Here is a 57,671-nt window from a genome sequence, read left to right as displayed (position 1 = left end):
GCTGTCGCGCGACCGGAACAACAATACATTAAAACCTTCTTTTTCGGCCACATCCATCATTCCCTCCAACACAGAAGAAAAGAAGTGATGGATAATCTGCGGAACTATCACACCGATTGTTTTGCTTTCCCGTTTTTTCATGCTCAGAGCAAGCAAATTCGGTTTATAGTGATGCTGACGGGCATATTCCTGCACCTGCTGCTTGGTTGCACCACTCAGATCAGGGCTATCATTTAAAGCTCTTGATACCGTTGAAACGGAAACATTCAGAGCTTTAGCTATATCTTTGATGGTAATCTGGCTATTCGACATAAGGAAATGATTTTAAGGTACAGCGCAAACGTTTTCACTGACAAATTTACACTATCGCTTGCATATTTTTATAGCCTTAGTGGTGCCATCCCGGAAAAATACCTTACCGAGATACATACCAGTCTGCAACATTGATACATTGACACGATTATTCTCAATATCTTTTACAACAACAAGTCGTCCGTTGACATCCGAAATCTGCACTGAATTTGCGGGAGCTCCGGAAATATACATCGTATCTTCTACCGGATTCGGAAAAATCAGCACGGTTTTCTGTGTTGTTGTATCCACTGGTGACGGAGTAATTCTGACATTGGTATAAATTTTCAGACCAAATTCAGGAAGTGCTACTGTCATTGGCGTACCGGTTACATTAATAGAATCGCCGGTAAGTAACTCATACCACATACCCGTCTTGTCGAACGGTGCACTTGCTGAAACAGCTCCGGTTCCCGTGAAATTTCCAAGTACGACTGCCGAAGTTTTTCCATCCGTGAGATAAACATTGCGACCCGCTGACCAATCGTTAGTTGACACCTGCCAACTCCATGATGTTGGATTTGAAAACAGCGACGGATATTTCAGTCTCAAATTCAAAATTTTCTGATAATTATCGTGTAACGCTTTTCGGGCTGGAATATTCAAATATTCCCATTCGGCAGCCATCGAGCTCATAATATTGTTTCCTCCGGCATCTTTTGAGTTATAGTTTGCCCCCAACTCTCCGAATTCCCACATCATGCGAGGCCCCGGACTCAGAAAAACGAAAGCGCCACACACTGCGAGCTGTTTCATCACATTGGTTGTATCTTTCACATCAGTTACGCCCCAGGTGATAGCTTTATAGCCCATCCGGTACTCATCGTGACTTTCGGCATAAGCCACACGGTTGGTTGGCAACTTTACAGCACCACCCGATTGCGAAGAAGATGCCAATCGAGAGAAATCCGAGCCGTCAACATAGCCCATTGCGGCCTGTTGAAAAGCATAAGAAACATTACGCCAAAGCATCGTACTATCATAAGCAGCCAATGCATTTTCTTCCGCATCATCACAAAAATGTTCCAGAATTGCGTATGCTTTCGGATTGGTCGATTTCACAGCATCTACATACGTTTTGATGTTATCTATACGGCTTTGGTCGTATGTGCTGCAATTAAGAGTTGCATTCGGATTTACGGCTCCTCCGTTTGAAACTGTTTGCGTGAGTCCTTTGCTCAGGTCGAAACGAAAACCGTCAACTTTATATTCCGTCAGCCAAAACTTCAAGGCGCGGGATAGCCATGCTTTTACGGGAGCATAGGTGTGGTTTATATCATTACCAACGCTATAGGGATGAGGTGCCAAAGCATTATAATAGGGATTGGTAGAAGCAGGACGTCCGTTTGCCGCATCCCAATAAACAAGACAATAAGGACTTAAACCCCATGTGTGATTGAACACAATATCCAGGATTACAGCCATTCCGCGTTTGTGACATTCATCCACAAACTGCTGATAGTCTGTTTTGGTTCCGTAAGCTTTATCTGTTGCAAAGTAAAAATTCGGGTTATATCCCCAGCTATCGTTCCCGTCAAACTCCATTATTGGCATAAGTTCAATCGCATTTACCCCCAGTTCTTTGAGGTAATCGAGTTTGCTGATAGCTGCCTGCACTGACTTTTCAGACGTAAAATCGCGAAACAGCATCTCGTAAATTGTAAGCTGTGATTGCAACGGAGGATTAAATGACGATGAATATTGCCAGTTATAATTGGATGAATTAATGGTAAAGCACGAAAGCATACCGCTTGTCAAGGCAGATGGATATGATTTCAGGTTCGGATAAATGGAAGAACTGATATATTTATCGTTAGCCGGATCGAGAATCTTTTCAGCATATGGATCACCCACCCTGACTGCATTAGTTCCGGTAAGTCCATCCACGTAATACTGGTAAGCATATTCTTTTGAGGCATCCAGTCCGGAAACAGTCAACCAATAAAAGTTGACATCCGTGCCGTAAGTTGTATTGTCGGCCTGAAGATTCATCAGGTAATTATTGTCCAGTTTATAATTATTAAAGTCGCCCAAAACAAATACCCGGGTAGAAGCCGAGACAGGAGCGCTTTTGCCCAATGAGAGGCAAAACGTCACCGATCCGTCCGGATTTTTTGTAAGTCCCTCTTTCAATCCTGAAGGACGATCGGAAAGAGGTTGTATTTTCGGCACACAAACATAGGATGTGTCGGATGCTGTACTACCACCACTGGTTGTAGCTGTCGCGATAACATAATAGTTTCCCGGTGTAGTAAATGTGTACGAAGACGATAAGGATGTAACGCCATTCGATTGCGCTACCGGAGTGGTAGCTGTAATATTTGAAGAAGAAGTAGCACCTATATATAGTGCCATATTAGCCGAAGTTGATGCGTTTGCCGTAATTGTAGATGCCGTATTCAAAGGCATCAACGTATTGGAGGTTGGTGTCGCAAGTTTCACCGTCAAAGCTGACGAAGCATAAACTGACACGAAAATATCAGAGCCGTCGGCATTTTTTCCAGTTTTGCTTCCGTCGGCATTACGAAATACAAAAGCTAATTTGGAAACTGTTTCCGAGGCATCTGTAATGCCATAATAAGAATAAATATCGGGAGTTATAGTCAATTGCCATTTGTTATTCCCCAGAGAAGTCAGTTTGTTTTTGGCAAGATTGACAGAAGATTGATTAGTGGAGGTGGGCCAGTCGGTAACAACATGTTTCCAGTCGCTGGAAGATGTGCTCAAATTGGTAATTACGCCTGTATGAGCGTAAATCGGACCGGCATCATCTTTTAGCCCGGCACTACCTTGCGAGGCATCAAATATAACAGAAATCACTCCTGCATCTTTCGTCACAAGCACGGGATTTGTTGTAACAACCTGACCTGTTACGCTACATACACATAACAAGAAAAGAAATATTGCAGTAAGTGTTTTCATGGGAAGAAAGAAACAGCTCGTTCTTAAACAAGCCAATTAGTAATTTTGGTAAAGATGGAAGTTAAACTTCACGGACTTTTTTCAAAGTCCGTGAAGAATAATTCATATTAAACGCAAGGATTAACTTACTGTTTCACAAAATAGAAACATCCGTCAACGTCATTAAACAAGACTTTGTAAGTTCCGGCTCTGTGAGGAACATTGGTGCCACCGTTTGTTCCAATTCCAACCGGGAAATATCCAGCGCCCCAGTTATTGGTCCATGCGGCATCTGCACGGAATTTCATTCCACCATTTCCTACCGGAGGTGTGAAATCCGAACTAAATGTATAGGTAGTGTACCAGTAGTGATTATTGGTAGTTTCGGATGCTGTCATAGCAACATCTCCTCCCCAACCATTAAATTCACCAATCATACCAATAGCTCCGAAAGATTTCGCAGGAGCACTGGCTGCCACAATTTTCACAGTATTTGAAATCGAATTCAATGTAATGGTATAATAACCATCAGAGGGTACTTTAAAGTTTTTCGAATTACCATCATTATGAACAGGACTATCTATACCATCCTGACCTGAGTTACCCCATTGTTCATTCCAGCTACCCACATCACGAATCAACTTGAATGTTCTAGATGCTTTGAAATAACCGGTAAATGTAAATGTTCCTGCTCCGGCACTGGTATACGCAAATCCACTGACAACACTCATGGGATATAAAGAAACCCCAAGACCTGCCGGACTATTAGTCCAAGCTCCGTCACCCAAACCTATAATATAATATGGTTTAGGAGTTACCGCATAATACGGTTTCAAAGATGGCAATGGTTTTACAATAATAGTTTTCACATTTGAGTATACAGGCTGCAAAGAAGCACCGATTGTTGCCATTACGCGCACATCAATACTGGCCTTTACATTTGTTGGAAGGTTGAGGGCTGTTGCCCCTGTCATTGCATTGTAAAGTTGTACAACTGTTACCGCCAAACTCGTTGTAGACGAGCTTGTAATGGTTTGAGCATTCGCAAAATTATTACCTGTTTTATCAATTTGAAGACTATAGGTAACCGGAGCAGTCACTCCATAATCTGCAGCAGACACTTTAAATGTTTCTGCCAGACCTGTGCTATCCATACTTAAAATGTAGGCAGCCGAATCTTTTACATAGGCTGTAGTCGATTGACTGGGAGCACTTAACACAGGAGCTACTGGATTTGCCGAAATCATCAATTTGGCATCATCCGAACATCCTACGAATATTACTGCCATTAATAAAGCAGTGTAAATTATTATTTTTTTCATAAGGTATCTTTTGTTTCGTTTACCAGATGACAATCTGATTAAATAATCAATAACCGGTATTTTGTTTCAAATTTGAGTTGGCTGTAAGGTCTGCGGTTGGTATTGGATAATAGTTTCTGAAGCTATCCGATCCAGCTCCGGCCTTTACACCAGCTTTCCACTGCCATACATAATTAGCATCCGTTAGTTTACCAAAACGAACTAAGTCTGTACGACGGGTACATTCCCAAAACATTTCGCGGGCACGTTCGTCAAGAATAAATGAAAGAGTTAAATCAGAAGCACTATAGTTTCCTCCGGACACCGAGTTTGCTCTTTTACTCAAATCATTAATATATTTCAATGCTGTAGTTTGGTTTGCACCTGAACCTCCGCGTAAAAATGCTTCAACATACATCAGGTATATGTCACCTAAGCGAAACAATGGAAAGTCTGTGCTTGCGAAGGAAGCCGTATTCTTAACACCTGTGCTACTCAGATTGCTATATTTGAAAACCTGAACACCTTGCTTGAAATCCGACTGATCATCAATACTTGTATGGTTATAACCAGTATACAACATTTTATAGCGAGCATCATCCTGATAATTCGACATAGATTTAAACCTATCCAAGAATTGCATTGTAGCGCGGTTACCACCCCATGTACCCGGAGCATTCAACGGATTGTATGATCCGTCGGAAGCAGTTGCAGAACATTCCAGAAACTGCATTCCACCCCATGATGTAAGGTTTGTACCATCTATTACAATTGGGAAAATAATTTCTTTTGAATTGTAATTATCCGTAACAAACAGGTTTTGATAAACAGGTTCCAAAGTATAACCGATAGCAGTCACTTTGTTACAGTTATCAATGCAAGAAGTATAATATTTTGTATCGCTTGTTCCAAGGTAGGTATTGGCATTCAAATATAAACGTGCCAGCAATGCCCATGCTGCAGCCTTGTTTGCGTGTCCGTACTGATTCGAATTACCAACTACCGGAGTACTCAGTTGTGTCTGACAATCTGTAAGTTCACTTTCGATAAATTTAAAGAGAGTTTGGGTATCAGCATAAGCAGGTAACGTTGCAGAACCAATAGGACTTGCATCGTTTACAAGAGGTCCGTTACGAAACATATCAAGCACATTGTAATAAGCCAAAGCACGAAGGAAACGAGCTTCTGCTCTGAAAGTCGCAATAGAGTCTTTCAATGCTGATGAAACATTTCTGGATGCCAGTTTATCATCTGTAGTTTCCTGAAGAAATGCGGTTGCAATTGTTATCTGATAGTACAAGCGAGAATAAAACCCTTTGATGAAGACGTCAGATGCAGTCCAGTTCAAAGCATGGAAGTTCCCAATTGTCTGGTCGTTCCAGCAACACATTGCTTCTTCGGTAGGCAATTCCTGTAAGTTCCATAACGGGCGTAAATAGCCGGCCTGGCTACCTCCGTCCATTCCCACTATATCTACGTTTGCATCACCCCCCTGAATACCGCCGGTAGCAAACCCTGCATAAACTTTTGCCAAATAACTGATATAAGGCCCTGAGGTATTAGAGAATGTTGTTGTCTCGGTAGAAATAGATTTATTTAACGGCGTTACATTCAGGTCATTTACACACGAACTAAGAGTAAATGATGCTAATGCAACCACACCTATAATAGTTAGAAATTTTATTGTTTTCATTGTATGCTGTATTTAGAAGTTAACTCTTAATCCCATAATAAATACACGAGGGCGAGGATAGATATTGTTGTCTATACCATTGGAAACTTCAGGATCAAGACCTTTATACTTAGTAATGGTAAATACATTTTGTACGGTTCCGTATACACTTGCTCTCAATTTGGATGTTAAGAACTTATCAAAATTATAACCTAATGTAACATTGTCCATTTTTGCAAACGAAGCATTCTGAATGTAGTAGTCCGAAATGTATTGAGCATTCATAAAGTTTGTAGTAAGTGATGTCGACAATAAATTTTTCAAACTACCTGTAGTAAATGATTGATTTTTAAATTCTTTAGACGACTGAACATTATTGTAGTTATAATTACCAATGCTTGCACGCATTGAGAAATTCAAATACCATTGTTTGTAATTCATGCGGGATGACAAACCCATTGTTACATCGGGAGCCGGGCTATGGTCACAATACAAAGTTGCATTATTGTTGTAGGCTCCTTCAATCGGATTTCCTTTGGTATCGTACACCTGTTTGTAAACATAATATGAGTTGACCGGATATCCTACTTTCTGGATATAGATTTTGTTACCTGTACCGCCACTTATATCACCTCCGGGAACTCCATAGGAAGCATCATTTGAATTGGTAAGTTTTGTAATCTTATTTTTATTATAACCAAGGTTATAGCTCAGATCCCATGTAAAATGGCGTGATACAACAGGCTTTCCTGTAACTGTAAACTCAACACCTTTATTTTCCATGCTACCAATATTAGTTACCATTTCATTGATGAAGTTAGTACCTGCTGCTACCGGAATAACATTAATCATATTATCGGTTACTCTCTTATAGACATCAACACTTGCTGTTATTCTGTTGTTTAAGAAACCCAAATCAATTCCGGCATTGTACGTTGTTGTGCTTTCCCATTTCAAACTTGTGTTGAAATAAGAAGGACGCAGTAAGTGATACCATTGACTTCCAAACAGGTACTGAGCATCATTGTATGTACTTAAATTGTAAGTTGGAATATAAGGATAGTCGTTACTGATATTCAGGTTTTGCTGACCGGTTTGTCCATAACCCAATCTCAATTTCAAATCACTTAACCAGCTAACATCTTTAAGGAAGGATTCTTCTTTCATTTTCCATGCCAAAGCCACTGATGGGAAAAGACCCCAGCGATTATCTTTGCTGAAACGAGAAGTTCCATCGTCACGGAGCGTAAAGGTCAATAAGTATCTATCAAGCAATGTGTAGTTCAAACGACCAAAGAACGATACCAATTGATATGCTGTAGGATAATCAACACGGGGAACATTTGCCACATTATCAGTATATACAGTTGATGACCAGCTGGTATTAAAGAAGTGCTGCCAAGAGTAACCACCCATCAGGTCAATAGAGTGAACGCCGAATGTTTTTGCATAATCCAGATAGAAATCAAGCAAAGTATTGGTTTTTTTCTGATAATATGGGGCATATGAACCTGCACCATTCTTTTTGGATCCCCAAACGTATGAGATCGGAGAATTTGCATTAATAGTAGTAGAACCATCCGATTTAGAAATGTCATAAGCAAGGTTCAAATTGGCTCTCAGTTCAGGAATAGCGTGAAATTTATAATCGAGTTGCAAGTTCCCAATACTTTGATAAACGTAAGAAACATCTCTCTTTTCAGTTAAAACTGAAAGTGGATTGGCAGTTCCCAAAGATTGTGGTGTACCGTCTGTTTTCAGCCACATGAAATAATTGTTTCCATACTTGCTAGCAGAATAAATTTGTTGTGTAGGATCAAATTCTAACGCAGCACCAATAGCGCCCGTATCAGCAAAACGGTTAGTTGAATAAGAACCCTTTACATTCGCATTGACTTTCAAATGGTCATTCAGCAATGTCGGGCTCAAACTTAAAGATGCTGTAGTACGTGAATAATTTGATGTTTTCAGAATACCATCCTGATTTGTATATCCGACTGAAACACGGTATGGAAGTTTGCCGGCGGCCCCAGCAATACTTAAGTTGTGATCATGACCCCAAGCAGTTTTGTAAATCAAATCCTGCCAGTTGGTATTAAAATTACCAAGAAGAGCCGTAACTGAAGGTGAACCAGCCCAATAGTCGCGAACAAAAGATCTGAATTGATCTGCTGACAAAACATCTACTTTCTTTGCAATTGTACTTACAGATGCACTTCCATCATAAGACACTGCAAATTTCTGTTTCAAAGAACCTTTTTTGGTAGTTATAAGAATAACACCGTTCGAAGCTCTAGAACCATAAATAGCGGTTGCAGATGCATCCTTCAATACCGTAAATGTTTCAATATCCTGAGGATTGATGCCGGAAAGAGGATTTGACATACCGTTCACGCCGGATCCTTCAATTGGCACGTTATCAACGACAATTAACGGATCGTTACTTGCACTCATAGACGATCCACCACGAATACGGATAGTTGCACCGGCTCCCGGAGCTCCGCCTGATGTCGAGATATTAACCCCGGCCATTTTACCCGATAAGATATCTGTAAAAGAAGTAGCTAACCCCTTATTCATCTTGTCGGTACTGACAGCCACAACAGATCCTGTCAGGTCGTTTTTCTTTACCTGACCGTAACCGATAGCAACCACTTCTGATAAAGCAATCGAGCTTTCCTGTAAATTAATAACTAAATTGGATTTTCCCGCAACGGGTAATTCTGCATCCTGATAGCCGACATATTTTACGACTAAAGTTGCATTGGAAGGAGCATTGAGTGAGAAATTACCGTTAACATCGGTAACCGTTCCCGTAGTGGTGCCTTTAACGATGACGTTAGCACCTACAATTGTTTCTCCTGATTTGGCATCTTTCACAACGCCTTTCACAGAAATTGTTTGAGCGGAAATACTCATTGCAAAGAGAAGCGCAAGGAGGATTGTCCACCATCTACGCGTGGGGAGCGTAGAAAGAACATTCAAATTCTTCATGCATAAAAAGATTTATTGTTAACACTTAAACTAATTTATCATAAGTACCATTTTTGTACAGAGATAAATTCACTGACAAAAATAGGATGACAAATTTTCAGATGTTATTGCAAACGTTTGTTTTTGATAATATATCAAAGCAAACGTTTGCACTGCATGAAGAATATACAAAAAGAAAGCAAAAAAGAACGATTAACGTAAATCGTTCACACTTACTTTAGGATGAGCTTTCAAATCAAACGTAAAATACTTGTTATCAGCAGATATTTTTTGAAAAAATTTGATTACTACTGTTGTTTTTGACCCATCACGGCCATACAATTGCAACATTTGAGGTGCATTTGAACGTTTATCAAGTTTTACAAGAATACGAAATTCATTCGCTGATTTTGATGTAGGAAAAAGATCAATGGCAACCTGATTAGCAGAGACGTTGGCCTCACGGCTATACATTATTTTCGTATCCTTCCCACTGTATTGCGACAATACCGAAAGTGGATTCATTTGTTTTTGGTCTCGCGCCGAAATGGTAGAAATTGTCACCTCATTGCTCTCCGGCACGTACACCCATTGTGTTTTACCATCAAAATAAGCTTCCGTTCCATTCATTGTCAGATGAAATTTATTACCCATCACAACCAGAGTTCCCGATACATTATTTTTCTTTTTGCTTGAAGCTGATTCAATCGTAGTAGCAAAAACTATTTTAACCGGTGAACTTTTCATCATGCCAACGGCTTTCTCAAGAGCCGCCTTTGCCATAGGTTCCTGCTGGGCAAATACGCTGGCAGCACATAAACTTAACACTGCTATAAAAACAAATTTTCTCATATCTATAATCATTTAATTTTCAAAAAAACAACTATTAAAAAAGAGAGAAACATTGCTTTACTCGTAAAGTATGATTCTCTCTGTAATGCTATTTTCTTTTATTTATTGCTTTACAAACTGATATTTGACAAACCAATCAACAAGCATTTCTCGCCATATCTTCCAGAAAGAGACATTGGTTCTCATGCCCCAGCCATGTCCTCCGGTTGGAAATATCGCCATAGATGCCGGAATTTCCTTCTCTTTCAAAGCATTATAGAACTGAATGCTATTTACAGGAGGAACTGCACCATCATCATCACTAAGGAACAGGATGGTTGGTGGCGTATTTGCTTTTACCTGCAACTCGTTCGAATAAAGATTTTCAAGCTCAGAGAGAGGATTCTGTCCTAAAAGATTCAATCTTGATCCGGCATGAGTCACATTTTTCTTCATGGACACAACCGGATAAAAAAGAACCATTAAATCAGGTCGCGATGAGAGACGCTCAACAGGATCGGACGCTTTGGCATCACCATCGTCAAAATGAGTGCCCAAGGTAGAAGCCAAATGACCTCCTGCAGAAAAACCGGCAATCGCAATTTTCTTCGGATCAATATTCCACTCTATGGCATGTGCTCTCACTAGACGCATTACTCGTTTCGCATCCGTTAAAGGAATATCAGAATGTCCGTTCGGTAAACGATACTTCAGTACAATACCAGCAATTCCCTGTTCATTGAGCCAATCAGCAAACTGATATCCTTCATGAAATGCCGCTTCTGCGATATAACCGCCACCCGGACAGATCACAACTGCTGCTCCTGTAGCCTTTGACGGAGCTGGCAACTGAACCGTTATAGAAGCTTCCGAAATATTGATGATACGATGTTGGTTTTCCGTTTTTTCCGGAGTCGTAATGCCATTACTTTCTTTCGCTCCATTCGGCCACAATGGTAAAACTTGTTTGGTTTGCGATTGCACAGACAAAACAATTGCGCACAACAACATCACCGAAGCCACCATTCGTTTCATGATCTTGGAAATAAATTTATGGAACTTACGAAATGTCATTTGAATAATGACTCCACAAACTCATCCTTGGAAAATACCTGAAGATCTTCCATTCCTTCACCAAGACCTATATAATGTACCGGAATTTTAAATTGGTCTGAAATTCCGATTACAACTCCACCCTTGGCTGTTCCATCGAGTTTCGTAATTGCAAGCGCGGTCACTTCAGTAGCCTTGGTAAACTGACGTGCCTGTTCGAACGCATTCTGTCCGGTAGAACCATCCAAAACCAAAAGAACCTCATGCGGTGCATCTGGTATCACTTTTTGCATCACATTTTTGATTTTCGTAAGTTCATTCATCAGGTTCACTTTGTTATGCAAACGACCGGCCGTATCAATGATAACAACATCCGCATCATTGGCTTTGGCAGAACTTAGCGTATCAAAAGCTACCGAAGCAGGATCTGAACCCATTTGTTGCTTTACAACAGGAACCCCTACTCTTTCACCCCAAATAACAAGCTGTTCTACGGCAGCTGCCCTAAACGTATCAGCGGCTCCCAGATAAACACTTTTACCGGCTTTCTTAAACTGATATGCAAGCTTACCTATTGTTGTTGTCTTACCGACGCCATTCACGCCAACCACCATAATAACATAAGGTTTTTTGTCGGATGGATTCGAAAAATCGAGCATTTCTCCGGTATTGTTTTGAGCCAGTAAAGCGGCAACTTCTTCTTTCAGAATAGCATTTAATTCTGATGTTCCCATGTATTTGTCGCGAGAGACTCTATCTTCAATCCTCTTAATAATACGAAGCGTAGTTTCAATTCCAACGTCTGACGTAACAAGTACTTCCTCAAGATTATCAAGCACTTCATCATCCACCTTCGATTTACCGGCAATTGCGCGCGAAAGTTTAGAGAACACGCTATTTTTGGTCTTTTCCAACCCTTTATCCAGCGTTTCCTGCTTTTCCTTTGAGAAAAAATTAAAAATACCCATAGTCTTTTATTCTTGATTTTGAACAATATAGAAATACCTTATTTGGACTACCAAAAATACAAAAAAAGAAACATACCTACAACCTGCATCTCAGTCATAATTTTAACTTTATTTTAGCATTGTGAAATAATTAATTATCTATTTATTTGCAAATAAAATATTAATTATTAACTTTTATAATTCAACATCATATTGCACATATCGATAAAAAAAACGAATTTTGCATTACCAAATCTAAGGAGGGTATTGTTACGGACATACCCCCGAAACATTACATAAAAATAATCAGCATTAGTGTATGCGTATTAAAACAATTAATCTATTGTTTTTAGCCTGTTTATCAGTGCCTTTATTTTCAAATTGTATAACTCCGAAAGCTTATTGCGGGGACAAGGTTTCAACCTCTGAAATGTTCGAGATCAAAGGAGAAAAAGAAAAAGTTAACGTACAGGGGAAGAACTACTTAGAGGCTGCGCTCATCGTAAAAGTAGACTCGCAGACAGTTGGTAGTTTTTACAAAGGTTGGCCAAAAGCAGTCAAAGCAAAAGCCGGAGAACGCATAGTCGAAATCAGACATTACAAAGGATGGGATGCCACTCTTAACAACAAACCCACAGTTGAGCTTCAAACTGGCACCTGTAAAATTATCCCCGATTATTACAAACATTATCTGGTAAAGTTTCAGGCTGATAAAGAAAAGAAATACAAAATTGCTTTCAAAACGAAAGATCCGCAAAAAGACACTGCACCGGAAGTGCTTCTAACCGAAGAAGAATCAGGCAAGCAAATCAAATGCAAAGTTGAATTAATGGATCAAAATTCGCTTACTCAACGATAAAATAAAAAAGCAGATGCAAGATGTATCTGCTTTTTTATTTTTCCTTAGCTCCAGCCATTCTTCCAAACTGTGCATCAACAAGATCATGTTTTATTTAAAACGAATAATGCCTCTCGATTGAGTGGCATTATTCGTTTTAAATAGACAATCGGAAATATTATTCGTTCCCTTTTGCATCGTTGTGAACCGACAGCACCGAACGTCCTGAAGGATCTGCATTCTTTTTAAAGCTTTCATCCCATTCCAAAGCAATAGGTGTACTACATGCAACCGAAGGATCGGACGGCACGGTAGCAGCCGCAGAATCCGAGGGAAAATGTTCTGTAAAGATTGTACGGTACAGATATTCTTCTTTTGTTTTGGGAGGATTAATCGGGAAGCGATATTTAGCATTAGCCAGTTCCTGATCAGATATTTTAGAGTTAGCACGGGCTTTAAGCGTATCGATCCAACTATAACCCACTCCATCCGAAAATTGTTCTTTCTGACGCCATGTAACAGATTCGGGCAAGTAATCTTCAAACGCTTTGCGGAGTACCCATTTTTCCATTTTACCTTCGCCGGCCATTTTATCTTTAGGATTCAGACGCATGGCAACATCCATAAACTCTTTGTCAAGGAAAGGAACACGACCTTCAACACCCCATGCAGCCAACGATTTATTAGCACGCAAACAATCATAGAGATGCAGTTTGTCGAGTTTACGAACTGTTTCTTCATGAAATTCTTTAGCATTAGGAGCTTTATGAAAATAAAGATACCCCCCAAAAATCTCATCAGCACCTTCCCCGGAAAGCACCATCTTCACGCCCATCGATTTAATAACGCGAGCCATCAGATACATCGGAGTAGAAGCACGAACAGTGGTTACATCATAAGTTTCAAGATGATAAATCACATCACTGACAGCATCAAGTCCTTCTTCAATAGTAAAATGAATCTCGTGATGAACAGAACCAATATAATCGGCCACTTTGCGGGCTGCAACCAGATCAGGAGATCCTTCGAGACCTACGGCAAATGAATGCAACTGAGGCCACCAGGCATCCTGAGTACTTCCATCTTCCACTCTTTTGGATGCAAATTTCTTAGCAACAGCAGAGATAATGGATGAATCAAGTCCGCCGGACAATAATACTCCATAAGGAACATCGGACATCAACTGACGACGAACAGCATCTTCAAGTGCAGTACGTAATTCATCAATACTAGTCGTGTTATCCTTTACATTATCGTATTCCATCCAGTCGCGCACATACCATTTTTTCACTTCTCCATCAGGACTGTAGAGATAGTGACCCGGCATAAATTCCTGAATAATATTGCAATATCCTTCCAAAGACTTCAATTCGGAGGCCACATAGAAATTACCCTGCTTATCCCAGCCCATATATAAAGGAATGATTCCGATATGGTCACGACCAACCATGAAGATATCTTTTTCTTTATCGTAAAGACAAAAAGCAAAAATACCACTCAGATCTTCCAAAAATGCAGGGCCTTTATCGCGATACAAAGCAAGGATAACTTCGCAGTCAGATTTAGTTTGAAACTCATATTTACCGGCATAACGTTCACGAATTTCCTGATGGTTATATATTTCGCCATTCACTGCCAGAATCAGGTTTCCATCTTTGCTGAACAATGGCTGTTTACCGGAAGCAACATCCACAATCGAAAGCCGTTCGTGTGACAAAATTGCCTTCTCTCCACAATAAATTCCCGACCAATCCGGTCCGCGATGACGAATCTTCTTTGACATCTTAAGCACCTGAGAACGTAAATCTTCGGCTTTTACCTTCAGGTCGAATATTCCTACAAATCCACACATATTATAGTTCGTTTATTGATTATTTATATCGGCAGTAACAATGCCGACACAAATGTACAATATTTTCCCCATATAAATATCATTTTGATTACAATAAAAACGTTTCGTATTACATAATGACGCATTAAACCACAAAACATAATACATTTTGATATTTACAAAATATACCAACACCCCCTATATTTTGAAGCTATTTAAGTAAAAAACAGAATTATTTCTCATGCGCCCCCTAAAATATCATACCATCAGCGATAAAAATCAATAATTTTCAATCATACCCCCTAAAAAACAACAAGCCAATCTCGCATAAGATTGGCTTGTTGATAAAAGAACAAAATCTACTATTTTATCATTTATTAATATTGGGTCTTTCCAGTCCGTATCCTTTTTTGGCATCTTCATGTTTCAGCAGAAACGCAAACAAAATAGCCACGCCACCAAAACAGGCAAAAATCAACATTGGAATAGTATAATTATATTGCGTAACTTCAATCATTTTCCCATCTACCATTTTTTGAACATGTCGACTAATACAATACTTATCGAGAACATTTCCGATAAGAAGAGGTACTCCCATGATACCCCAGTTTTGCACCCAGAACACCATTGCATATGCTGTTCCCAACTTGTTTTCCGGAATGATCTTGGCAACTGAAGGCCACATTGCAGATGGCACCATGGAAAATGCAACCCCCAATACCATCACCAATCCCACTGCAATATACAAATTGTTAAGCGACGGGATGGAAAATAACAAGTGTACAAAAACCAACAACAAAGATCCCAAAACCATAATGGAAGCTCCTCGACCTCTCCTATCGTACATACTCCCAAACAAAGGAGTAAGCAACAAGGCACTAAATGGCAACAAGGCAGGAATATAGCCGGCAAAAGTGTCTGAAATTCCAAATTTCTGCACAATCAGGTTAGTCGCAAATTTGATGAATGGAAAAACAGCAGAGTAAAACAATACACACAGCGCAGTAATATACCAGAATGCTTTATTTTTTGCAATATCAATAATATCTCTGAACTTAAATTCATCATCTGAAGATATACCTGCTGCCGCTTCTTCCTTATCCAGTTTTTTATCCAAAACCCCAAACAGAAGAAAGATCAACAATCCGATACAAAGCAACAGCAACGAAAGTATCACCGGAGCACTCAGATGACCTGTCATATTAACCAAAGGCACCGGTGTGAACATTGCCAAAGCTGTACCAATACGTCCAGTAGAGGTATTTAATCCAATAGCAAGAGCCATTTCTTTTCCTCTGAACCAACGAACTACAGCTTTATTGGCCGTAATACCAAACATTTCGCAACCCACACCAAATATAGCAAATCCCAAACCTGCAACCACAGCAGATTTTGCCGTTGGCGCAAGCAATTGATAAGATCCCAGGTGCATTTCGAATATACCATCTACATGACCCGAAATAGCCCAGTACTTGACAAAAGCACCGGCTATCATTATTATAATAGACAACACACCGGTAAACCTTACGCCTAATTTATCAAGTATCATTCCGCTGAAAACCAGCATCAGCAGAAAGACGTTGAACCAACCATAACCGCTGGTAAAAAAGCCATAATCCGTTGCACTCCACGACAAATTTGTTTGACACCGCTCCTGCAGGGGAGCCATAGCATCTGTCAAATAATAAGCACACAACATCGTAAACGACACCAGTATCAACACCAGCCATCTCATCCCTTTTGCATCGCGCAACGTTTTATGAATCTGTTCCATTGGTTCTTTCTTTCAGTAAAAATTTAATTTATAATTTGATTTTCTATATAGTTCTATTTTTTTCGGGCAAACAATGCTTTCAGTAATAAAATCACAATAATACATGAAGACATATAAAGAGCAAATTGTCCGTACGGACGTTCCGGCGTATTTACAATAAGAATGGAAGAACCGACAAATACACCGATAATCAAAATCGCAGACACCATACGATAACCTATATTTCTGAATACACGGGTAACCGGGTTCTTTTCATCAATATGAACCTGATGGTGCATCGTCCCTTCTTTTATTTTGTATAAGATTTCATTGACTGTTGACGGAAGTGTATTAATAAGGTTCACATAATCCATTGCCGTATCGTAAATGGAAGCAGCCACTTTCCGGGGGCTAAATCGTGTTAACACCAGCTTTTTGGCATATGGAAGAACAATGGGTGTCAAAGCAATATCGGGATCGAGATTACCTGCAAATTTTTGCAATGTTGCCAGCGATTTAGCAAGCATAAAGATGCCGGACGGTATTTTCAACTGGAACAAAACTACCAGATTGATACAATCCTGCATTACTTTCGAGAAATCAATTTCTTCAATCGTCAGGTGACCATATTGCTTGAGGATCTGGTCTATCTGAAATTCCATATCCTCGGTCTGATCAAAAAATTTGACATCGCACAACGTAAGCAAAGACGAAGCAATGGCTCGAGTATCACGACGAACAAATCCCATACAGAACTGAGCAAGGAAGCTCATTTCCCGCGGACGAAGAACGCCCACCATTCCGAAATCAATAAAGCCAACTACGTTATTGGGCAAAACAAATAAATTGCCCGGATGCGGGTCACCGTGAAAGAAACCCTCTTCCAAAATCATCTTCAATAAAGCATTTGCTCCATTTACCGCAACCTGATGTAAGTCATATCCTTCCGCTTTCAGCCGCTGAATATTATCCGGCGTGATCCCAACGATCTTTTCCATTATCAATAGCTTGCGCGTTGAGTATTCCATATGAACTGCCGGAATATGAACGGTAGGATCGTTTTTAAACATGAATTCGAATCGCTTGATGTTTGATGCCTCCACCGTATAATCAAGCTCCTTCATGATTTTATCCTGAAACTCAGAGATAAAACCCAACACATTGATAGCTACCAAATCAGGATAATTTTTCACCAACTGTTTGGCCACAAAGTGCATCAGGTATATATCCAGCTTTATTTTGCTGATAATGTGAGGCCGTTGTATTTTAACGATCACCTCTTCTCCGGTATGCAGCCGCCCCTGATACACCTGACCAATAGAGGCCGCAGCAAGACAACGGTGATCAAAGTAAGCAAAAACGTTATCAATAGAATCATTGAGCTCGTCTTCAATAAGCTTAACAGCCGCATCGTCGTCAATAGGAATTGCTTTCGACTGGAGTTTCTTTAATTCGACACGAAACCGCTCGGATATAATATCAGGACGATCGGCAAGTATCTGACCGAATTTTATGTAGGTAGGACCAAGCTCTTCGATTGTCAGTCGCACACGCTCGGGAGTTGTACGTACATCAAGCTGGGCTTTCGGGTGACGGCGCAAACGCCTTTTACCCATTTTCGTACGATAAAACCATTCACGAAAGGCATGTTTTGTCAGCACCCTGATAATCTGCAACGCTCTTGAAAACTGAAGCCACGTTGTATAAATCCGAAATATCTTCATTGCTATATACAGTTATGGGAACCTTGGTCCGGGTTATTTATTCTTCATAAGTTTTTCAACATTGGCATTCAGCTTGTTGATAGCTTCCGTGAGTTCGTCAAGCCGTTTTTCTATCGCATCGTCATTACGGGAAAGAGAAGAAATAATTTGTTCTATAGACAACTGATCCTTAAGACCTTCTATTCCAGCCAGGACTTTTTCGCCCACCTTTTGAGCCTTATCGGGATCAGTCCCCATTTTATCCTCCAATACGGAGCTTATCCGGTCTATCACCGCTTCTCTGTCCTGCATGCTGGTGGCAATGCCCAGACGCAACAATAAATTTAAAGCTGAATTCATACGCGAATAATTTTAGAGTCATATGCAATTCGTCTCAAAAGGACTGAACCAATCGCATATTCGTATGATGTTAGTATTTTTACTCGGGTTGAGTATTACAAAGATACTCTTTTTTATCATTTTTATCCGAGAATAATTTGTTTTTATCCTGCCGGATTGTACTCATATTAATACTTTCCCGCACTGCGTAATCCTGTTTTTATCATGTTAGTTTCGGATCACCTCTTCTCTGAGATTTCCGTAAGCATCAAAAATAAAACGTCCTGACAAACGGATACATAAAATAACACTTATAACATTGGCCGTAAAAATAGCTACCATCATCATAATCTGATATTTGATAGCCACTGAAGGATCGTTTCCTCCCAAAATTTGTCCAGTCATCATGCCCGGCAACGAAACCAAACCAATTGTAGCCATCTGTGCAATCGTTGGGTTAAACGCTTTTTTCAGGGCTTCACCCACAAAAGGGAAAACAGCCTCATGACGGGTTGCACCTGATGCCAACGCAAATCGGAATGCCACTTTGTTTTTGTAGATGTTGTGATAAAAAGAATTAGCAGCTATCACATTGGACTGCATAATATTACCCAACATCATCCCTGTAATCGGGATGAAATAGCGGGCATCCAGCAAATATCCTATCCGAACTGTAAAGCCAAGAAAGAAAATATCGACGACAGCAAGCGTAAAAACGATTGAAACAACAAACGGGATCAGAAAATATTTCAGTTTGAGTTCTCCCCTCCGGGCGATAGTCTGACAGGTAACTCCCAGCATAACCATTACCCACGCCACATTCACCAGCGGGTTATTGAGCTTAAAGATATAACCCAAATAAATCCCCACAAGGAAAAGCTGAACCGTCATCCGAAGCACGGAAATCACTGTCGCTTTCACCAAATGAGTGCGGTAGTAACCAAGCACAAACAACGGAATTGCAAGAAACAATTCGCTTATCAGCAATGCCGTCCAGCTTATGTCAACCGTAGACCCCATCTCAATTAAAGTGTTACTATTTTATCGCAATGGTCGTTCCATACTGCATCATGCGATGTCGATAAAACTGTTAGTTGCTTATTTCCAAGCAAAAGATCAACCACTTTTTTCTTCATTCGTGCATCAAGCGCAGCTACCGGCTCATCCAGAAACAGAATGGACCTTTGCAACAACAGTACCGTCAAAATGCCTATACGTTGTTTTTCGCCTCCTGAAACCGAACCAATTGTATGATCCAGAATTTCAGTTTTCAGATCAAGCTCATCAAGTCTGGATTCTACCTGACTGACAGTAGGTTTTTTATGCTTGTTGACCTGATATTCAAATGGAGTGTATATAAATTCGCGAACCGTCTGTGTCGGCAACACATTGATTTCCTGTGGTAACCACGCCACCTGCTTTCTGACATCCTGAATTACAACCGGAGACAATGGCTTTCCGTCAAAAAACACTTCTCCCTGATAACGATGCTCAAAGCCCAGCAACACATTAAACAAGCTGCTCTTTCCTGTACCGGAAGGGCCGCTTATCGCCATTTTTTCTCCTGTATTCAGTTCAAAACTGACAGGAGCAAAAATAGGTTTATTGTCAAAGGCTACAGCTACGTTACGAAGAGAAAAAAGCATTATCAAAACCGGATTTTACAAATCGAAACCAATATCACGACGGAAATATTTTCCTTCGTAACTGATTTTCTGCGCATTAGCGAACGACTGTGCAAGAGCTTCATCTTTGGATGCTCCATAAGAACTTACCGCAATCACACGACCTCCGTTAGTCACCACGTTGCCGTCTGCATCTTTGGTACCTGCATGAAAAGCAATACTCCCTTCCACCTGGTCAAGACCGGTGATAATTTTTCCTTTCTCGTAATCTTCAGGATATCCTCCCGACACCAACATAACAGTCACTGCGCTGCGGGAATCGAACTCAACAGTTTTTTCGTCCAAATTACCAGCAGCAACGCCTTCCAACAGTTCTACAAGATCCGATTTCAAACGCAACATTACTACCTCTGTTTCCGGATCTCCCATACGGGCATTATATTCAATCACAACAGGTTCGTTCTTTACTTTGATAAGGCCAAAGAAAATAAAGCCTTTATAAACAATACCTTCTTTATCCAAACCTTCAACTGTTGGACGAATGATACGGTCTTCCACCTTCTTCATGAATTCAGCATCGGCAAACGGAACCGGAGATACAGCTCCCATACCGCCGGTATTAAGACCCTTGTCACCTTCCCCAATCCTCTTATAATCTTTTGCTTCCGGAAGGATTTGGTAATGTTTACCGTCTGTAATAACAAACACAGAGCATTCGATACCTAAAAGAAATTCTTCAATTACAACCGTATTACCGGCTGCACCGAATTTACCCTGAAGCATACTTTTCAATTCCGACACGGCTTCTTCCAAATCGTTGATAATCAAAACGCCTTTTCCGGCAGCCAATCCGTCGGCCTTCAACACGTACGGAGCCTCCAGTGTTTTCAGAAACGCCACGCCTTCTTCTATCGTATCAATGGTAACACTCTGGTAACGCGCCGTAGGAATGTTATTCCGAACCATAAACTGTTTCGAAAAATCCTTACTACCTTCCAGTTGAGCTGCAATTTTATTAGGTCCGACAACAGGTATTTTACACAATTCGGTATCCGCTTCGAAAAAATCGACCACTCCTTTTACCAATGGATCTTCAGGACCGACCACAACCATGTCAATTGCATAACTTTTAACTGCATCTTTAATCGCAGGAAAATTATCAGCGGCTATTGCAAGATTTGTTCCGACTGAAGATGTTCCGGCATTACCGGGTGCAATGTACAAATTCGACACTTTAGGACTTTGTGCTATTTTCCATGCCATGGCGTGTTCTCTTCCGCCCGATCCAAGTAGTAAAATGTTCATAATGAAAATATTATTGTTGTTTTAATTAATTCTTTTATCCTTATTGACTTGTTGAGTAGCCACTTCGACCTGAAGACGATCAAGCTCTTTTGATTCGGAAGCAGACTTACTCATTACAAGCTCTTTCTCTATATCTTCGCGCGACTTACTGGTAGTTACAAAATAAACTCCTGCAAAAATCAAGACAGCGGCAATGGGTTTAATCCAGGTAAATTCATCCTGTCCCGTTGAAATAGCAATTACAGAAGCGACCAGCGGCTGTACATAATTGTACATTCCGATAGTAGTCGGGCGTATTCTCTTTTGAGCTACCGGCATCAGCAGATAGGTTATAAACGTAGCGCACACCAGTAAATATCCATATGACATCCATTCGTTTACCGAGCCGTGAGTAAAAAGATTAGCCGACAACAAATCTTTGTAACCGAACGGGAAAGTAAGAATGGTAGAAAACAGGAACATCCACTTCATCAGGGTCACAGGCGAGTATTTTTTAGACACTTCACGGGTTATCACCAGAAAGAACGCATACATCAAGCAGCTTAAAGCACACAACAGATCGCCTAATGCCGGAGCTGACTTTTCCACTCCCGATGTTATTTTGGCCGAAAGTATAATGCTTAGCACTCCCAACATGCCAAGAAAAACGCCTCCCGACTTCTTAAAAGTGATTGGTTCTTTCAAAATAAAAAACGATATCACCATTGCCATGATTGGCATGACCGTATTCACAATCGAAGCATCCGTCGGAGAAGTATACTGCAGCCCGAAGATAAACAAAGTTTGATTGAATCCCACTCCAAGCATAGACCCAACCAAAAGGGTAAACATATCTTTACGGGAAACCTTTTCGTTCTTGACAAACAGAGATAAGGCCCAGAACATAATAGCTCCAAACGCAAATCGCGAATAACTCAATGCCCAGGGAGACATCCAGTGAGGCATCAGGTGTTTTGTAATCGGAAAATTAGCTCCAAATATGATGGCAGCCACAATCATGGCTGTATGTCCTTGCAATTTTGTCTTGTTCATCTCAAAATAAATTGATTATATATTTTACAGACAATACTTTGTGCACATTTGCAAGGCATTAGTTTTCTCGGTTCAATAATTTTGCAAATTTACTACAAAAAGCCCTTGTTAAAACAGTTCCTTTGAAATTAGTTTCATCCTATTTGAGCGCTGATAAAAAAACAAAACAGGCAGAAATATAGATTATTTCTGCCTGCCGTTTTAAATAAATTATTGTGTCAATTAATATGGATTTTCGCCATTATAATCATCCACGCGATCTTCAATCTTAATTACTTTATACCAGATACTTCCATGAAACATTACGGCCTGGTATTGAACTCCGTCAACAATATAAAATGTATTGCCGTCGATAACGACCTGTTGACCGCCTTCCGGAATACTTTGCACTAAAGCTCCCAAAGGAGGTTGAACAACTACATACTCGTTGTTATAACGTTGATAATAAGCCCCTGCATAGTAGTAATATGCAGCATTGGCAAGCGTAAAAGCAACGAAACCTACCGGCAGTGTTGCAATACGAAATCCAATCGGAGGCGCAACTACCACATAAGACGAACCATAAGGTCTGTAATAAAAACCATTGTGATACATATAACGTACACCATGATAATTTCTCCAGTATCCGCCCTGAGGCACAACTCTTACCGAAGCGCCACGAGCCGGCCATCTTCCGTAGAAACGATCATTGCGGGCATCCCAGCGATTGTCACGCATTTGAGCGCCATCTTGCCTCGGAGCATTGAAACGGTCGTTTCCTGCACGCACATCCCGCCTGTCGGCATTGCCTCGGGGAGCATTTGACACCTGAGGCGCGTTAGAACGGGGAGCATTACCACGACTTTCCGAACGATTGGACTGTTGCCGTTCAGTTCCTACTTCGTTTCTCTTATTATCCGATCTTTGTTCACGATTTCCTTCTCCTCTCTGTGCAAAAGCCGGCAACGCAATCAACGCCGACAAAGCAATGGCACAAGCAAAAGAAAGATACGAATTCTTTGTTGAATAGCCGCTTGTAGAGCGACCTGCATTTGTTCGTTTCATAGTGTTGTCAATTTAGTGTTGTAGTGAATTCTTAACGAATGAACTACGTGTTTAATTATATGACAAAATGCTACGATGATAGTTTAATCAACTTTTACGACCAAATAACGGGAAATACTCCAAAACTCCTTGTAGTCTTTGATAGTTAACACATAGTTACCATTTTTCCCATCCGGTTTATCCAGAGAATAAGACCCGGCCGGATGCATCGTCAGAATTTTGGCCTTTGGAGAGTACAGTGGAATACTTTTCACCTGACGAATATCCACCTTGACAAAATACTCTTTATTGAAATCTTTCTGAAGCACTTTTGTTGAAGATAGGAATCCTCCACTAGTAAGTATTTTCTGATCTTTCAGTTCTTTCCCTGAACCAAATACATACCATCCAGTATAAATTTTTTCATCCTGACTCGCAATCTGTTCCTGTTGCGCCTGACTTTGAGTCTTCAGGTTTGCCACATCCTGATTCAACGTTTCCACATTCTTATTCAGGTCTGCAATGGCAGCATCCTTAATCTGCAATTCGTTCGACAATGACTGAATTAAATCAATTTTCTCGTTCAGCATATTGTTCAATCGCTCAATAGTCTTCTGCATTTCACGAATTTTGATCGCACTTTTGCCCATTTTACGGGTCAACGCAGCGATTTGCTCTTTATTCTTCTTCAACATATCTGTCATCAAAAGAATATCATCGTTGATTTTGCTTCTTACATCCTGATTTGTGTTCTCTACCGACTTATTAATCTGGATGTAATTCTCCATTTGTTTCACCTTGTCGAAATTCGCTTCAATTTCGTTCATCGACGCCAGATATTCGTTGGTCTCATTTTCCAATTGAGCTTTTACCTGCATCAACGAATCATTCTGTCTCTGCAACGATTCAACATCGGCAGGTTGCTTGTGACAAGAAACAAGCAATAAAACGGCAAGTACAACAAGTACATTTTTCATACGTAAATATTTTTTTTCGTTTAAGATAGTATGGAAACCATTTTCAGCGCAAGCTAATTAATAAATCAGCAAAGCCAACTTCATGTTGCTAAATTATTTCCCGATAGCCATCGGAAGCCTTTGAGTGTTGCAAAACAAGACAATCACTGTGCAATAACCTAAATATTAAAACATTCAATATGACACAATTTAATCTTTAGCTAAATCAAGAAGTTTAACAAATGTAAGATTAGTTTTCCAATCCTCCAACAACAATTACAATTTCTCCTTTGGGTTGTTTTTCAGTAAAATATGTAGCCAATTCGGTTACTGTTCCTCTGGCATTTTCTTCATGCAGCTTACTGATTTCGCGCGATACGCAGGCTTTCCGCTCCGGGCCGAAATATTCGGCAAACTGTTGCAGGGTTTTCACCAAACGGAAAGGTGATTCATAAAAAATCATGGTTCTCGTTTCCAGAGCGAGTTCTTTCAATTTCGTTTGCCGACCTTTCTTTTGAGGAAGGAAACCTTCAAAGCAGAACCGGTCGTTAGGTAAACCCGAATTGACGAGTGCAGGAACAAAAGCCGTGGCTCCCGGCAAACATTCCACCTCAATGCCACGAGCTACACATTCCCGCACCAGCATAAATCCGGGATCGGAAATAGCCGGAGTACCGGCATCAGAGATGAGAGCAATAGTTTCGCCTTTTTCTATTCTCTCTCCAATAGTTGCCACCGTTTTATGCTCGTTGAATTTATGGTGCGACATCATGCGGGTTTCAATTCCGAAATGCTTCAACAAAAAACCTGAAGTACGCGTATCTTCTGCCAGAATAAGATCAACTTCTTTCAACACTCTTATGCCCCTCAGGGTCATATCTTCAAGATTACCAACCGGCGTTGGTACCAGATAAAGTTTTCCCATAATTTACAAGAACTTACGATGAACCAGTTGTTTGAATTCGCCCGCGCAAACATCTTCTTCCTGCCAGCCTAAAGTAGACAGATAAGCAACGGCTTCTTCTTCCGTCTTCATTGCATTGAGCAACGACAGTGTAGTATTCATCTTTTCTCCATTACCATTAAACAGTTCGCGCTGGAAACGGAACCGCTCAGCCAGACTCAATGCCTGTCGCAAATCTTCAACTTTAGAATTGGAAAGTATGTTAGCCAGGGATGGTTCGGATTTTTGAACCAGTTGGTCGTTCAACGAATGTCCGTTTGTGTTCAGCACTTCCGCCAACGAGTGTTTGGGTTGTTCTTCCTCCGGTTTTGTCTCCTCAACCGGTTCCGCTTCGGGTACTGGTGTCGGTTCAACAGGAGCTGGTTCAGGTATTGCCGGAATCTCCGGTTCAATTACCGTTTCTATTTCCGGATCAAGTTCCAGTTCAATCACCTTTTCCGGCTCAGGAACAGGTACAAACGGAGTTTCATCTACCACCGAAGAGATTGCAGTCTCCTTTGGCGTAGCTTCCATAACAGGCTGAGGGGTATTTTGCATCTCTCCCAACTGAGCCAGTCCGGTCAAAATATTCTCTGCCTTCGTCTTTGCCAATCCAAGAATAGTGGCCGATACAATATCATTTTCAGCAAAACCTTTATTCAGGATGGCTAACTCCTTAATATCCTTATCAATTAACGCAAGCAAAACTTCTTTGTTCATAAGTTTCTTTACAATTTTAATGGCAAATTAAAAGGCAAATTTTACCTTTGCAAATGTAGTGTAAAGATACTGGATAATTTTATATTTGGCAATGGAAAATTGACAATTGACAATGCAAATTGGCAGAAATAAAACACAGATAGACAAATATCAAAGACATAAAATTTCAGGATTATAGAAGATAAAAAAGTGCTATTTCCACACTTTGATATTTTCCAAGTTTTCACCTTTACCGCAACACACACATATCAATTACAATCAAATAGTTATATAATATAAAATGATTTATTTCGAATCAAATTTTAATACCTCCGGCAAAAAAGGAAGCATCGAGGTAATTTGCGGTTCCATGTTTTCGGGCAAAACAGAAGAACTCATCCGAAGACTGAAACGGGCAAAATTTGCCAAACAACGGGTCGAAATCTTTAAACCGGCTATCGACACCCGCTATTCCGAAGTCGAAGTGGTATCTCACGATAATAATTCCATTGTTTCTACTCCGGTCGACTCTTCCGGAAACATATTGTTACTGACTGGCGATGTTGACGTTGTGGGTATTGACGAAGCACAGTTTTTCGACGAAGGCATCGTTGAAGTTTGCAATCAGTTAGCCAACAGCGGACTCAGAGTAATTGTTGCCGGCCTCGACATGGATTTTCGCGGTGTACCTTTTGGTCCGATGCCTGCACTGATGGCTATTGCCGACGACGTGAGCAAAGAACATGCAGTATGTGTGCGCTGCGGCAATCCCGGCTATGTTTCGCACCGTCTGGTTTCGGATGCTCATCAGGTTCTGCTGGGCGAAAAAAACGAATACGAACCAATCTGCCGTCACTGTTTTGAAGAAGAAAAAAGGAAACAGGCAGAAGCGGTTAAAGCAGCACAGTAATGAAATAAGGTGCAAAAAGCACCTGAATGGCATATCTTTGAGGCGAATTGATTTAACCTAACACTTATTACCATGGAAACAAACTCATTTCTCGCACTTCAAAATGGTTCCGACATTCGGGGCATTGCTACCGAAGGAATTGCCGGACAAGAGGTTAATCTCACACCTGAACGGGTAACGCAAATTGCCATTGCCTTTGTAGACTGGCTCGCCGAAAAGAAGCAAATTGACCCGACAAAGTTATGTATTGGTGTGGGACGCGATTCACGCATCTCGGGAGAATCGCTGATGACAGCCTTTGTCAAAGGTGTCAGACTGAGTGGTGCAAATGCAGTCGACTGCGGTATTGCCTCAACCCCGGCCATGTACATGAGCACTATTTTTGAAGAAAGCGAATACGATGGTGCTGCCATGCTCACTGCCAGTCACCTGCCGTTTAACCGTAATGGCCTCAAATTTTTTACTTCTGATGGAGGATTAGATAAGCCTGATATTACAGCTATTCTTTCAAAGGCAGCGACTGTCATCGTTCCCGACAAAACCGTAAATGACGTTCATATCGGATACGACCTGATTGCCCGTTATTCAACTTTTTTAGTCGAAAAAATCCGCAAAGAGGTGAACCATTCGGTACACTATGAAACACCACTCAAAGGATTTCGTATCGTAGTGGATGCAGGCAACGGTGCTGGCGGATTCTTCGTGGACAAGGTGTTGCAACCCCTGGGTGCCTATACTACCGGTAGCCAGTTCCTTGACCCCGATGGCATGTTTCCCAACCATATTCCAAACCCGGAAGATGAAACAGCTATGTCGTTCATTCAAAAAGCAGTTTTGAAGAATAAGGCAGACCTGGGCATCATCTTCGATACCGATGTCGACCGGGCCGCAGCCGTTGACCGGAAAGGCGAAAGCATCAACCGAAATGAATTGATTGCCCTGATCGGTGCCATCGTTTTGGAAGAACATCCCCACTCTACCATTGTCACCGATTCCATCACTTCCGACGGTTTGGCCGAATTCATTGACAAACTGGGCGGAAAACATCATCGCTTCAAAAGAGGCTACAAAAATGTGATCAACGAAGCCATCAGGCTCAACAACAACGGAGAAGAAAGCTGGCTGGCCATTGAAACCAGCGGGCATGCTGCATTGAAAGAGAACCACTTTCTAGACGACGGAGCTTATCTGATAACCAAACTATTGATAAAAGCCGCCCAAATGCGATCTTCCAATGGTAAAGATTTGAGTGAGCTTATTGCAGGCTTACGTGTTCCGGCCGAGAGCAAAGAATTTCGGTTGAAGATCAAAGCTGACGATTTCAAAGCTTACGGCAATACGGTTATAGAACAATTGAAAGATTTCGTTGCTTCGGTGCCGGGTTGGACAATCGTTCCCAATAATTACGAAGGCATCCGTATAGCCTGCGATGCAAACTCTGGCAACGGATGGTTTCTACTCCGTCTTTCGCTCCACGATCCTGTAATTCCACTCAATATCGAGTCGGACAAACAAGGCGGCGTAGCTGAGATTGCAGGAAAACTTGCTGCCTTTTTTGCCACTTATCCTGATAAAGAACTGGACAAAACAGCACTGATAATTTGAGGATTTGAGAATATGGAAATTTGGAGATTAAATCTGGAATCCTTAGATTCAATCGTACATTGTAACCCCGACAGCTATCGGGAAAATTGTAAATCAACTCATGCGTAAAATTTTCACCATAGGAGAAACAGTTCTCGATATTATTTTCAAAAACGGGCAACCCGTAGCCTCCACCGCAGGAGGCTCTATGCTGAACACCTCCGTCAGTCTGGGTCGTCTGGGACTTCCCGTTCATTTTATTTCCGAATACGGCAACGACCCGGTAGGAAATATGATTGACGACTTTCTCAATAAGAATGGCATCGCCACCGATTACGTTTACCATTTTGAAGACGGCAAGTCAGCGCTGGCACTAGCATTTCTGGACGAAAGCAATAACGCTTCCTATACTTTTTACAAGTCGTATCCGCAGAAACGGTTCGACATTGCATTTCCCGAAGTAAACGAAAATGACATTGTGATGTTCGGGTCGATTTATGCCATTGCCATGGAAATTCGGGAAACCTTACGTGAGTTTCTGCTTTATGCTAAAAGTCGCAATGCACTCATCTATTACGATCCGAATTTCAGAAAAGCTCACTTGCACGAGCTGGAGCAATTGCGACCGGCCATTCTCGAGAACATGTCGCTGGCTTCGGTTGTACGTGCTTCAGACGAAGACCTGGAAATTATTTTCGGGGCAAAAAACATTGACGAAGCCTACGAAGCGATGAAACCATTGTGTCCGACGCTTATTTACACTGCCAGTTCAGAAGCGGCTTATCTAAGAACACCTGAGGTCAGTATTTGTCTGCCGACACGAAAAATTGAACCGGCAAGCACTATCGGTGCCGGCGACACCTTTAATGCCGGGATTGCTTACGGACTTTACAAACACAACATCGGAAAAGATACCCTTTCGTCCGTTTCATCTGACACATGGCAACTATTGATTGGCGATGGAATTGACTTTGCCACTGACGTATGTTTGTCGTACGATAATTATATTTCGACTGAGTTCGCAAAAATGCGGCACACGGAAGACTCTGAATAAACGGAATAATTTGAACATACTGAAAATTCAATACCTGTCGAATACAACTAAACCAACCCTTATAATGAAATCAGACATGAAAAGAAACACATTGTCCACCTTGAAATTCAAACTCATAATGGCATTACTGCTGGTGATTGCCACGAATGCTTATTCGCAAACATTTTGCATCGATGCAAGTTCGGATCAGAAGCAAGGCACCAAAAACGGATTCCGTTATGAATTATGGAATCAAAATTCACAAGGAGAGGCTTGTATGACCCTTGAAAAAGGCGCTTTATTCAGCGGCAAATGGAATGATATTGAAAACTACCTCGCTCGTCGTGGTTTGGCATATAACCAAACACAAAAACACAGTGAAATCGGGACATTTTCTGCAAAATACAACTGCATCTACAATCCGAATACAAAGGCCGGAAACTCCTATTTAGCAATTTACGGTTGGAGTGTAGATCCCCTTGTTGAATTTTACATCGTGGAAGACTGGCGCAACTGGATTCCTTCGATGTCTAAAGATGCAGTTCTCAAAGGCTCGTTTTATGTAGATGGCAGTCTGTATGACATTTACCAAACTACCCGTATCAATCAACCCTCTATTGTCGGTACTACTACATTCGTTCAATATTTCAGCATCAGAAAAAACACCAGAAACAAAGGAAGCATCGACATTTCAGAGCATTTTAAACAATGGGAAAAACTGGGCATGAATCTAGGGAAAATGCACGAAGTATCGTTTGTTGTGGAAGGCTACAAAAGCAGCGGAAGTTTCAAGTTCGTTGAATTGAATATGGTGGCAAAAAAATAAATTCAGTTGGCGGGATCAAAAGCTCAACAACCTTTTTATCCCGCCAACACGGTCAACCCATAATGGTTTCTCAGGCCTCATTGCGACGGATAAAATCGCCGGGGCGCATTCCAAATTGTTTTTGAAAACACTTAGTGAAATACGAAGGATTATTGAAACCAACCATATAGGCAATTTCATTAATTCTGTATTTGTTCTCCGCTAATAGTTCAGCGCCCTTTTTCAGGCGCACAATCTGAATCAACTCGTTGGGCGTAACATCTGCCAATACCTTAATTTTGGCAAACAAACCCGATCGGCTCACATGTAACTGATCGGCAAGCGCTTCGATAGTAAAGTCGAAATTTGAAATGTTTTGCTCAATAATCGCATTCATTTTTGTCAGAAACTCTTCATCGGCTTTATTACTTGCAATACTGCTCAGCGACACCATCGGCATTTCGGAAAACCTTCGGCGAAGTACTTTCCTGTTTTCAATCAAATTTTTGATCTGTGCTTTGAGGAACGCAATAGAAAACGGCTTTTCAACATAGGCATCCGCTCCGCAATTCATGCCTTCTATTTTAGATTGCAAATCCGTTTTAGCTGTCAGCAGAACTATCGGAATATGGCTCCAGATAACATTCTCGCGAAGTGCCGCACAAAATTCCAGTCCATCCATTACTGGCATCATCAGATCGGAAACAATCAATTGAACCTCGGTTTTTTTGAGCGCATCCAACCCCTCTTTTCCGTTGGCTGACGTAACTACAGAATATTCTTCCTCAAAACTGTCTTTTAAGAAATTTCGCATTTCTGCATTATCTTCCACGATCAATAACACCGGTTTCTCAATAGCTTTTGATTCGGGAGCGATCGAGGTTTCTGACACTTGTAATATAGCATTGTCTATTCCGACACTCCGGGACTGATCAGAAGAAGCCAGAACAGAATCCGTCTGTTCGCTGCGTAACGGAAGACGGACTTCAAAAGCAACTCCATGAGGGGATACATCCTCAATAGCCACCGTCCCTCCGTGCGCTTCCGTCAGGTTCTTTACCAACGACAAGCCCAGTCCGGTTCCCGGTTTGTTATGCGAAACAACCTGATAGAACGGAAGAAATATTTTTTCTTTCTCATCGTCTGAAATTCCGCGTCCGTCATCTTCCACCCGGATCACAAAGGAATCATCAACCTCATTGGCAACAGAAACGAGTATACGGCTTTCGGCAAACTTCAAGGCATTAGAAAGCAAATTGCTGATAATCTTGGTAACGGCTTCTTTGTCTACATCCGCCACAAACCGTTTGTTATCACAATGAAAATCGAATAAATTTCCATTCTGCTCCACCAAAGGTTTGAAGCGTTCGTAAACTGCATAAACGAGCTCATAAATATTGGTCGGTACTTTCGATACCGTAAGTACTCCCTGTTCAACTTTCCTAAAATCAAGTAATTGATTTACGAGCAACAATAACCGCTGGCTATTCCGGTCAATAATGTTCAATGCATTCAGAATATAATGGGGCAACTCCTTTTTCGATTCCATAATCTTTTCCAATGGTCCTATAATGAGTGATACCGGAGTTCGGATTTCATGCGCCACCATGGTAAAAAACTGTATTTTAGCATCATACAGCTCTTTTTCTTTTTCCTGCTTCAGTTCTTTCATTTTTTCGGCATGTTTCTTCTCTGTCCGCCGCTGTTGCAACTTCAAGATATAGAAAATGGCAATCATTATCAGAACAAAATATAGCAATTTAAAGCCGGTTGTCAGCCATAAGGGAGGATGAATCACAATTTTCACCGAAGCTCCCTGTTCGTTCCAAACGCCATCGCTATTAGAAGCCTTCACCTTAAACTCGTAAGTTCCGGCAGGCAAATTGGTATAAGTGGCCTTGTATTGATTCGTCACATAGTTCCAATCCTTATCGAAACCTTCAAGTTTGTAGGCATAGCGATTTTTCTCCGGCGTATTATAACTCAGCGCAACAAAACCGATACTGAACACATTGTCTTTGTATGACAAATCGATTTTATCGGTTAAGGAAGCAGAGTGAGTTAAAATACCATGCGGTTCTACCGGCACTGTTTTGTTGAAAATTTCCAATCCTGTTACAGCTACCGGCGGAATGAATCTAAAGGGAACAATTCTTTTCGGATCGAACGAAATAAAACCGTTGGCCGTTCCAAAATATATTTTACCGGTAGAGCTACGATACCCCGAATTAAAGATAAACTGATCGCTCAACAGACCGTCAGCTTTAGTAAAGAAGCGTATCTTCCCATCTTTCAGATCATATCTTACAAGTCCTTTTGAGGTTGTCAGCCATAACACATTATCCACTTCGACAATACTACATATAGTCTTACTGGGAATGGATAACGGGATCTCGACAAACACATTTCTTTTATAATCATACCGGCAAAGTCCGCTGGAAGTACCAATCCAAAGCCTCGACAAATGATCAATTTCCATGCAATTGATCTGATTATTGGGCAATGACCGGGCATCATCAGGCCTATTCAGGTAATTGACCCATTTTCCTGAAGCGGGATCATAACGAAACAATCCTCTGCCCGATGTGGCAAACCAGATAAATCTCTTTTGATCCTGCTTTATGCTAACAGTCGTCGAATTCAGATTCTTGAAGCGGATAAAACTATCATTCTTACGGTTGTATACATTCAACCCCGACATACTTGCCACCCACATTCTACCATCACGATCTTTAAAAATGGCATAGATACTACCACCGTCGAGGGTATTGGGATTGTTTTCTTCGCTATTATAATGCTTAAATGTCCCCGTTCGCGTATCGAGCACATTCAGTCCACCGGCATAAGTTCCGATCCATAGTTTGTCCTCATCCCAGCAAAAGGCATGAACATTCAAACACGAAAGGCCGTTTTTCCCTCCATTTGGCACATAATAAGAAAATTTCCCGCTCGTTTTGTTCAAACAGCTGACACCACCATCGTCGGATGCTATCCACATATTTCCTTTTTTATCTTCAGAAAAAGCGCCGATTACATTTCCATTGACCGAATTAACATAAGACGAGTGCGTATAACGTTCAAACAATCCGCTATTTGGCGAAAGATAATTTACGCCACCATAGTAAGTTCCTATCCAGATACCACCTTCCCTGTCTTTATAAATCGGATAAACAAATTTATCCGACAACGATGACGGCTCCGTTTCTTTCGGCACATAAAGCTGATGTGCCAATGTTTGAGTGTTAAAGTAGCTAAGTCCGTCATCCGAACCGATCAACAATTCTCCTGGCCTGTATTCATTAAGTTCATGAACATGCAGGATTCCCCCCGGTTTTTGGGGTGAAAGATAAAAATCTGTCTTATAGTCTGATCTGTTTAATTTGCACAAGCCCTGATCCCAGGTTCCCAACCAAAGATTTCGCTTCGAATCCTCAAAAATATTGTAAATAGTAAATGACCGGACGGAAGAGTCGGTAATTTTGAGCGGGACGGCAACAAAACTTTTTGACTTCCGGTTAAGCAATACGATTGGATTATTGGAACTTTTGGGCGCGATCCAGATCCGATTTTCCCTGTCTGCATATACATAATTGATCATTTCACAGACGCGCTTCCCCTTTTTGTCTGACAAGAAATGAAATTGTTCCAATTTCCCTGTCCGAATATTGTAACCAAAAATACCCTGACCGTAAGTAGAAATCCAAACCGTTCCATTTTTGTCCTCAGCAATATTATTTACCGTTGAATTGATTACTACTCCTTGAGTAGTCGCCTGTCTGAAACGGGAGAACGATTCTGTTGTCCTGTCATAACAAAGAACTCCCACATCCGTACCTACCCAAATCACACCACGGGCATCTTCGTGCAGAGTGCACATGTAATTACTCCCGAAGAGATTCTTACCGTCCCTGATATCTCTGAATTCTTTAAAGTTCAATCCATCAAAACGATTCAACCCATCTTCTGTGCCAAACCACATAAAACCCTGCCGATCCTGCAAAATACTTCTGACCGTATTGAATGAAAGACCATTTTCCACCTTGTAGTGACGAAAACTAAATGCTTCGGCATGCAGAGAAGCAATATTAGCCAAGGCAAGCGTCAAAAGAAATAAAAGATTATATTTCAACAGATTATTACACTTTTCCCATATCTGCATCATCAATTGGGGAATAGAGTGATTTCGGATTAACATACAAGATGGTGTTAGTAAAAGGACATTGCAATATTACTACATTTTTAGGCTTAAGAATAAAAAGATCGTCCAGAAACATAGCACTACCATCCACATTTATTGATAAATTTCTATTTATATGCATTTTACATTCCATCAACTTCAAGACTTAGTATGGATTATTTTACTACAAATCTGGATTTATGAATTATCCGGCAATTTAAAATACCTGTTATTTCGCATTCTGGAATATGACAGTTTTCCGATTAAAACCAATATCCCGGCTTTCACTTGGATAGTTATTGCAACACTTCATGGTTATCTGAAAAGTTTTATGATTGGGCACATTACAAATTCACTCGCAGATGCATTACTATTTTTCGGGATATTGGTTTTTACATTCTGATCTGAATCTAAATTAAAACCAAACACTTAAGACATGTACAACAAAACATTACTTCACAATTACTCCAAGCGTTTTATTTGTTTAATAATACTGATTTCCGGCATTGTTTCTTACAACGTAAGCGCACAAACAAACAGTAACACTCAAAATAAGGAGGATTCTTTATTTATGTCGCTGGCTCCTACTCCACCCATGGGATGGAACAGCTGGAATAAATTCGGGTGTAACGTAAGTGAACAACTGATTCTAGAAATGGCAGATGCCATGGTTAGTTCCGGCATGAAACAATGCGGCTATCAATACATTGTAATAGATGATTGCTGGCAAACCGGTCGGGATGAACAAGGCAACATCATTGCAGACACACTCCATTTCCCTCATGGAATAAAATATCTGGCAGACGAAATTCACAAACGCGGTCTCAAACTGGGCATCTATTCCTGCGCCGGCTCCCTCACCTGCCAGGGACGTCCCGGAAGCCGCGGCTACCAGTTTCAGGATGCGCGGCAATATGCACAATGGGGGGTCGATTACCTCAAGTATGACTGGTGCTCCAACGAAGGACAAAAAGCAGAAGCTGCATACAAAACCATGAGCGATGCATTGAAAGCCTGCGGTCGGCCTATCGTTTTCAGCATCTGTGAATGGGGTGAAAATCAGGCATGGAAATGGGGAAAAGGTATCGGACACCTTTGGAGAGTTACTCCTGACATCAGAGACTGTTATCAATGCAAATTCGACTGGGGAGGTCTGGGTGTACTCAATATTATTGATGTAATGGCCGATCTTTATCCATATGCAGGCCCCGGACATTGGAACGATGCCGAAATGCTCGAAATTGGTAACGGTGGCATGTCTCACGACGAATATGTGACTCATTTCTCCATGTGGGCAATGCTTGCAGCACCCCTGATGGCTGGCAACGATCTCCGCTCTATGGACAACGACACGAAAGAGATTCTTACAAACAAAGAGGTTATCAATGTGAATCAGGATAAACTCGGAGAACAGGCACGGCGTTTCATTGACATGGGCGATCATCAGATCTGGGCAAAACCTCTTTCAAACGGAGAAATTGCAGTTAGCTTCCTCAACCGGTCAGATCGTGAGTGGAATTTGGACTACGACTGGAAGAAACATACGATGTATTTTGCTACAGACATCAATATTTACAAAAAAGAGTACACAATCAGGGATCTCTGGCAACACAAAACAATTGGCACGACGAACCACAGCACTATTCATGTGATTCCGGGACATGGTGTATTAATGGTGAAGCTATCTCCAAAACGTTGAAGAACATTTCCCGATAAGTAACTCTCACAATGTTCATTTTTAGCTAAAATAAAAATCTCACACAACACATAAACTACTAATAAACAACTAATTAATCACACATTTAACATTAAACAAATTGTACTGTATTATCAATAAAATAGACGATATTTCTATCCCCCTGAAGCTTTATTAATTTACTTTGCGATCATCTCAACTCTTAATATTACACATGAAAAACATTCTCGCTCTGCTCTCAATATTAATTTCATCATCATCGCTTTTTTCTGTACAAGCCGGAAATAAAACAAGCGAACCAATTCAGTCTGTACCGTTTACACAAGTACATTTTACGGATAATTTCTGGGCACCACGCATCGAAATCAACCGCACCGTTTCTATTCCTTCGGCATTCAAAGAGTGTGAGAAAAACGGCCGCTTCGATAATTTTGCACTTGCCGGTGGTCTCATCAAGGGCGAACATAAAGGCGACTTCTCTTTCGACGATACCGATCCCTACAAAATCATTGAGGGAGCTTCCTATTCTCTCGCAGTAAAATACGACAAGCACCTGGATGCTTATCTCGACAGTGTCATCAACCTGATAAAGGCTGCTCAGGAACCCGACGGTTACCTTACCACCTGCGTTACTAATAAATGCGAACGACTCTCGGGTTGGTGGGGACATGCCCGTTGGGAAAAAATCAACAGTCATGAACTGTACAACAGCGGTCACCTGATTGAAGCTGCGGTTGCACACTACCAGTCAACCGGAAAACGTACGTTACTTAATGTTGCTATCAAAAATGCCGACCTTATTTGCAAGGTATTCGGACCAAAAGAAGGACAAATACACCGTCCGTCGGGACACCCGATTGTAGAAATGGCTTTGGCAAAACTCTACCGCGTTACCGGAACACAACGTTATCTCGATCTGGCAAAATATTTTGTAGAAGAAACCGGACGCGGCACTGACGGCCACCACCTCAGCGAGTATAGCCAGGATCACATGCCGATTCTTAAGCAAGACGAAATCAAAGGACATGCTGTACGTGCCGGGTATCTCTATTCGGGTGTCGCGGATGTAGCGGCACTGACCAACGACACAGCCTATTTCCACGCTCTGACACGCATATGGTACAATATGGCAAGCAAAAAACTGTTCATCACCGGCGGCATCGGTTCGCGTGCACAGGGTGAAGGTTTCGGGCCGAACTATGAACTGAACAACCATACTGCCTACTGCGAAACCTGCGCCGCTATTGCCAATGTGTACTGGAATCAGCGCATGTTTCTGGCAACCGGCGATGCAAAATACGTTGATGTTTTAGAACGGGCTCTTTACAACGGCGTCATTTCGGGCGTTTCATTGAGTGGAGATACGTTTTTCTACGACAATCCGCTTGAATCGATGGGTCAGCACGAACGCCAAGCATGGTTCGGTTGTGCTTGTTGTCCCGGAAATATTACCCGCTTTATGGCTTCAGTGCCGGCTTATATGTATGCCGTTCAGGGAAAGACTCTTTACGTGAATCTCTACGCTCAAAGTGCCGGTAAAATAAAAGTAGGCAGCAACGAGATCGGGTTGAATCAGACATCTCAATATCCCTGGGATGGAAAAATCAGCATCAAAGTAACCCCTTCGGTTAACGAAGCTTTTACCGTTAAACTGCGAATTCCGGGATGGGCAGAAAACCAACCGGTGCCATCCGATCTCTATACTTTCAGGACTCCTGCCGGAAAATATATAATCAAGGTCAACGGCAAAGTGATTGATTCGGACAAAACAATGGGTTACGTTGCCATTCATCGTCAGTGGAAAAAAGGAGATGTAATCGAGCTGAGTCTTCCAATGCCGGTTCGCAGGATAGCAGCACGCGCCGAAGTACAGGATGATCTGGGAAAACTCGCCATTGAAAGAGGACCTATTGTCTATTGCTTAGAAGGAAAAGACCAAAATGACACTCATGTACTCAACAAGTACATCTCCGAAAATGCAAAGATGGATGCCACCTATCAGGAAAATATGCTTAATGGAATAGTTACATTGAAAGGTATTGCCAAAGAAGTATCCTTAAACGGAGATGAAAAAGAAGTGCCATTCACGGCAATTCCTTATTCAACGTGGAATAACCGTGGCCCGGGCGAGATGGCTGTATGGATTCCTTACGCAGCACAATACGCACATCCTACTCCGGCACCTACAATTGCTTCAAGAGCGCAAACGGTAGTTATGAAAGCTCCGATTCAGAATGACGCTCCATTGATTTCTTCTCCTGAAGAATCGACCTGGGGAGTAAATGATCAATGGGAACCCAAAAGCTCGTCAGATATATCGAAACCATATCATTACTGGTGGATGAAAAGAGGGACAACAGAGACGCTTGCTTACGAGTTTGAAAAAGAAGAGACTATATCTAATGTCGAGGTCTATTGGCTTGATTTCGACCAGTATGATGGCAATTATCGGGTTCCCGAAAGTTGGAAATTGTTTTACAAAGACGGAGAAGAATGGAAAGAAGTAGAAGCCAAAGGATCTTATACCACAAAAAAAGACTGTTATAACAAACTGGAATTCAAAACAATTACAACAAAAGGGCTAAAAATAGAAGCCAAACTACAAAAGGGAGAATCCGGTGGCGTAATCGAATGGAAAGTAAATTAAAAGTTTCTAAACCAATATATTGAACCTTTAATCTTAACAACATGAATGTAACTCAAAAACAAAATGGCTTTCTAAGTAAAAGCCTGGCAAAAATTGCCACATGCACATTTATGACCGCTACTTTAGGCATTGGTCAATTGTGGGCTGCCCCCGGCAGTGTGGAAAACAGCCGGTCGGAAATTGTCCAGCAAAAAACAACCACCGTAACCGGCCGTATCGTGGATGAAAAGGGAGATGCCTTAATTGGTGTAAACGTTTTGGAAAAAGGCACTTCCAATGGAACTATTACCGATAGTAATGGTAATTACCGAATTAATGTAAGCAGTTCCAAATCGGTATTGGTCTTTTCTTACATAGGGTACCTCAAACAGGAAATAGCAGTTGGTAATAAGTCGCAACAATCTATTATTCTCAAAGAAGACTCTAAAAATATCAACGAAGTAGTGGTGATTGGTTATGGTACCCAGAAAAAAGGGGATATAACCAGTGCCGTGGCAAGTGTCAAAGCTGAAGATTTTACACAGGGATTCATCAGAGATGCTGCTGATCTGGTAAAAGGGAAAGTTGCCGGTTTGAATATTTCGAACGGTTCCGGCGACCCATCCAGTCAATCAAATATCATGCTAAGAGGTGTTTCTTCATTATACGGAGGCACGACGCCACTTATTTTGATCGATGGCGTGGCCGGCGGCTTAAACACAGTTGCTCCGGAAGACATTGCCTCCATTGATGTACTGAAAGACGCTTCTGCAGCAGCCATCTATGGTACGCGTGGAGCAAATGGTGTTATTCTTATCACCACTAAAACAGGAAGACGTAACATGAAACCTGAAGTTAGCTATAACGCTTATGTTGGAGCTTCAACTTTTGGCAAAAAAGCCGATTTTCTGAATGCCGGTGATATTCGCAGTTTGCTTTCACAAGGTGTAAAACTACCGTTCACGGATGAAGGTGCTTCAACCGACTGGCTGAAAGAAATAACACAAACCGGTATATCTCAAAACCACAGCATTAGTCTGAAAGGTGGGCAAGAAAACTCCAACTATTCAGCCAACGTTACTTACAACAATAAGAATGGGGTTTTTAAGAGAACGAATAACAATGAGTTGAAAGCTATTTTTGACATTAATCAATACATGCTCAACGATAAGGTAAAACTCAACCTCAATATTGTAAAAGGCATCGATAACACAAACGCTGTGGGTTCAGCATCTTCATTCAACACAAATATTTACAGACAGGCTCTTATCCGTAACCCGACGGCACCTATCAGAAATGCAAGTGGAAACTGGGCTGAATCATCCCGTTTCCAATACTATAATCCGGTTGCTATGATTAATGAAACTGACGGGATTATTAAAGATGAATACACTCGCCTCACATCCAATGTCACCTTGCGTCTTTTCGAAGGATTTGAAACCAACGCAATGTTTTCTACCCGCAGTTCTAATGGCATGACCGGGTATTATGAAACCAAGAAGAACTATTCCAACACGATGAACGGCATGAATGGCGTGGCTTCTAAAAGTGATAACCATAGTCGTACAGACGACATGGAATTAACCGCCAAGTACAATAAAAACATCGGATTACACAAATTTTCCTTTTTAGCAGGTTACAGCTATGATTATAATGTTGGAGAAAGCGAATATGCTTACAACTATAATTTCCCATCCGACAACTATTCATACAATAATCTATATGCTGGTTATGCCCTCAAAGATGGCAAGGCAAGTATGAGCAGCAGTAAAAGCGATAGCAAACTGATCGGTTTTTTTGGCCGTGTAAGCTATGGATATGCAGACCGTTACAACATTCTGGCAAGTATTCGCCGTGAAGGATCTTCTAAGTTCGGTCTGAATCACAAATGGGGAACGTACTCTTCTGTTTCGCTGGGTTGGACGATCAGCAACGAAAAGTTTATGAAGGATATCACATGGATCAATTACCTGAAACTTCGTACAGGGTATGGAGTTACCGGTGTAATTCCATCCTTGCCATATCAGTCTCAGACTTTATACGCGTACGACAACAACGGTTATTTTGATAACAACGGTACCTGGGTAAAAGGTCTGATTCCGACGAGCAATCCGAACCCTGACCTCCGTTGGGAAAAATCGGGCGAGCTAAACATAGGGCTCGACTTCGGTATCCTTAAAAACAGAATCAACGGTTCTGTGGATGTTTACCACAAGAAAACCACTGACATGTTATGGTGGTACAATGTTCCTGTTCCTCCCAATCTCTATAACACTACCCTTGCTAACGTAGGTGCAATGCGCAATCAGGGTATCGAAGTGGTATTGAATGTTGTCCCTGTCGACACAAAGATATTCCATTGGAATTCGAGCCTTACCCTGTCACACAATGAAAACAAACTCCTGAGTTTGTCAAACGATTTGTATCAGATCGAGGGCAATTTTATCGAAGCTGGCAACTGTGGAGACCCTATCTCTTTTGCAACGCACCGCTTAGAAGTAGGCAAACCAATTGGTAATTTCTGGGGGCTGAAATCGGTAGACATTACTTCGGACGGCAAATGGATCATTGAAACACCTAAAGGGGAACGCAAAACTTTAACCCCGGAAATGTATACTAATACTTATAAACAATACCTTGGCAACGGCATTCCTAAAGTGAACCTTGGATGGACCAATACGTTCCACTATAAAAATCTGGATTTAAGTATGACCTTCAACGGAGCTTTCGGATTCAAGATTCTGAACTTCCAACGCATGTTCTACGAAAACCCTAATATCAACTACAACATGCTGAAAAGCGCTTTCGACAAGGTATATGGGAAGGCCGTACTTAACTATCCGCAAACATATGTTAGTTACTACATCGAAAACGGAGATTACCTGAAATTGGATAATATAACAATAGGATACAACTTCAATGTAAAAAAGATCAATCTTATTAAAGCATTGAGAATTTATGCTTCTGCTCAGAACGTATTTTGCATCACCGGATATAAAGGACTTGATCCGGAAATTGACAACTCTGACATGAAAGCAGCCGGAGACGACTCAAGAGATAAATACCCAACGATCAGAACATTGACATTCGGACTTAATGTAACCTTCTAAGCCATAAGATTATGAAAAATTTAAAATTAAAATACTCGATATTGATTGCTGCTTTCGCTGCACTCACATTCAGCGCCTGTACCAATCTTGATGAAACGGTCTATAGCGACATAACAGCCGAAAAGACACACTTCACCTCCGAAGATGTAACCAACCTTATTGCTCCTGCTTTTACCGCTCTCCGCAACGTTTACTGGGGATGGGATGGCTTGGCTGATTTATATGAAGAATCTTCCGACTGTATTGTTGTGCCCAACCGCCTTGGCATTGGATGGGGTGATTATTATGTTACCATGCACCAGCACACATGGAGCGCTGCCAACGAAAGCCATCCTTATACACTCTGGCAACAGGCGTATAATGGTATCACTTACGTAAACAGAGCTATTTACCAGTTGGATCAAATTTCCGGAATCCAGAACAAAGACGCATATGTTTATGAATTAAGAGGATTACGTGCATTCTATTATTATCTTTTGTTCGATAACTTCAGGAACATCCCAATCGTTACCAAATACGATTTGCCTAAAGGATATCTTCCTAAACAATGCACACCTGATTCCACGTACCGTTTTATCGTTTCGGAACTTACAACAGCTATGCCTTATTTAAGCGACGCAAACACGAAAGCTACTTACGGACGTTTCACAAAATGGGCTGCAAAAATGACACTGGCTAAACTGTATCTTAACCACGAAGTCTATTTTGGTTCTCCGATGTGGGCTGAAGCTCAGGCTCAGGTAGAAGATGTGATTAATAGTGGCAAGTTTAAACTTGCAGATAATTACAGAGATCCATTCTTGTTTGACAATTCAAATTCGGTAGAACAGATTTTCTCAATTCCTTTTGATCCTATTTATGCCTCAGGCTCCTATTATCCGTTCAAGACATTGTATGCCGCAAGTCAGGCTACTTATAATCTATCCGGCCAACCCTGGGGTGGAAGTGGTGCAATACCTCAATTCATTGACACTTACGATCCTGATGATTCACGACTGAAAGACTCTTGGTTAGGTGGCCCCCAATACACATCATCAGGGACTCCTTTAATTCTTGACACAGATCCGGACAAAGGAAAGCAATTAAACTATATCAATTACATGAGTGATGTAAACGGTTGCTACTATAACGAAGGGTATCGTCTTGTTAAATATGAAATAAAAAGCGGAACCAATGCCGCCACAGGAAATGACGTTCCTTTATTCCGTTACACCGATGCTCTTATGATAAAAGCTGAATGTTTACTGCGTCAGGGTAAAGCCGATGAAGCAGCCGCTATTGTTACGCAAGTGCGTCAGAGAGATTTCAAGAGCAACCCTGCAAAAGCTACGGTAACCGGTGCAAAACTTGCCGGCGGAAGTTCATACAAGTATGGTGCTTATTCTAACGGAAAAATCACCTCGTATGAAGGTGGCGCAGATATAAAGTACGGAGGTTTTCTGGATGAACTGGGATGGGAATTTGTTGGAGAACATCACCGCAAACAAGATTTGATCCGTTTTAACGTTTACACCACAAAATCATGGTTCTGCAAAACCAAGAAAGATGACAACATGAAGATTTTTGCTATTCCGCAAGACTTTATGAATGCCAATTCAAATCTAAAGCAGAATCCAGGCTATTAATCTTTAGAGAATTATAAATGGGCTGGCAGAAAATAGGTACATTTGGATGTTTTCTGTCAGCCCTTGTAGTAAACCAACGCGACTAATCATTCCATGACTTTTTACCAATATTTTGTTCTTACTCTGATTATCGTTCTTACCGGACAAAATTTGCAGGCTCAACCGTTTTCCTCTTGTTCGGCTGCCGCCTCGAATCCTTTACTGCCGGGCTATTTTGCCGATCCGACCATAAAGAAATTTGGCGACACTTACTACATTTATGCCACTACCGACGGCATCAAACTGGCTTCGGGAGCGCCGCAGGTGTGGATCAGCAAGGATTTTGTGAATTGGTACGATTACATGCTGCAAATCGATCTGCCTCAAGGACTCAACAACTGCTGGGCACCTGACGTAATTCATGCTGCCGATGGCAAATTCTACTATTTCATGGGCAATTGCGAAAAGGGATGCAATATTTACGGCTACGTCTCCGATTCGCCCATGGGGCCTTTCCGTCCGATCAACGGAGGCGAAGCGGTGATTCCCGCAGGGACGGCCCGCAAAGACCTTCCGGCTCTCGATGCGCAGTTTCTGGTCGATGATGATGGTTCGGTTTATGCCTATTTCGGCACCTGGTGCACTTCGTTCGGTGGCATGGGCGTTGCAAAAATCGATCCGACCGATATGCATACGATCCTGAAAACGAGCTTTATTCCCATTTCACAGATACCCAAAGCCTTCGAAGCTGCCTACCCCATCAAACGCAACGGCAAATATTTCCTGATGTACTCTTCGGGCGACTGCCGCCTCAGCTCCTATGCCGTTCACTATTCAGTGAGCGATAGTCCTGAAGGTTCTTTTCGTCCGGGCAAAAACAGTCCGATTCTGGTCAGCAATGCCGACGGCACGGTTGACGGTCCCGGTCACCACTCTATTTTGAAAGAAGGCAACGACTATTACATCGTTTACCATCGGCACGACAACCCGCACAGTACCGATGGGGAGTTCCGGCAGGTTTGTGCAGACAAGCTTATTTTTTCCGATGATGAAACAATTGAAAAAGTAGAACCGACTCATAGCGGTGTCGGTTTCCTTTCCGGCAAAAAAGAGTGCGCCACCAGTCTGGCATTCGGGGCTAATGTTACGGCAAGCTCTTCCTACCATCTGGTTGCCGCGCCGACAGCCTACAATCCCAAAGAGTACGATTACGTCTATTTTGCCGAAAACGCTGTGGACGACAACAATGGAACCCTGTGGAAAGCAGCTAGCGCCCGTCTGCCACAATCGTTGACCATTGATTTGAAGAAAATAGTTCCCATCAAACGGGTGATGACCCAGTTCGAATATCCGACTTTTTACTATCAATATAAAATCGAGGTATCGACCGACGGAAAACGGTGGCAACTTTTCAGCGATAAAACCGGCAACCGGCGTTGCGGCAGTCCGATGATCGACGATCGGGATGCAGCAGCAAGATATGTCAGGCTCACCGTAACCGGAATCCAAAAGACGGGCATGTTGCCTGCCATCTGGAATATCAAGGTTTACGACTCACTTTTCGAAACACCGTCGTTCCAAAATCCGGAAAGCAAGGAAGCCCCCGGAACTCCCTCTTCTGATCGTTTGCTGGTCGACTTCCGGGCCGAAAATCTTACCTTTGGAACACCAAAAACACCTATACCCAACAAAGGTGCTTTGGGCGGTCATTTCAGGGCAATCGGTAAACCAAAAATTGTTTCAACAGAAGGCACCAAAGCCCTTTATTTAGATGGCAATAGCTATCTGAAATTGTCGGCAAAAGCTCCGGCTTCGCTCGACTGGAACGCTCCTTTCACCGCTTCTGTGTGGGTAATGAATCCTGAGATTGGTATGCGAGAATGCCTGATGGCCTGGAATAGCCGCGAAAACATGCTGCAATCATCGTATGCAGCTCTGATGTACGGCACCGGCAATTACGGAGCTGTGGCTCACGGCGACGGAGCAGTCGATCTTTCGTACAAAAAAGTGCCCGAAAAAGGCGTTTGGCACCATATCGCCGTTACCTTCGACGGTGTGGTGGAAAATGTGTATGTCGACGGCAAGCTAAACGCACAACAACCAATCACGTTGTTTGTCGAAAAAGGGGATATCCTGATCGGAGCATCGGGCGAACCGTCGGAAAACTTTACCGGATACATTGCCAATGCTCAATTATTCGACAAAGCAATGACATTAAACGAAATATCAGATCTCTTTGCAAAAACAAAACCCGGAAAAACATATTAAAATGGCGACAATCAGTAGAAAAGATTTTTTGAAAAAAGCATGCATATCGGGAGTTTGCATGTGCGGATTCAGTTCTATTGCCTTATTTGCCGGCAATAAAGAGGCTGAAACAGCATCAGCGTCGACAAACGACAAAAATTTGGTTCTTGTACAAGAGTGGACTGCAACATTACTTTCAAATCTTAACGAGCAAATTCCAGGAGAAAGACTCCGGCCCATCGTCAAAAATTGTGCTATTGTTCACTATAACCATTTAAAAATGGATGAGATGTTGGCGCCTTATGTTGGAAAACTGGAACAATTCATTGCTTTTATTGAAGATAAATGGGGTTGGAAAGTGAGTTATGACAAAACGAACAAAACCCTGATTGCCGATGAAAGCAAAAACTATTGCGTGTGTCCGATTATCAATCACGATAGAAAATCCAATCCTTCGAATATTTGTTATTGTTCCGAAGGATTTGCCGAAAAAATGTTTTCGAAAGTTGCCGGAGTGCCAGCGAAAGCTACCGTCATTTCATCCATCATAAGAGGCGACGACAGATGCCGTTACAAAATCGTATTTTTATAAAAATTTCATTCTTAACAATAACACCATGCGAAAAATATTTATTCCACTACTCCTATGTCTGGCCATTTGCCTTCAGGCACAAGTAAAAAGCGGAGGCTATCCCATCACTCCGGTTCCCTTTACAGCCGTAAAAGTGAACGATGCCTTCTGGGGACAACGCCTAAAAGCCAGTCGCGAGGTAACCATTCCTCTGGCCTTCAGCAAATGCGAAGAGACAGGACGATATACTAATTTCATTAAAGCCGCTCATCCGAGCGATACCATCAAAGTCGGTGGTTTCTCTTTCGACGACACCGATGTATATAAAACCATCGAAGGCGCCAGTTACTCGATGCAGACCTTTCCATACAAGAAGCTAGACCGCTACATCGACAGCGTACTGCTGATAGTTGCTGCCGCGCAGGAACCCGACGGCTATCTCTATACCGCCCGCACCATGAATCCTGCCCATCCGCACGAATGGTCGGGAACCAAACGCTGGGAAAAGGAAGAGGATTTGAGCCACGAACTCTACGATCTCGGCCACATGATAGAAGGAGCCATTGCTCACTATCAGGCTACCGGAAAGCTCACATTTCTGAACATTGCCAAACGATATGCCGACTGCGCCGTACGCGAGATCGGCGACAAACCCGGACAGATAACGGTAGTTCCCGGCCACCAGATTGCCGAAATGGCGCTCTCGAAACTCTACGTGATTACCGGTGAAAAGAAATATCTCGATCTGGCCAAATTCCTGCTCGACAAACGGGGATACACCGAACACCGCGACGAATACAGCCAGTCACACAAACCGGTACTTCAACAGGATGAAGCGGTAGGTCATGCCGTACGCGCCGCTTACATGTACTCGGGCATGGCCGATGTGGCAGCGCTCACCGGCGACAAGGGCTACATCGACGCCATTGACCGGATTTGGAGCAATATTGTAAATAAAAAGCTGTACATCACCGGAGGAATCGGGGCGACAAACAATGGCGAAGCATTCGGAAAAGATTACGAATTGCCCAACATGTCGGCCTATTGCGAAACCTGCGCTGCCATCGGCAATGTGTACCTCAATTACCGCTTGTTCCTGCTGCACGGCGATGCAAAATACTACGACGTGCTGGAACGTACGCTCTACAACGGCCTCATTTCGGGTGTTTCGCTCGATGGTGGAGGGTTCTTCTATCCCAATCCGCTGGAATCGATCGGACAGCACCAACGCCAGCCCTGGTTCGGATGCGCCTGTTGCCCGTCCAATATTTGCCGTTTCATTCCTTCCGTGCCTGGCTACATCTACGCCGTTCATGACAAGGACGTGTATGTCAATCTTTTTATGTCCAACCATTCCAATTTAACCGTCAACAACAAAGCAGTTGTGCTCGATCAAAGCACCAACTATCCCTGGAGTGGCAACGTTTCTCTTACCGTAACACCTAAGAGCAAACAGAATTTCACCCTCAAGATCCGTATTCCGGGCTGGGTAAAAGGCGATGTGGTGCCGGGAAATCTTTATGCTTATGCTGATAAAAAATCGTTGGACTATACTGTAAAAGTCAATGGACAGACTGTAGAAAGCGCCCTCGAGAAAGGGTATTTCAGCATTAACCGTGATTGGAAGAAAGGTGACAAGGTAGAAATTCATTTCGATATGGAACCCCGCACCGTCAAAGCACATCCGCTGGTAGAAGCTGATAAAGGAAAGGTGGCCGTGGAATGCGGTCCGTTAGTCTATTGTGCCGAATGGCCCGACAACGACTTTAGTGTTCTGAGTGTCATCATGAACCGCAAACCGGCTTTTTCGGTCGAATACAAACCCGACTTGCTTTACGGGATCAATCAAATCAAGACGGATGCACAAATACTTAGTTACGATTTACAGGGTAAAATCGTTGCAAAGGATGTAAAACTCACCATGATTCCTTATTATGCCTGGGCTCACCGGGGTAGCGGCGAAATGGCCGTTTGGCTACCCAACGAACTGAGCTCTACCCGTCTGGTAATGCCTCCGACCCTGGCCTCCGAAAGCAAAATCAATGCCTCTCACATGGCAACCTCTATCAAGGCCATTTGCGACGGTTTATTGCCCAAAGACGAAAACGACCGTTCAATTCCCTACTATCACTGGTGGCCGAAAGAAGGCACCACCGAGTGGATTTCTTACACTTTTGCCGGAGAGAAAACAATCAGCCGCTCTACGGTTTACTGGTTCGATGATGCTCCCTGGGGCGGATGTCGTGTGCCCAAATCGTGGAAAATCTATTATCAGGATAAGAACGGAGCCTGGATAGCGGTGGAAAACCAGAAACCTTATGGTGTAGAAAAAGGAATTGGCAACGAAGTGGTTTTCAAACCGGTTGTCACCAAAGCATTGAAACTGGAAGTGCAACTACCGGAAAAGAATGCCGCCGGCATCTACGAGTGGGAAGTGGAATAAGCATCAAATAAATACATTACAAAAAAGAATGAAGAGAACTTTTTTAATTGCTCTGAGCGTGCTACTTTCGGGTAGTGCGCTCTTTGCGCAAGGTAGCCCCGACGATTATCAGCGGGCTTTTTCTTTGCGCGATCGTTTGAAGGACAAAGTCTATTATTCAAACGTGGAACCCAAATGGATCGGAAAGACTGATCGGTTCTGGTATATCCGCAATACGCCGCAGGGGAAAGTGTATGTGGTGGTGGATGCTCTGAAAAAGAGCCGTTCCGACTTGTTCAATCATCCAAAACTGGCAAAAGAACTAAGCACTGCAAGCGGGAAAGCGGTTGCGCCGGCCAGCTTATCGTTGCAGTCGCTGGAAGTGAGCAGCGGGCTCGACACCCTTCGCTTTATTTTCAACGATTCCAAATGGATCTATCTGGCAGCCCAAAACCGGCTGATTAACAATGGCAAATACGAAAAACCGGTTGAAAAATACTGGAACGAAGCCGACGACGAACGGAAAGGTGATCCGGTAGTCTCGCCCGATGGCAAGCTGACAGCATTTATCAAAAACAGTAATATTTACATCAAAGAAAATGCCACGGGCAAAGAGAAAGCCGTGAGTACCGACGGATCTCCCGGTGAATACTATTCGGCCTATATTCAATGGTCGCCCGATTCGAAAAAGGTGGCCGCCATGAAGATTCGCCCGGCAGAAAAGCGGTATATCTACTTCGTGGAATCGTCGCCTGCCGACCAGTTGCAGCCCAAGCTCCACAAGCGCGAATACATGAAACCAGGTGATGCCCTGCCCTTCCGTACGCCCCGCATTTTCGACGTTGCCTCGGGTGATACGAAAGTGCCGTCCACAGAACTGTTCAACAACCAGTTTGAGCTGCGGAGCCTCGAATGGAACGCCGACAGTAAATCGGTGATGTTCGAATATAACCAACGCGGCCATCAGGTATTCAGAGTGCTAGAGCTCTCGGCTGAAACAGGAATAGTTCGCACTTTAGTAAACGAAACCAGCAAAACCTTTGTCAATTACAACCGCTATTTCCGCAAAAATCTGGTAAACGGCACCGAAATGATCTGGATGAGCGAGCGCGATAACTGGAATCATCTTTACCTCTACGACCGCACCACCGGGCAGGTGAAAAATCAGATCACCAAAGGCGAATGGTACGTGCGCGACGTAGTGCAGGTGGACGAGACAAAACGTGAGATCGTCTTCTCGGCCAATGGCATGGTACCCAACGAAGATCCCTATCTGGTACGTTATTACCGCATCCGGTTCGATGGCACCGGACTTACCTGCCTGACTCCCGAAGAGGGAATGCACCAAGCCTGGTTCTCCGACGACAACCGCTATTTTGTAGATGCCTATTCGCTGATTAATAAAGCTCCGGTGACCACACTTCGAAATTCTACTGACGGGAAAGAAGTTATACCGCTCGAAAAAGCAGATATTACCGAACTGCAAAAAGCCGGTTGGGTGGCTCCTGAACCCTTCGTTGCTAAAGGGCGCGATGGCAAAACCGATATCTGGGGAATTATTGTCCGCCCCACCAATTTCGATCCGAAAAAGAAATATCCGGTACTTGAATACATTTACGCCGGGCCCGGAAGCCAATACACTCCCAAATCATTTTATCCATGCCTCAATCAACTTGCTCCGATTGCCGAACTGGGCTTTATCGTCATTCAACTAGACGGCATGGGTACCTCGTTTCGCTCCAAAAGCTTTGAAGAAATTATTTTCAAGAACCTGAAAGACGCGGGCTTTCCCGATCGATTAGCCTGGACTCGGGCAGCAGCTCAAAAATACAGCTACATGGACACGACCCGCATCGGAATATATGGAGGTTCGGCCGGTGGACAGGAGGCTATGATGGGCGTACTTTTCTACCCTGATCATTACAAAGCAGCCTATTCTGCCTGCGGATGCCACGACAACCGCATGGATAAAATCTGGTGGAACGAGCAGTGGATGAGCTATCCAATCGGCAAAGAGTATGCCGCATGTTCGAATGTGGAAAATGCGCACCTGCTGAAACGCCCGTTGATGCTCGTTGTTGGTGAAATGGACGACAACGTAGATCCTTCGTCAACCATGCAGGTGGTAAATGCACTGATCAAGGCCAACAAGGATTTCGAACTGGTTGTGTTGCCGGGCTCTAATCACACACTGGGCGGCGACTTCGGAGAACATAAACGTTACGATTTCTTTGTCAAAAATCTGATGGGCATCACCCCTCCCGAATGGACTTCAGTTGAATCGAAAAAGTAAACCTGTTCAATAAAAACATTTTACAGAATAAAACCTGTCATTGACTATTGAATGCAACGTTTATTTTGGAACAAAAGACAGGGATTAGAAGGATATGTTCCATCTAATCCCTGTCTTCTTTATTCCCGATTGCAATCTACCGAATCTCCGGATTCCAGTCACCCAGAATGTTTGCCGTCGTATATTGCTTTGCTTCCGTTTCTGCCAGCTGATGACTCCAGGACACCCGTTGAGCAACTTTGGCACCGGCCCCCCGACTCTTGTATTCGGCATAGAAAGCGGTTTTTTCGTTTTCGGCATTACCCCAGTTATTCCATCCTGCAGGAGCAATCACCTTATCCATCTCGCATTCCAGATAAACAACCTTGGCATAAGGTCTCCACGGACGCCCCAAAGCAAACGTGCTCTCGGGAGCCGAACCGGTAATTTTGCAATTGCGGAACACAAAACCATAGGCGCTCTCTTTGGGTGTTGACGCGGCCGTTACATATCCTGCCTTTTTACAGAACAACGTGCAGTTATCAAAGAGAACCGTCGAAAAACCGAAGATATAATCGACAGTTCCTTCGATATAGCAATTCTTGTAATATTGACGGCTTTTCTCTCCATGCGGATAGAGCGTATCCTGAAAGCCCAGAAAACGGCAATTGAAGAAACTCACCTTATCGCCGTCTATGCGAACAGCTACTGCCTGTCCCACAGGACCAGCCGAATTTTCGAAGGTGATATTTTCGGCTGTAAACCCTTCACCGTAAATAAAAAACGAAGAAGAACCGGATGTGCCGATGTTCTCTCCGAAACGATTCTTACGTTGCGCAAAGTCGTCGAAAGTTAGAATGGTTTTAGCAGCATCCTCTCCAACAAATGACACATTGGTTTTGGTAGCCGGAAGAGTCAGTTTTTCTTTATAAACGCCCGGCTTGATGAGGACGCGGGTACGGCTGGCCCGCATATCGGGCACGGCATTGATAGCCTCCTGCACGGTTTTAAAATCGCCGCTTCCATCGGCCGTCACCACAAAATCGTACTTGTTTTGTGCCACCAGTACAACGGAACACAACAGCAAAAAGCCGGATAAAATTAGGTTACGCATCATGTCATTTACAATATTCGAATAATTACATATTAAGTGCGAGTTGGAACTCGCACCACCCATTTGTTTCAATATCCCAACTCTTTTAACCACGCCGCCACGATCGGCATCCACAGGTCGGTAGAAATGGGATTATGTGTAAGTGCAATGGAGTGTTTGCCATGCGGAAAAATGTGCAACGAGGCATTCACCTTCTTTTCCCGCAACGCAATATACATCATGGCACTGTTAAACGAAGGTACTGCCGGATCGTCGTTGGCCTGCATCAGCAAAGTGGGAGGTGTAGTTTCGGTCACATGCAGGTTAGGAGAAAACTTGTCGATTAGCTCTTTGCTGGCATTCTTGCCCAGCAGATTTTCGCGCGAACCTTTATGAGCATACGGATCGGCCAGCGAAATAACAGGCGAAAGCAAGATCATGTAATCGGGACGAATCGAATAGTTCAACAAAGAATCCTTCACTTCAGTAAAATCTTCGGTATAAACTCCCAACGAAGCAGCCAGATGTCCACCTGCCGAAGTTCCGAAAACACCGATCTTATCAGCATCATAGTGATATTTTGCCGCCAGGGCATGCATCAACCGTATAGCCCGTTGTCCATCCTGCAAAGGCGCCAGTTCGGAGTGAATCACATCGGAACTCTGCGGCAAACGGTATTTCAGTACAAAAGCGGTAGCCCCCAGCGTATTGAAATACTTGGCAATCTGCGATCCGCTCACCACGTTGGCTTCACGCGCATAGCCGCCACCGGGAATCACAAGTATGGCAAAATTGCGGTTTTCCTCCTTTGACGAAGTATACACCTCAACATCAGGTTGCCCCACTCTGTAAACACGTTCATTGGCTATGCTATCAGAAATATTCAGTCCCCGGCTATTGGGCATTGCTCCCTTTGGCCAAAGAGAGAGCGAAACTTGTCCAACGACAAAGGAAGAAGGTATTAATACCATAAACAACAAAATCAATCTATTCATTTTTATTACGGCTTGCTTTTTCATGAGCTGAATTCTTTGATTTACAAATTTAGCCAAAATTATCTGACGACTAATCAAGAGACGATTGTCACGATTACTTGCGTTTCAAATTAATTTCTCACGTAATAACATTTCGTGAATTAGCGACTTAAATTTGTAACAATATTCTACAACTTTAATACCTTTCAATTATGAAAAATGTAGGTTCTATTGCAGCGTTACTCTTTGTGATAATTGTTTTAATTGGTACCGGACTCGCTCTTTTAGTCAGCCCTGACTTCACTGACACAACGAGTCATGTAATCTTAATAATCAGCTTCATAGTAGCAATATTTGTAGCATGGGCCACAAAAGTTGCCAACCAGTGGGACAGAGCCGTTGTGCTTCGTCTCGGTAAGTTTCATGCTCTTCGCGGACCCGGCATTTTCTTTATTATCCCTATTGTGGATTACATACCTTACTGGATCGACATTCGTGTTATAACAACCTCTTTCAAAGCAGAAAAAACATTGACCAAAGATACCGTTCCGGTGGATGTGGATGCTGTCCTTTTCTGGAAAGTTATTGATCCTAAAAAAGCAGCAATTGACGTGTCTGATTATTACAGCGCTATCAGCTGGGCCTCTCAGACAGCCTTACGTGATGTTATCGGAAAAACAATGCTTTCGGATATGCTGGAAGGCCGCGAAAAAATCAGTGAGCTGTTGCGCAGAATCATTGACGAACGAACCGAACCATGGGGCATCAATGTTATTTCGGTTGAAGTAAAAGATGTGCTTATTCCTCAAGGACTTGAAACTGCCATGTCAATGCAGGCACAAGCCGAGCGCGAACGGCAGGCGAGAGTTATTCTGGGTGATTCGGAACGTCAGATTGCCAGCAAATTTGAAGAAGCAGCTAAAACCTATTCGGAAAATCCGACGGCATTCCATTTGCGTGCCATGAATATGTTATACGAAGGCCTAAAAACCAATTCTACCATTGTCGTTGTGCCAAGTTCCGCCATCGAAACCATGAGTCTGGGTGGTCTTACCGGAACTATTGCTCTGACCAAATCTATTCAGCAGGACAAAGCAAAAGAAGCAGAAAAAAACGTCAAAGGTAGCGGTGGATTAAGCGACATTGTTTATTGACAAGAAGTACTTAATTGAATTTGAACAGAGTATGAATTCAAAAGATAGACTTCCAGCCGTTGCAGGCAAGTTTTATCCCGAAGAACCCGACATCCTCAAACAGCAGGTTGCAGGATTATTTGCGGGAGCAGAGCCTAAACAGGTCAAATACGTGAGAGCAATTATTGCTCCACATGCGGGATATATGTTTTCGGGCTCTGTAGCGGCTTCGGCTTTCAACCAGATAGATCCCGATGCTCACTATAAAAGAGTGTTTATTATCGGCTCATCGCACCACGACGCATTCGAAAAAGCCTCGCTCTATTGCGATGGTAACTTTGTGATGCCCTATGGCGTTGAAAAGGTTGATACCGCTTTTTGCAAGATGCTTGTCGACAGGCATCCCGATATATTCACATGCAATGGCAACCACCATCTGGAGGAACATACGATTGAAGTACAACTGCCGTTCCTGCATCATGTAATGAAACATGACTACAGCATTGTGCCTATCCTCATTGGAACCGCGACACCCTCCGTTTGCGCTAAAGTTGCCTCGGTATTAAAGCATTACTTATCTTCCGAAAATTTGTTTATCATCAGCACCGATTTTTCTCATTATCCGGGCTATAAAGATGCTCAGGAAATTGATGCAAAAACCAAAGACGCCATCCTGGAGAATAATCCCAAGGCATTGATGAATACCCTGGCAGAAAATATCTCTCAACATATACCTCATCTTGCCACAAGCCTTTGCGGATGGACTTCGGTACTCACACTGCTCTATATGACAGTCGGAAACGAGAACCTGAAGTATTACGCTGTAGATTACCGGAACTCGGGCGATTCGAAATACTATGGAGACCGCAACCGCGTAGTTGGTTATTGGGGAATAGCGGTAGCTGAACACAAGGAAGAAAAAAATGGTTTCAGCCTGACCATGGAAGAAAAAGCGATGTTGCTGGAAATTTCCAAAAACACGCTGAAGGAGTTTTGTGTCTACGAACGAATATATGAATTTGAACCGGCGGATTTGCCGTCATCGCTTCATGAACATTGCGGCGTCTTTGTTTCCCTGCACAAAAACGGGAAACTAAGGGGCTGCATCGGCCGCATGACCAGCGATATTCCGCTCTATCAGTTGGTACAGGAGATGACGGTTGCCGCCGCATGTCACGATTCTCGTTTCGCTCCTGTCCGTAAAGAAGAATTACCCGATATCGACATTGAGATATCGGTTTTATCGCCTTTACGCCACATAGACAATATTGCTGAAATAAAACTGGGTAAGCACGGCATTTACATCGAAGACGGATTTCGCTCCGGTGTATTTCTGCCACAGGTAGCAACAGAAACCGGCTGGAGCACGGAGCAATTTTTAGGTCATTGCGCCCGTGATAAAGCCGGTCTCGATTGGGATGGCTGGAAAAAAGCCAACCTGTATGTCTTTACAGCTACCGTTTTTCCTGAAGAGGTAAACAAATAGCTTCTCAATTTACTCTGTCAGCTCAAAATGGCTTTTTAACGATGCCTGAGACGAATTCCCCACAAACAGATCGTATTCTCCGGCTTCATTAATATACTGAAGGTCATTATTGTAAAATTTCAGATCGTCGGGCGACAGGGTAAATTCAACATTGCGCATTTCTCCTTTTTTCAGAAAGATCTTCTGAAAGCCCTTCAATTCGCGAACAGGACGTACTACGCTGCCCACCAAATCGCGCACATACAACTGCACCACTTCTTCTCCATCATAATTACCTATATTTTTTACATCGACAGTTACCTTTAGTTTATCACCTTTTATTTTCATCTTATCGGAAGACAGTTTCAGGTTGGTAATGTCGAACGAAGTATAGCTTAAACCGTACCCAAACGCATAACGCGGACTGTTTTGCAAGTCAATATATGCAGAAACATAATTCTTATCATCGTCGTTTTTAGCCGGGCGTCCCGTGCTGTAATGGTTGTAATAAATGGGGATCTGCCCTTCGGTACGAGGAAAAGACATGGGTAATTTTCCGGCAGGGTTGTAATCTCCGAAAAGAACATCGGCAATGGAATTTCCGGCTTCGGTGCCCAACCACCAGGTATAGAGAATAGCCGGAACATTATCGGCCGCCCAGTTGAAAACAAGTGGTCGTCCGGCACTGATGAGTAAAACAACCGGCTTACCCGTTGCACAGACGGTTTTCAATAACTCTTCCTGCACACCCGGCAGGCGTATAGAACTCCGGCTTTTGGCTTCACCACTCATATCGGGAGCTTCTCCCAGAGAGAGAATCACCACGTCGGCCTTGTTGGCAAGATCGACCGCTGCGCCGAAATTAGAAGTATCCTCGTCCTTCACGTTGCAACCTTTGGTATAAAGCAATGTCGAGCTTTTGTCTAGTTGTGCAGAAATACCGTCATAAAGCGAAACAATTCGTTGTGCATCATCAGGAAAAGCAACCGACCAAAAACCATGATTTTCGACCGTTGCCTTGGCAAAAGGACCGATAAGAGCAATGGCCGTATTTTTCTTTGACAGCGGTAACAGCGATTTTCCGTTTACTGCTTTATTTTCAAGCAATACAATGCTACGTTCACCGATTTCGCGAGCTGCTTTCCGGTTATCGGCATTATTTGTTTGTTGTTGCTGACGTTGTTCATTGCAAAAGCGAAACGGATCTTTGAATAGTCCTAATTCATATTTCTTCAGCAAAATACGCTTTACGGCGTCGTCAATAACCGATACCGGCACCTTGCCATCTGCTACCAGTTGTTTCAGGTTATCGCGGTAGCAACGGCTTTCCATATCCATATCACTGCCGGCCAAAATAGCTTTCTTTGCAGCATCGTAGCTATCTTTGGCATATCCGTGCGGAATCATCTCGCCGATACTCCCCCAGTCACTGACAACAAATCCCTTAAAATTCCACTCTTTTTTCAACTTATCCCGCAAAATATAGCTATTTGCCGTAGCTGGAATCCCGTTGATATCGTTAAACGAGTTCATCAGTGTAGCCACGCCGCTTTCCACTGCAGCCCGAAATGGAGGTAGGTAGGTCTCATTCAACTGGCGAAGACTCATATCCACCGAATTGTAGTCACGTCCACCCACAGCAGCGCCATAGGCCGCAAAATGTTTTGCACACGCCATTATAGCATCGGTGTTGCCCAATCCTGCACCCTGAAAACCTTTAACACGGGCACGGGCAGCCTGACAACCGAAATAGGTATCTTCACCTGCTCCTTCCATCACACGACCCCAGCGAGGATCGCGGGCAACATCCACCATCGGGGCAAACGTCCAGTGAATACCGTAAGCCGAAGCCTCAATGGCTGCAATACGAGCC

The 57,671-nt window shown here is 42.6% G+C and carries 39 protein-coding genes (2 of these 39 only partly in view); 15 read left to right on the top strand and 24 right to left on the bottom strand.

Going from position 1 to position 57,671, the window contains the following annotated elements; genetic code table 11:
• The 8 genes from F8N35_RS11250 to ftsY all read right to left on the bottom strand — a co-directional run.
• On the bottom strand, positions 1 to 312 hold the start of the coding sequence (locus F8N35_RS11250) for a LacI family DNA-binding transcriptional regulator (protein WP_293052865.1). The gene continues 702 nt to the left of window position 1, outside the view; only the first 312 of its 1,014 coding nucleotides appear in the window; its start codon is at positions 310 to 312; its stop codon lies off the left edge, out of view.
• Between the two features lie 51 nt (positions 313 to 363).
• Positions 364 to 3,189, bottom strand: a complete 2,826-nt coding sequence (locus F8N35_RS11245) for an alpha-amylase family glycosyl hydrolase (RefSeq protein ID WP_293052862.1) — start codon at positions 3,187 to 3,189, stop codon at positions 364 to 366.
• Between the two features lie 209 nt (positions 3,190 to 3,398).
• Positions 3,399 to 4,574 (bottom strand): SusE domain-containing protein, encoded by a 1,176-nt coding sequence (locus F8N35_RS11240; RefSeq protein ID WP_293052859.1) that lies wholly within the window; start codon positions 4,572 to 4,574, stop codon positions 3,399 to 3,401.
• A gap of 46 nt (positions 4,575 to 4,620) precedes the next feature.
• Complete coding sequence (locus F8N35_RS11235) at positions 4,621 to 6,246, bottom strand: RagB/SusD family nutrient uptake outer membrane protein (protein ID WP_293052856.1); 1,626 nt, start codon at positions 6,244 to 6,246, stop codon at positions 4,621 to 4,623.
• A 12-nt stretch (positions 6,247 to 6,258) separates the two neighbouring features.
• The gene (locus F8N35_RS11230) at positions 6,259 to 9,219 is read right to left on the bottom strand and encodes a TonB-dependent receptor (protein WP_293052853.1); all 2,961 of its coding nucleotides are present in this window, start codon (positions 9,217 to 9,219) and stop codon (positions 6,259 to 6,261) included.
• 192 nt (positions 9,220 to 9,411) lie between these two features.
• Positions 9,412 to 10,050, bottom strand: a complete 639-nt coding sequence (locus tag F8N35_RS11225) for a LolA-like putative outer membrane lipoprotein chaperone (protein WP_293052850.1) — start codon at positions 10,048 to 10,050, stop codon at positions 9,412 to 9,414.
• Positions 10,051 to 10,152: 102 nt separating this feature from the next.
• Positions 10,153 to 11,064 (bottom strand): alpha/beta hydrolase, encoded by a 912-nt coding sequence (locus F8N35_RS11220; protein WP_293052847.1) that lies wholly within the window; start codon positions 11,062 to 11,064, stop codon positions 10,153 to 10,155.
• A gap of 35 nt (positions 11,065 to 11,099) precedes the next feature.
• Positions 11,100 to 12,050, bottom strand: a complete 951-nt coding sequence (ftsY, locus tag F8N35_RS11215) for a signal recognition particle-docking protein FtsY (RefSeq protein WP_293052844.1) — start codon at positions 12,048 to 12,050, stop codon at positions 11,100 to 11,102.
• A gap of 409 nt (positions 12,051 to 12,459) precedes the next feature.
• Here ftsY and F8N35_RS11210 point away from each other — a divergent pair, with 409 nt between their 5' ends.
• The gene (locus tag F8N35_RS11210) at positions 12,460 to 12,888 is read left to right on the top strand and encodes a hypothetical protein (protein ID WP_293052841.1); all 429 of its coding nucleotides are present in this window, start codon (positions 12,460 to 12,462) and stop codon (positions 12,886 to 12,888) included.
• Positions 12,889 to 13,045: 157 nt separating this feature from the next.
• Here F8N35_RS11210 and asnB read toward each other — a convergent pair whose 3' ends face one another.
• The 12 genes from asnB to F8N35_RS11150 all read right to left on the bottom strand — a co-directional run bounded on the left by asnB (position 13,046) and on the right by F8N35_RS11150 (position 26,097).
• On the bottom strand, positions 13,046 to 14,719 hold the full coding sequence (gene asnB, locus F8N35_RS11205; protein WP_293052838.1) for an asparagine synthase B: 1,674 nt from the start codon (positions 14,717 to 14,719) through the stop codon (positions 13,046 to 13,048).
• Between the two features lie 349 nt (positions 14,720 to 15,068).
• The gene (locus F8N35_RS11200) at positions 15,069 to 16,472 is read right to left on the bottom strand and encodes an MFS transporter (protein ID WP_293052837.1); all 1,404 of its coding nucleotides are present in this window, start codon (positions 16,470 to 16,472) and stop codon (positions 15,069 to 15,071) included.
• Positions 16,473 to 16,525: 53 nt separating this feature from the next.
• A complete protein-coding gene (locus F8N35_RS11195; protein ID WP_293052834.1) occupies positions 16,526 to 18,175 on the bottom strand; it encodes an AarF/UbiB family protein in 1,650 nt (549 codons plus the stop codon).
• A gap of 33 nt (positions 18,176 to 18,208) precedes the next feature.
• Positions 18,209 to 18,514, bottom strand: coding sequence for a hypothetical protein (locus tag F8N35_RS11190; protein WP_293052831.1), 306 nt, complete (start codon positions 18,512 to 18,514; stop codon positions 18,209 to 18,211).
• Positions 18,515 to 18,721: 207 nt separating this feature from the next.
• A complete protein-coding gene (locus tag F8N35_RS11185; protein WP_293052828.1) occupies positions 18,722 to 19,513 on the bottom strand; it encodes an ABC transporter permease in 792 nt (263 codons plus the stop codon).
• Positions 19,514 to 19,518: 5 nt separating this feature from the next.
• The gene (locus F8N35_RS11180; protein WP_293052825.1) at positions 19,519 to 20,139 is read right to left on the bottom strand and encodes an ATP-binding cassette domain-containing protein; all 621 of its coding nucleotides are present in this window, start codon (positions 20,137 to 20,139) and stop codon (positions 19,519 to 19,521) included.
• Positions 20,140 to 20,154: 15 nt separating this feature from the next.
• Positions 20,155 to 21,423, bottom strand: coding sequence for a phosphoribosylamine--glycine ligase (gene purD / locus F8N35_RS11175; protein ID WP_293052822.1), 1,269 nt, complete (start codon positions 21,421 to 21,423; stop codon positions 20,155 to 20,157).
• Between the two features lie 21 nt (positions 21,424 to 21,444).
• Positions 21,445 to 22,455: a DMT family transporter gene (locus F8N35_RS11170; protein WP_293052819.1), complete on the bottom strand. Its 1,011-nt coding sequence runs from the start codon at positions 22,453 to 22,455 to the stop codon at positions 21,445 to 21,447.
• A gap of 222 nt (positions 22,456 to 22,677) precedes the next feature.
• Positions 22,678 to 23,499, bottom strand: a complete 822-nt coding sequence (locus F8N35_RS11165; protein ID WP_293052816.1) for a DUF6515 family protein — start codon at positions 23,497 to 23,499, stop codon at positions 22,678 to 22,680.
• 83 nt (positions 23,500 to 23,582) lie between these two features.
• Entirely contained in the window at positions 23,583 to 24,455 is an 873-nt protein-coding gene (locus F8N35_RS11160) for a hypothetical protein (protein ID WP_293052813.1), read from the bottom strand.
• Between the two features lie 229 nt (positions 24,456 to 24,684).
• A complete protein-coding gene (gene rsmI / locus F8N35_RS11155; RefSeq protein WP_293052810.1) occupies positions 24,685 to 25,359 on the bottom strand; it encodes a 16S rRNA (cytidine(1402)-2'-O)-methyltransferase in 675 nt (224 codons plus the stop codon).
• A 3-nt stretch (positions 25,360 to 25,362) separates the two neighbouring features.
• Entirely contained in the window at positions 25,363 to 26,097 is a 735-nt protein-coding gene (locus F8N35_RS11150) for a hypothetical protein (protein WP_293052807.1), read from the bottom strand.
• A gap of 280 nt (positions 26,098 to 26,377) precedes the next feature.
• Between F8N35_RS11150 and F8N35_RS11145 the strand changes: the two genes are divergently transcribed.
• The 4 genes from F8N35_RS11145 (at position 26,378) to F8N35_RS11130 (ending at position 30,429) form a co-directional block, all read left to right on the top strand.
• The gene (locus F8N35_RS11145; RefSeq protein ID WP_293052804.1) at positions 26,378 to 26,986 is read left to right on the top strand and encodes a thymidine kinase; all 609 of its coding nucleotides are present in this window, start codon (positions 26,378 to 26,380) and stop codon (positions 26,984 to 26,986) included.
• 72 nt (positions 26,987 to 27,058) lie between these two features.
• Positions 27,059 to 28,591, top strand: a complete 1,533-nt coding sequence (locus F8N35_RS11140) for a phosphomannomutase/phosphoglucomutase (protein WP_293052801.1) — start codon at positions 27,059 to 27,061, stop codon at positions 28,589 to 28,591.
• 100 nt (positions 28,592 to 28,691) lie between these two features.
• A complete protein-coding gene (locus F8N35_RS11135; RefSeq protein WP_293052799.1) occupies positions 28,692 to 29,624 on the top strand; it encodes a carbohydrate kinase in 933 nt (310 codons plus the stop codon).
• 76 nt (positions 29,625 to 29,700) lie between these two features.
• Positions 29,701 to 30,429, top strand: coding sequence for a glycoside hydrolase family 11 protein (locus F8N35_RS11130; protein WP_293052797.1), 729 nt, complete (start codon positions 29,701 to 29,703; stop codon positions 30,427 to 30,429).
• Positions 30,430 to 30,499: 70 nt separating this feature from the next.
• On the opposite strand, the gene F8N35_RS11125 is transcribed toward F8N35_RS11130, so the two are convergent.
• Positions 30,500 to 34,603, bottom strand: a complete 4,104-nt coding sequence (locus tag F8N35_RS11125; protein WP_293052794.1) for a two-component regulator propeller domain-containing protein — start codon at positions 34,601 to 34,603, stop codon at positions 30,500 to 30,502.
• A gap of 418 nt (positions 34,604 to 35,021) precedes the next feature.
• On the opposite strand from F8N35_RS11125, the gene F8N35_RS11120 reads away from it, so the two are divergent.
• The 8 genes from F8N35_RS11120 (at position 35,022) to F8N35_RS11085 (ending at position 51,154) form a co-directional block, all read left to right on the top strand.
• Complete coding sequence (locus F8N35_RS11120) at positions 35,022 to 36,284, top strand: glycoside hydrolase family 27 protein (protein ID WP_293052791.1); 1,263 nt, start codon at positions 35,022 to 35,024, stop codon at positions 36,282 to 36,284.
• Positions 36,285 to 36,495: 211 nt separating this feature from the next.
• Positions 36,496 to 38,928 carry a glycoside hydrolase family 127 protein gene (locus tag F8N35_RS11115; protein WP_293052788.1) on the top strand — a complete coding sequence of 811 codons (2,433 nt, stop codon included), beginning with the start codon at positions 36,496 to 36,498 and terminating at the stop codon, positions 38,926 to 38,928.
• 41 nt (positions 38,929 to 38,969) lie between these two features.
• Positions 38,970 to 42,017, top strand: coding sequence for a TonB-dependent receptor (locus F8N35_RS11110; RefSeq protein ID WP_293052784.1), 3,048 nt, complete (start codon positions 38,970 to 38,972; stop codon positions 42,015 to 42,017).
• A gap of 11 nt (positions 42,018 to 42,028) precedes the next feature.
• A complete protein-coding gene (locus tag F8N35_RS11105) occupies positions 42,029 to 43,642 on the top strand; it encodes a RagB/SusD family nutrient uptake outer membrane protein (RefSeq protein WP_293052782.1) in 1,614 nt (537 codons plus the stop codon).
• 93 nt (positions 43,643 to 43,735) lie between these two features.
• On the top strand, positions 43,736 to 45,889 hold the full coding sequence (locus F8N35_RS11100; RefSeq protein WP_293052779.1) for a family 43 glycosylhydrolase: 2,154 nt from the start codon (positions 43,736 to 43,738) through the stop codon (positions 45,887 to 45,889).
• A gap of 1 nt (position 45,890) precedes the next feature.
• Entirely contained in the window at positions 45,891 to 46,460 is a 570-nt protein-coding gene (locus tag F8N35_RS11095; protein WP_293052776.1) for a hypothetical protein, read from the top strand.
• Positions 46,461 to 46,485: 25 nt separating this feature from the next.
• Complete coding sequence (locus F8N35_RS11090; protein ID WP_293052773.1) at positions 46,486 to 48,882, top strand: glycoside hydrolase family 127 protein; 2,397 nt, start codon at positions 46,486 to 46,488, stop codon at positions 48,880 to 48,882.
• A gap of 28 nt (positions 48,883 to 48,910) precedes the next feature.
• Positions 48,911 to 51,154 (top strand): S9 family peptidase, encoded by a 2,244-nt coding sequence (locus tag F8N35_RS11085; protein WP_293052770.1) that lies wholly within the window; start codon positions 48,911 to 48,913, stop codon positions 51,152 to 51,154.
• Positions 51,155 to 51,290: 136 nt separating this feature from the next.
• Here the strand turns inward: F8N35_RS11085 and F8N35_RS11080 are convergent, their stop codons facing one another.
• Positions 51,291 to 52,250, bottom strand: a complete 960-nt coding sequence (locus tag F8N35_RS11080) for a pectinesterase family protein (protein WP_293052767.1) — start codon at positions 52,248 to 52,250, stop codon at positions 51,291 to 51,293.
• A 65-nt stretch (positions 52,251 to 52,315) separates the two neighbouring features.
• Positions 52,316 to 53,245, bottom strand: coding sequence for an alpha/beta hydrolase (locus F8N35_RS11075; protein WP_293052764.1), 930 nt, complete (start codon positions 53,243 to 53,245; stop codon positions 52,316 to 52,318).
• Positions 53,246 to 53,412: 167 nt separating this feature from the next.
• On the opposite strand from F8N35_RS11075, the gene F8N35_RS11070 reads away from it, so the two are divergent.
• Positions 53,413 to 54,354 (top strand): slipin family protein, encoded by a 942-nt coding sequence (locus F8N35_RS11070; RefSeq protein ID WP_293052761.1) that lies wholly within the window; start codon positions 53,413 to 53,415, stop codon positions 54,352 to 54,354.
• Positions 54,355 to 54,385: 31 nt separating this feature from the next.
• Complete coding sequence (gene amrB, locus F8N35_RS11065; RefSeq protein ID WP_293052758.1) at positions 54,386 to 55,819, top strand: AmmeMemoRadiSam system protein B; 1,434 nt, start codon at positions 54,386 to 54,388, stop codon at positions 55,817 to 55,819.
• Positions 55,820 to 55,828: 9 nt separating this feature from the next.
• Here the strand turns inward: amrB and F8N35_RS11060 are convergent, their stop codons facing one another.
• Positions 55,829 to 57,671, bottom strand: the 3' portion of a protein-coding gene (locus tag F8N35_RS11060; protein ID WP_293052756.1) for a glycoside hydrolase family 3 N-terminal domain-containing protein. It continues 389 nt past the right edge of the window; the window shows 1,843 of its 2,232 coding nt (coding positions 390-2,232); its start codon lies beyond the right edge, outside the window; its stop codon occupies positions 55,829 to 55,831.

It is taken from the genome of Paludibacter sp. (assembly GCF_009712605.1).
GTDB lineage: Bacteria > Bacteroidota > Bacteroidia > Bacteroidales > Paludibacteraceae > Microbacter.
This window is presented reverse-complemented; position numbering and strand designations above follow the sequence as displayed.

What these genes read in the sequence shown, in the direction of transcription:
- F8N35_RS11240 (WP_293052859.1), bottom strand. Translation starts at nt 4,574, where the DNA reads ATGAAAAAAATAATAATTTACACTGCTTTATTAATGGCAGTAATATTC.
- F8N35_RS11235 (WP_293052856.1), bottom strand. Translation starts at nt 6,246, where the DNA reads ATGAAAACAATAAAATTTCTAACTATTATAGGTGTGGTTGCATTAGCA.
- F8N35_RS11230 (WP_293052853.1), bottom strand. Translation starts at nt 9,219, where the DNA reads ATGAAGAATTTGAATGTTCTTTCTACGCTCCCCACGCGTAGATGGTGG.
- F8N35_RS11225 (WP_293052850.1), bottom strand. Translation starts at nt 10,050, where the DNA reads ATGAGAAAATTTGTTTTTATAGCAGTGTTAAGTTTATGTGCTGCCAGC.
- F8N35_RS11220 (WP_293052847.1), bottom strand. Translation starts at nt 11,064, where the DNA reads ATGAAACGAATGGTGGCTTCGGTGATGTTGTTGTGCGCAATTGTTTTG.
- ftsY (WP_293052844.1), bottom strand. Translation starts at nt 12,050, where the DNA reads ATGGGTATTTTTAATTTTTTCTCAAAGGAAAAGCAGGAAACGCTGGAT.
- F8N35_RS11210 (WP_293052841.1), top strand. Translation starts at nt 12,460, where the DNA reads ATGTTCGAGATCAAAGGAGAAAAAGAAAAAGTTAACGTACAGGGGAAG.
- asnB (WP_293052838.1), bottom strand. Translation starts at nt 14,719, where the DNA reads ATGTGTGGATTTGTAGGAATATTCGACCTGAAGGTAAAAGCCGAAGAT.
- F8N35_RS11200 (WP_293052837.1), bottom strand. Translation starts at nt 16,472, where the DNA reads ATGGAACAGATTCATAAAACGTTGCGCGATGCAAAAGGGATGAGATGG.
- F8N35_RS11195 (WP_293052834.1), bottom strand. Translation starts at nt 18,175, where the DNA reads ATGAAGATATTTCGGATTTATACAACGTGGCTTCAGTTTTCAAGAGCG.
- F8N35_RS11190 (WP_293052831.1), bottom strand. Translation starts at nt 18,514, where the DNA reads ATGAATTCAGCTTTAAATTTATTGTTGCGTCTGGGCATTGCCACCAGC.
- F8N35_RS11185 (WP_293052828.1), bottom strand. Translation starts at nt 19,513, where the DNA reads ATGGGGTCTACGGTTGACATAAGCTGGACGGCATTGCTGATAAGCGAA.
- F8N35_RS11180 (WP_293052825.1), bottom strand. Translation starts at nt 20,139, where the DNA reads ATGCTTTTTTCTCTTCGTAACGTAGCTGTAGCCTTTGACAATAAACCT.
- purD (WP_293052822.1), bottom strand. Translation starts at nt 21,423, where the DNA reads ATGAACATTTTACTACTTGGATCGGGCGGAAGAGAACACGCCATGGCA.
- F8N35_RS11170 (WP_293052819.1), bottom strand. Translation starts at nt 22,455, where the DNA reads ATGAACAAGACAAAATTGCAAGGACATACAGCCATGATTGTGGCTGCC.
- F8N35_RS11165 (WP_293052816.1), bottom strand. Translation starts at nt 23,499, where the DNA reads ATGAAACGAACAAATGCAGGTCGCTCTACAAGCGGCTATTCAACAAAG.
- F8N35_RS11160 (WP_293052813.1), bottom strand. Translation starts at nt 24,455, where the DNA reads ATGAAAAATGTACTTGTTGTACTTGCCGTTTTATTGCTTGTTTCTTGT.
- rsmI (WP_293052810.1), bottom strand. Translation starts at nt 25,359, where the DNA reads ATGGGAAAACTTTATCTGGTACCAACGCCGGTTGGTAATCTTGAAGAT.
- F8N35_RS11150 (WP_293052807.1), bottom strand. Translation starts at nt 26,097, where the DNA reads ATGAACAAAGAAGTTTTGCTTGCGTTAATTGATAAGGATATTAAGGAG.
- F8N35_RS11145 (WP_293052804.1), top strand. Translation starts at nt 26,378, where the DNA reads ATGATTTATTTCGAATCAAATTTTAATACCTCCGGCAAAAAAGGAAGC.
- F8N35_RS11140 (WP_293052801.1), top strand. Translation starts at nt 27,059, where the DNA reads ATGGAAACAAACTCATTTCTCGCACTTCAAAATGGTTCCGACATTCGG.
- F8N35_RS11135 (WP_293052799.1), top strand. Translation starts at nt 28,692, where the DNA reads ATGCGTAAAATTTTCACCATAGGAGAAACAGTTCTCGATATTATTTTC.
- F8N35_RS11130 (WP_293052797.1), top strand. Translation starts at nt 29,701, where the DNA reads ATGAAAAGAAACACATTGTCCACCTTGAAATTCAAACTCATAATGGCA.
- F8N35_RS11125 (WP_293052794.1), bottom strand. Translation starts at nt 34,603, where the DNA reads ATGTTAATCCGAAATCACTCTATTCCCCAATTGATGATGCAGATATGG.
- F8N35_RS11120 (WP_293052791.1), top strand. Translation starts at nt 35,022, where the DNA reads ATGTACAACAAAACATTACTTCACAATTACTCCAAGCGTTTTATTTGT.
- F8N35_RS11115 (WP_293052788.1), top strand. Translation starts at nt 36,496, where the DNA reads ATGAAAAACATTCTCGCTCTGCTCTCAATATTAATTTCATCATCATCG.
- F8N35_RS11110 (WP_293052784.1), top strand. Translation starts at nt 38,970, where the DNA reads ATGAATGTAACTCAAAAACAAAATGGCTTTCTAAGTAAAAGCCTGGCA.
- F8N35_RS11105 (WP_293052782.1), top strand. Translation starts at nt 42,029, where the DNA reads ATGAAAAATTTAAAATTAAAATACTCGATATTGATTGCTGCTTTCGCT.
- F8N35_RS11100 (WP_293052779.1), top strand. Translation starts at nt 43,736, where the DNA reads ATGACTTTTTACCAATATTTTGTTCTTACTCTGATTATCGTTCTTACC.
- F8N35_RS11095 (WP_293052776.1), top strand. Translation starts at nt 45,891, where the DNA reads ATGGCGACAATCAGTAGAAAAGATTTTTTGAAAAAAGCATGCATATCG.
- F8N35_RS11090 (WP_293052773.1), top strand. Translation starts at nt 46,486, where the DNA reads ATGCGAAAAATATTTATTCCACTACTCCTATGTCTGGCCATTTGCCTT.
- F8N35_RS11085 (WP_293052770.1), top strand. Translation starts at nt 48,911, where the DNA reads ATGAAGAGAACTTTTTTAATTGCTCTGAGCGTGCTACTTTCGGGTAGT.
- F8N35_RS11080 (WP_293052767.1), bottom strand. Translation starts at nt 52,250, where the DNA reads ATGATGCGTAACCTAATTTTATCCGGCTTTTTGCTGTTGTGTTCCGTT.
- F8N35_RS11075 (WP_293052764.1), bottom strand. Translation starts at nt 53,245, where the DNA reads ATGAAAAAGCAAGCCGTAATAAAAATGAATAGATTGATTTTGTTGTTT.
- F8N35_RS11070 (WP_293052761.1), top strand. Translation starts at nt 53,413, where the DNA reads ATGAAAAATGTAGGTTCTATTGCAGCGTTACTCTTTGTGATAATTGTT.
- amrB (WP_293052758.1), top strand. Translation starts at nt 54,386, where the DNA reads ATGAATTCAAAAGATAGACTTCCAGCCGTTGCAGGCAAGTTTTATCCC.